The organism is Bacillus sp. 220_BSPC (assembly GCF_001054655.1).
Lineage (GTDB): Bacteria > Bacillota > Bacilli > Bacillales > DSM-1321 > Peribacillus > Peribacillus frigoritolerans.
In genome coordinates this window covers 1-57,490 of the sequence record NZ_JVPL01000223.1, presented here as the reverse complement: position 1 = coordinate 57,490, position 57,490 = coordinate 1, and the positions used below count along the sequence as shown (strand labels likewise).

The 57,490-nt window shown below is 42.5% G+C and carries 52 protein-coding genes, 1 pseudogene and 1 other annotated feature; of the genes and pseudogenes, 31 read left to right on the top strand and 22 right to left on the bottom strand.

The features are described from left to right. Window positions 1–264: 264 nt before the first annotated feature. The gene (locus tag ADA55_RS17780; RefSeq protein WP_048686332.1) at window positions 265–783 is read right to left on the bottom strand and encodes a gamma carbonic anhydrase family protein; all 519 of its coding nucleotides are present in this window, start codon (window positions 781–783) and stop codon (window positions 265–267) included. Between the two features lie 210 nt (window positions 784–993). On the opposite strand from ADA55_RS17780, the gene ADA55_RS17775 reads away from it, so the two are divergent. Further along, the gene (locus tag ADA55_RS17775) at window positions 994–1,797 is read left to right on the top strand and encodes an alpha/beta hydrolase (RefSeq protein ID WP_034310569.1); all 804 of its coding nucleotides are present in this window, start codon (window positions 994–996) and stop codon (window positions 1,795–1,797) included. A gap of 62 nt (window positions 1,798–1,859) precedes the next feature. Here the strand turns inward: ADA55_RS17775 and ADA55_RS17770 are convergent, their stop codons facing one another. The 3 genes from ADA55_RS17770 to ADA55_RS17760 form a co-directional block, all read right to left on the bottom strand. Next, window positions 1,860–2,255, bottom strand: a complete 396-nt coding sequence (locus tag ADA55_RS17770; RefSeq protein ID WP_048686314.1) for a hypothetical protein — start codon at window positions 2,253–2,255, stop codon at window positions 1,860–1,862. Window positions 2,256–2,391: 136 nt separating this feature from the next. Beyond that, a complete protein-coding gene (locus ADA55_RS17765; RefSeq protein ID WP_048686312.1) occupies window positions 2,392–2,964 on the bottom strand; it encodes a class I SAM-dependent methyltransferase in 573 nt (190 codons plus the stop codon). Next, complete coding sequence (locus ADA55_RS17760; protein ID WP_048686310.1) at window positions 2,961–3,920, bottom strand: TIGR01212 family radical SAM protein; 960 nt, start codon at window positions 3,918–3,920, stop codon at window positions 2,961–2,963. Before ADA55_RS17760 ends, ADA55_RS17765 begins: the two co-directional genes overlap by 4 nt. Before the next feature lie 167 nt (window positions 3,921–4,087). On the opposite strand from ADA55_RS17760, the gene ADA55_RS17755 reads away from it, so the two are divergent. The 10 genes from ADA55_RS17755 (at window position 4,088) to ADA55_RS17710 (ending at window position 15,743) form a co-directional block, all read left to right on the top strand. Beyond that, window positions 4,088–4,594 carry an SMI1/KNR4 family protein gene (locus tag ADA55_RS17755; RefSeq protein WP_048686308.1) on the top strand — a complete coding sequence of 169 codons (507 nt, stop codon included), beginning with the start codon at window positions 4,088–4,090 and terminating at the stop codon, window positions 4,592–4,594. 96 nt (window positions 4,595–4,690) lie between these two features. Continuing rightward, window positions 4,691–4,954, top strand: a complete 264-nt coding sequence (locus ADA55_RS17750; RefSeq protein WP_034310579.1) for a DUF2524 family protein — start codon at window positions 4,691–4,693, stop codon at window positions 4,952–4,954. A gap of 153 nt (window positions 4,955–5,107) precedes the next feature. Then, window positions 5,108–5,338 (top strand) — a binding site (T-box leader). Window positions 5,339–5,391: 53 nt separating this feature from the next. After that, the gene (gene leuS / locus ADA55_RS17745) at window positions 5,392–7,806 is read left to right on the top strand and encodes a leucine--tRNA ligase (RefSeq protein ID WP_048686306.1); all 2,415 of its coding nucleotides are present in this window, start codon (window positions 5,392–5,394) and stop codon (window positions 7,804–7,806) included. A 336-nt stretch (window positions 7,807–8,142) separates the two neighbouring features. Continuing rightward, a complete protein-coding gene (locus tag ADA55_RS17740) occupies window positions 8,143–11,310 on the top strand; it encodes an Ig-like domain-containing protein (RefSeq protein ID WP_065421181.1) in 3,168 nt (1,055 codons plus the stop codon). Between the two features lie 372 nt (window positions 11,311–11,682). Next, window positions 11,683–12,066 carry a DUF2712 domain-containing protein gene (locus tag ADA55_RS17735; RefSeq protein WP_048686303.1) on the top strand — a complete coding sequence of 128 codons (384 nt, stop codon included), beginning with the start codon at window positions 11,683–11,685 and terminating at the stop codon, window positions 12,064–12,066. 578 nt (window positions 12,067–12,644) lie between these two features. Then, window positions 12,645–13,019 carry a hypothetical protein gene (locus ADA55_RS29460; RefSeq protein WP_142398496.1) on the top strand — a complete coding sequence of 125 codons (375 nt, stop codon included), beginning with the start codon at window positions 12,645–12,647 and terminating at the stop codon, window positions 13,017–13,019. After that, entirely contained in the window at window positions 13,009–13,740 is a 732-nt protein-coding gene (locus tag ADA55_RS17725) for a WxPxxD family membrane protein (protein ID WP_048686299.1), read from the top strand. Before ADA55_RS29460 ends, ADA55_RS17725 begins: the two co-directional genes overlap by 11 nt. Continuing rightward, window positions 13,733–14,455 (top strand): DUF2705 family protein, encoded by a 723-nt coding sequence (locus tag ADA55_RS17720; protein WP_048686297.1) that lies wholly within the window; start codon window positions 13,733–13,735, stop codon window positions 14,453–14,455. Before ADA55_RS17725 ends, ADA55_RS17720 begins: the two co-directional genes overlap by 8 nt. A gap of 12 nt (window positions 14,456–14,467) precedes the next feature. Continuing rightward, window positions 14,468–15,109: an ATP-binding cassette domain-containing protein gene (locus tag ADA55_RS17715; protein ID WP_048686295.1), complete on the top strand. Its 642-nt coding sequence runs from the start codon at window positions 14,468–14,470 to the stop codon at window positions 15,107–15,109. Beyond that, window positions 15,096–15,743 (top strand): hypothetical protein, encoded by a 648-nt coding sequence (locus tag ADA55_RS17710; RefSeq protein WP_048686293.1) that lies wholly within the window; start codon window positions 15,096–15,098, stop codon window positions 15,741–15,743. Before ADA55_RS17715 ends, ADA55_RS17710 begins: the two co-directional genes overlap by 14 nt. A gap of 473 nt (window positions 15,744–16,216) precedes the next feature. Here ADA55_RS17710 and ADA55_RS17700 read toward each other — a convergent pair whose 3' ends face one another. The 3 genes from ADA55_RS17700 to ADA55_RS17690 all read right to left on the bottom strand — a co-directional run bounded on the left by ADA55_RS17700 (window position 16,217) and on the right by ADA55_RS17690 (window position 18,475). Beyond that, a complete protein-coding gene (locus tag ADA55_RS17700; protein WP_048686290.1) occupies window positions 16,217–16,816 on the bottom strand; it encodes a hypothetical protein in 600 nt (199 codons plus the stop codon). A gap of 129 nt (window positions 16,817–16,945) precedes the next feature. After that, on the bottom strand, window positions 16,946–17,440 hold the full coding sequence (locus tag ADA55_RS17695; RefSeq protein ID WP_048686288.1) for a spore coat protein: 495 nt from the start codon (window positions 17,438–17,440) through the stop codon (window positions 16,946–16,948). 132 nt (window positions 17,441–17,572) lie between these two features. Continuing rightward, window positions 17,573–18,475, bottom strand: a complete 903-nt coding sequence (locus ADA55_RS17690; RefSeq protein ID WP_048686286.1) for a LysR family transcriptional regulator — start codon at window positions 18,473–18,475, stop codon at window positions 17,573–17,575. A gap of 133 nt (window positions 18,476–18,608) precedes the next feature. Here ADA55_RS17690 and gltB point away from each other — a divergent pair, with 133 nt between their 5' ends. Continuing rightward, the gene (gene gltB, locus ADA55_RS17685) at window positions 18,609–23,159 is read left to right on the top strand and encodes a glutamate synthase large subunit (RefSeq protein ID WP_048686284.1); all 4,551 of its coding nucleotides are present in this window, start codon (window positions 18,609–18,611) and stop codon (window positions 23,157–23,159) included. 16 nt (window positions 23,160–23,175) lie between these two features. Continuing rightward, window positions 23,176–24,657 carry a glutamate synthase small subunit gene (gene gltD, locus ADA55_RS17680; protein ID WP_048686283.1) on the top strand — a complete coding sequence of 494 codons (1,482 nt, stop codon included), beginning with the start codon at window positions 23,176–23,178 and terminating at the stop codon, window positions 24,655–24,657. A 314-nt stretch (window positions 24,658–24,971) separates the two neighbouring features. Here the strand turns inward: gltD and ADA55_RS17675 are convergent, their stop codons facing one another. The 3 genes from ADA55_RS17675 to ADA55_RS17665 form a co-directional block, all read right to left on the bottom strand. Beyond that, window positions 24,972–25,541 (bottom strand): MEDS domain-containing protein, encoded by a 570-nt coding sequence (locus ADA55_RS17675; RefSeq protein WP_048686327.1) that lies wholly within the window; start codon window positions 25,539–25,541, stop codon window positions 24,972–24,974. Window positions 25,542–25,663: 122 nt separating this feature from the next. Continuing rightward, window positions 25,664–26,299 carry a FusB/FusC family EF-G-binding protein gene (locus tag ADA55_RS17670; protein ID WP_034310600.1) on the bottom strand — a complete coding sequence of 212 codons (636 nt, stop codon included), beginning with the start codon at window positions 26,297–26,299 and terminating at the stop codon, window positions 25,664–25,666. Between the two features lie 143 nt (window positions 26,300–26,442). Beyond that, complete coding sequence (locus tag ADA55_RS17665; RefSeq protein ID WP_034310602.1) at window positions 26,443–26,706, bottom strand: CD3324 family protein; 264 nt, start codon at window positions 26,704–26,706, stop codon at window positions 26,443–26,445. Window positions 26,707–27,065: 359 nt separating this feature from the next. On the opposite strand from ADA55_RS17665, the gene ADA55_RS17660 reads away from it, so the two are divergent. Continuing rightward, window positions 27,066–27,710 (top strand): SDR family oxidoreductase, encoded by a 645-nt coding sequence (locus ADA55_RS17660; RefSeq protein WP_048686325.1) that lies wholly within the window; start codon window positions 27,066–27,068, stop codon window positions 27,708–27,710. Window positions 27,711–27,752: 42 nt separating this feature from the next. Here the strand turns inward: ADA55_RS17660 and ADA55_RS17655 are convergent, their stop codons facing one another. After that, window positions 27,753–28,319 carry a sugar O-acetyltransferase gene (locus tag ADA55_RS17655; protein WP_034310605.1) on the bottom strand — a complete coding sequence of 189 codons (567 nt, stop codon included), beginning with the start codon at window positions 28,317–28,319 and terminating at the stop codon, window positions 27,753–27,755. A gap of 359 nt (window positions 28,320–28,678) precedes the next feature. Here ADA55_RS17655 and brnQ point away from each other — a divergent pair, with 359 nt between their 5' ends. From brnQ to ADA55_RS17635, 4 genes are all read left to right on the top strand, one after another. Next, window positions 28,679–30,010 carry a branched-chain amino acid transport system II carrier protein gene (brnQ, locus tag ADA55_RS17650; protein WP_048686282.1) on the top strand — a complete coding sequence of 444 codons (1,332 nt, stop codon included), beginning with the start codon at window positions 28,679–28,681 and terminating at the stop codon, window positions 30,008–30,010. 439 nt (window positions 30,011–30,449) lie between these two features. Next, on the top strand, window positions 30,450–31,316 hold the full coding sequence (locus tag ADA55_RS17645) for an ATP-binding protein (protein WP_082162866.1): 867 nt from the start codon (window positions 30,450–30,452) through the stop codon (window positions 31,314–31,316). 15 nt (window positions 31,317–31,331) lie between these two features. After that, window positions 31,332–33,248: a vWA domain-containing protein gene (locus ADA55_RS17640; protein ID WP_048686278.1), complete on the top strand. Its 1,917-nt coding sequence runs from the start codon at window positions 31,332–31,334 to the stop codon at window positions 33,246–33,248. Between the two features lie 155 nt (window positions 33,249–33,403). Next, the gene (locus ADA55_RS17635) at window positions 33,404–34,096 is read left to right on the top strand and encodes a hypothetical protein (protein WP_048686322.1); all 693 of its coding nucleotides are present in this window, start codon (window positions 33,404–33,406) and stop codon (window positions 34,094–34,096) included. Between the two features lie 49 nt (window positions 34,097–34,145). Here the strand turns inward: ADA55_RS17635 and ADA55_RS17630 are convergent, their stop codons facing one another. Further along, entirely contained in the window at window positions 34,146–34,265 is a 120-nt protein-coding gene (locus tag ADA55_RS17630; RefSeq protein ID WP_048686276.1) for a DUF4023 family protein, read from the bottom strand. Between the two features lie 172 nt (window positions 34,266–34,437). Between ADA55_RS17630 and ADA55_RS17625 the strand changes: the two genes are divergently transcribed. After that, window positions 34,438–35,181, top strand: a complete 744-nt coding sequence (locus ADA55_RS17625) for an SDR family oxidoreductase (protein ID WP_048686273.1) — start codon at window positions 34,438–34,440, stop codon at window positions 35,179–35,181. A 79-nt stretch (window positions 35,182–35,260) separates the two neighbouring features. On the opposite strand, the gene ADA55_RS17620 is transcribed toward ADA55_RS17625, so the two are convergent. After that, a complete protein-coding gene (locus ADA55_RS17620) occupies window positions 35,261–36,712 on the bottom strand; it encodes a YfcC family protein (protein ID WP_048686271.1) in 1,452 nt (483 codons plus the stop codon). Between the two features lie 385 nt (window positions 36,713–37,097). On the opposite strand from ADA55_RS17620, the gene ADA55_RS17615 reads away from it, so the two are divergent. From ADA55_RS17615 to eutC, 7 genes and pseudogenes are all read left to right on the top strand, one after another. Then, entirely contained in the window at window positions 37,098–38,474 is a 1,377-nt protein-coding gene (locus ADA55_RS17615) for a sensor histidine kinase (RefSeq protein ID WP_048686269.1), read from the top strand. A 9-nt stretch (window positions 38,475–38,483) separates the two neighbouring features. Further along, window positions 38,484–39,068 carry an ANTAR domain-containing response regulator gene (locus ADA55_RS17610; protein ID WP_048686321.1) on the top strand — a complete coding sequence of 195 codons (585 nt, stop codon included), beginning with the start codon at window positions 38,484–38,486 and terminating at the stop codon, window positions 39,066–39,068. A 144-nt stretch (window positions 39,069–39,212) separates the two neighbouring features. Next, entirely contained in the window at window positions 39,213–40,484 is a 1,272-nt protein-coding gene (gene eutH / locus ADA55_RS17605; RefSeq protein ID WP_048686268.1) for an ethanolamine utilization protein EutH, read from the top strand. A gap of 18 nt (window positions 40,485–40,502) precedes the next feature. Beyond that, window positions 40,503–41,180 (top strand): ethanolamine ammonia-lyase reactivating factor EutA, encoded by a 678-nt coding sequence (locus ADA55_RS30650; protein WP_226990498.1) that lies wholly within the window; start codon window positions 40,503–40,505, stop codon window positions 41,178–41,180. After that, a complete protein-coding gene (locus ADA55_RS30645) occupies window positions 41,152–41,880 on the top strand; it encodes an ethanolamine ammonia-lyase reactivating factor EutA (RefSeq protein WP_250697431.1) in 729 nt (242 codons plus the stop codon). The genes ADA55_RS30650 and ADA55_RS30645 overlap by 29 nt, the downstream gene beginning before the upstream one ends. Window positions 41,881–41,898: 18 nt before the next feature. After that, complete coding sequence (locus ADA55_RS17595) at window positions 41,899–43,263, top strand: ethanolamine ammonia-lyase subunit EutB (protein ID WP_048686266.1); 1,365 nt, start codon at window positions 41,899–41,901, stop codon at window positions 43,261–43,263. 23 nt (window positions 43,264–43,286) lie between these two features. Next, window positions 43,287–44,021, top strand: a pseudogene (gene eutC / locus ADA55_RS17590) (ethanolamine ammonia-lyase subunit EutC); the annotation flags it as partial. 159 nt (window positions 44,022–44,180) lie between these two features. Here eutC and ADA55_RS17585 read toward each other — a convergent pair. After that, window positions 44,181–44,906: a DUF4261 domain-containing protein gene (locus tag ADA55_RS17585; RefSeq protein WP_048686264.1), complete on the bottom strand. Its 726-nt coding sequence runs from the start codon at window positions 44,904–44,906 to the stop codon at window positions 44,181–44,183. Between the two features lie 260 nt (window positions 44,907–45,166). On the opposite strand from ADA55_RS17585, the gene ADA55_RS17580 reads away from it, so the two are divergent. Beyond that, complete coding sequence (locus ADA55_RS17580) at window positions 45,167–45,883, top strand: YebC/PmpR family DNA-binding transcriptional regulator (RefSeq protein WP_048686262.1); 717 nt, start codon at window positions 45,167–45,169, stop codon at window positions 45,881–45,883. A gap of 103 nt (window positions 45,884–45,986) precedes the next feature. Here the strand turns inward: ADA55_RS17580 and ADA55_RS17575 are convergent, their stop codons facing one another. Then, window positions 45,987–47,393, bottom strand: coding sequence for a polysaccharide deacetylase family protein (locus ADA55_RS17575; protein WP_048686260.1), 1,407 nt, complete (start codon window positions 47,391–47,393; stop codon window positions 45,987–45,989). Between the two features lie 185 nt (window positions 47,394–47,578). On the opposite strand from ADA55_RS17575, the gene ADA55_RS17570 reads away from it, so the two are divergent. Together ADA55_RS17570 and ADA55_RS17565 are read left to right on the top strand one after the other, a co-directional pair. Then, window positions 47,579–48,094, top strand: a complete 516-nt coding sequence (locus ADA55_RS17570) for a sigma-70 family RNA polymerase sigma factor (protein WP_048686258.1) — start codon at window positions 47,579–47,581, stop codon at window positions 48,092–48,094. After that, window positions 48,079–48,948, top strand: coding sequence for a DUF3298 and DUF4163 domain-containing protein (locus ADA55_RS17565; protein ID WP_048686256.1), 870 nt, complete (start codon window positions 48,079–48,081; stop codon window positions 48,946–48,948). The genes ADA55_RS17570 and ADA55_RS17565 overlap by 16 nt, the downstream gene beginning before the upstream one ends. Before the next feature lie 76 nt (window positions 48,949–49,024). Here ADA55_RS17565 and ADA55_RS17560 read toward each other — a convergent pair whose 3' ends face one another. Beyond that, on the bottom strand, window positions 49,025–49,249 hold the full coding sequence (locus ADA55_RS17560; RefSeq protein WP_034310640.1) for a hypothetical protein: 225 nt from the start codon (window positions 49,247–49,249) through the stop codon (window positions 49,025–49,027). Between the two features lie 338 nt (window positions 49,250–49,587). On the opposite strand from ADA55_RS17560, the gene ADA55_RS17555 reads away from it, so the two are divergent. Next, the gene (locus tag ADA55_RS17555) at window positions 49,588–51,081 is read left to right on the top strand and encodes a peptide MFS transporter (RefSeq protein ID WP_048686254.1); all 1,494 of its coding nucleotides are present in this window, start codon (window positions 49,588–49,590) and stop codon (window positions 51,079–51,081) included. Window positions 51,082–51,359: 278 nt separating this feature from the next. Here ADA55_RS17555 and ADA55_RS17550 read toward each other — a convergent pair whose 3' ends face one another. The 6 genes from ADA55_RS17550 to ADA55_RS17520 all read right to left on the bottom strand — a co-directional run bounded on the left by ADA55_RS17550 (window position 51,360) and on the right by ADA55_RS17520 (window position 55,839). Next, window positions 51,360–51,680: a hypothetical protein gene (locus ADA55_RS17550; RefSeq protein WP_048686252.1), complete on the bottom strand. Its 321-nt coding sequence runs from the start codon at window positions 51,678–51,680 to the stop codon at window positions 51,360–51,362. A gap of 95 nt (window positions 51,681–51,775) precedes the next feature. Then, entirely contained in the window at window positions 51,776–51,964 is a 189-nt protein-coding gene (locus ADA55_RS17545; protein ID WP_072273676.1) for a hypothetical protein, read from the bottom strand. Window positions 51,965–52,002: 38 nt separating this feature from the next. Beyond that, entirely contained in the window at window positions 52,003–52,275 is a 273-nt protein-coding gene (locus ADA55_RS17540) for a YesK family protein (RefSeq protein WP_048686247.1), read from the bottom strand. A gap of 914 nt (window positions 52,276–53,189) precedes the next feature. Continuing rightward, window positions 53,190–54,572 carry an adenosylmethionine--8-amino-7-oxononanoate transaminase gene (bioA, locus tag ADA55_RS17530; RefSeq protein WP_048686243.1) on the bottom strand — a complete coding sequence of 461 codons (1,383 nt, stop codon included), beginning with the start codon at window positions 54,570–54,572 and terminating at the stop codon, window positions 53,190–53,192. Beyond that, window positions 54,569–55,276 carry a dethiobiotin synthase gene (gene bioD / locus ADA55_RS17525; RefSeq protein ID WP_048686241.1) on the bottom strand — a complete coding sequence of 236 codons (708 nt, stop codon included), beginning with the start codon at window positions 55,274–55,276 and terminating at the stop codon, window positions 54,569–54,571. Before bioD ends, bioA begins: the two co-directional genes overlap by 4 nt. Further along, window positions 55,255–55,839, bottom strand: coding sequence for a biotin transporter BioY (locus ADA55_RS17520; RefSeq protein ID WP_048686239.1), 585 nt, complete (start codon window positions 55,837–55,839; stop codon window positions 55,255–55,257). Before ADA55_RS17520 ends, bioD begins: the two co-directional genes overlap by 22 nt. A gap of 494 nt (window positions 55,840–56,333) precedes the next feature. On the opposite strand from ADA55_RS17520, the gene bioB reads away from it, so the two are divergent. After that, window positions 56,334–57,299, top strand: coding sequence for a biotin synthase BioB (gene bioB, locus ADA55_RS17515; RefSeq protein ID WP_048686316.1), 966 nt, complete (start codon window positions 56,334–56,336; stop codon window positions 57,297–57,299). The last annotated feature ends 191 nt before the right edge of the window (window positions 57,300–57,490 follow it).

Sequence of the window (57,490 nt, the reverse complement as noted above, 5' to 3'; positions counted from 1 at the left end):
TGGAGCAAATACTCGTGAGTTTCAGCAATTTACTCGTGAATTTGGAGCAATACTGGTGAGTTTCAGCAATATACTCGTGAATTTGGAGCAAATACTCGTGAGTTTGGAGCAAATACTCGTGAGTTTCAGCAATTTACTCGTGAATTTGGAGAAATACTCGTGAGTTTCAGAATTTACTCGGAAGTTGGTGCAATGCTGGTGAGTTTCAGCATTTACTCGTAGTTTGGAGCAAATACTCGTAATTTTCAGTCAAGTGCTCGTGCATTACTTTATTCGTTCCGCCGTTTTATAGTATTGGCCTTTTTCGGCGTATTCGCGTACGATGCGTTCCATATCCTGTCGATCTTCTTCGTTGATCTCGCGGATGACTTTAGCTGGACGTCCGAATGCCAACATGTTCGGTGGAATGACTTTGCCTTGGGGAACGAGACTGCCGGCACCGATGAAAGCCCCTTCGCCGATTTCGGCTTCATCAAGTACGATCGATCCCATGCCGATTAAAGCTCCTTTGCGGATTTTACAGCTATGTAATATGACCTGATGGCCAATGGTTACTTCATCCTCGATGATCAATGGATTATTTGGGCTTTGGTGCAGGATGCTGTTATCCTGTATACTGACTTTTTTTCCGATGAGGGTTGGGGATACATCACCGCGAATGACGGAATTGAACCAGATTGATGTTTCGTCGCCAATTTTGACATCACCTGTGACGACAGCATTTTCAGCAATATAAGCGCTTTCAGCAATTTCAGGTTCTTTGCCTTTATACGGATAAATAATCATTTTCAATCATTTCCTTTCCGAAGTGAATGTTTTTATGTATTATTTTAATATACCGTATGCAAATACACTTGGCTATTTATAATAGCAATGTACAACTTGTTAGATTTCTTTTTTGTCGAAAATCACGAATATGGTTATAATTTATATATATTATTTCAACTATCATGGATCGTACACAACAAGTGAAAAGTGAAAGGGGGATTTCGAATGTGGAAATGGGAGACAGAAGGAGACGCAAAGGGCGTCATTGTCATCATTCATGGGGCAATGGAACATCATGGACGTTATAAGTGGGTAACACAAATGTGGCTTTCAGCTGGATACCATGTCGTCATGGGCGACCTTCCTGGGCAGGGTATGACTACTCGCGCCTACCGGGGACATATCGATTCCTTTGATGAGTATTTGGACGAAGTGAAAAGCTGGATAGAAGAGGCTTATGAATATTCGTTGCCGGTCTTTTTACTTGGACACAGCATGGGCGGTTTGATTTCGATACGCCTTCTTCAGGAAGAGGAATGGGACATTGCAGGAGTGATTCTTTCTTCTCCTTGCTTGGGCCTCGTGACGAAGCCGCGGAAGTTCCTTACAATGCTCTCGCATGGTTTGAACATCGTTATGCCTCAGTTCAGGGTGGATTCCGGATTGACACCTGAAATGGCGACGAGAAGTGCGGAAATTCGTGAATCCGATAGAAACGATACATTATATATCACAAAGGTTTCGGTTCGCTGGTATCGCGAGCTTGCACAGGCTATGAAGGATGCTTTTGAAGAGATTCCTGAATTTCAGGATGTGCCGCTTTTGGTGATGCAGGGCGGAGATGACCGAATCGTGAACAAGAAGGCGGTTCGTGAGTGGTTCAATTATAATTTGGCCAGTGAAAAGCAATATAAGGAATGGCCGAAGCTTTATCATGAAATCTTCAATGAACCAGAGCGTGATGATGTATTTCAATATGCGCTGAGTTTTGTTGAAAACCGTTTAAAGATATTAGGGTATGTCGTTTGATCCGTACATACTTCAGGATAAATGAAAAACTGCCGAAGTTTGACTTCGGCAGCTTTTTTGGATCAGCCTGCGTTTTTAAGCAATTCGTTCGACTTGATGACCGGTGCCCAGAAAGTAACCGGATACATAAATTGGTTCAAATGAGTAAGTTCCTTTTTGTTGGATAATGCAGTGGATAGGAGATAAATGGATTTGAAGGTCAAGTCATTGGCGAATAGGTCCAAAAGCGTCGCTTTCATATTCATGATCGCTTCATGGTTTTGGGTGGAAATCATTAAATCGAGCTGTGGCAGGAACTTATCAAAATGATGGTCAAATTGTTTGAGGTCCTCCATGGTTTTTTGTTCTTCTGTCAACGAGTTGAGCGAGTTGACAAAATCCCCGTATTGCTCACTTGAATCCCTTTTGATTTTTTCAGTCAATATATCCGTCAGTAATGAAGTAGGCAAATGTTCCATTTTCTGCACCCTCTTATCTATTTTCTATCATTATAATCATTATAGACGAAAAATTCAAAAAGTTATGATTGGTAATTCTGCTGCCTGCGAGCTGGGATGGAAAAAACACCGTTCGTATAGAACGGTGTCGGATTTATCATCTCTTTTCAATCGCGACAATGAATGGCGGATTGTTTGCTTGGTTGATGAACCCGTATCTCAGGATATGGGCTTTCTGTTGAGGGAAGTTCTCTACATAATCCATCAATGCATCCCGTTCTGCCGATCCCCCTGGATGACCATGGTATATGACGAGGATGATGATGCCTTCAGGCGCCAGCAGTTCGAACAGCTGTTCAATGGCTGATATCGTCGTCTCGGCTTGGGTGATGATTGATTTGTCTCCGCCAGGTAGGTAGCCCAGGTTGAAGATGGCACCTGTGACCTTTCCGGAATGTTCTTTCCTGATATATTTGCTTAAATGTTCATGCCCAGCGTGAATGAGGGTACAGCGCTCTTGTAAATTCTCGGCGTTCAGTTTTGCCGCTGTGGCTTCGATCGCTTCTTTCTGAATATCAAAACTATAGACATGTCCGTCTGCACCTGTAAGTCCTGCAAGAAAGACGGTATCAAAGCCATTGCCCATCGTGCCATCTATGGTTATATCCCCGGGGCGGACCGCTTTTTCCAGCAGAATCCTGGCAAAAGGCAAAATTCGATCTAGCTTCATGATTGTACCTCCATGTGATGATTTTTCCCCTGCCAGCTGTTGCGGCGTTTCAGTTCGGCGTCAATGGCATTCAGGACATCCCATTTATTTACGCTCCACATTGGACCGATCATCAAATCGATCGGACCGTCCCCCGTAATGCGATGAACGATCATTTCTGGAGGGATTATTTCCAGCTGGTCACATACAAGGCTGACATAATCGTCACGGTCAAGAAACTCGAGCAGGCCCTTTTCATATTGTTTGACCATCGGTGTCCCTTTTAATAGATGAAGTAAATGGATCTTTATCCCCTGCACATCTAGTTTGGCGACTTCACGGGCTGTTTCCATCATCATGCCGTAATCTTCCTGAGGAAGGCCATTGATGATATGGGAGCAGACGCGGATGCCATGTTTGCGCAGTTTATCGACACCTTCTTTGTAGCAATCGAAGTCATGGGCGCGGTTGATCATCGTTGCGGTCTTTTCATGGACCGTCTGGAGACCCAGCTCGACCCAAAGGTAAGTGCGTTCGTTCAATTCCGCTAAATACTCGACTACATCATCTGGAAGGCAATCCGGGCGTGTCGCGATGGAGAGTCCGACGACACCTTCCTGGGTCAATACACTTTCATATTTCTCGCGAAGCTCTGCCACGGGTGCATGTGTATTCGTGAATGCTTGGAAATAGGCCATATATTTTCCATCTTTCCATTTATGGTGCATCCGTTCGCTGATTTTCTTAAACTGGACGTCCAAGGGTTCAACCCTGCTGCCAGCGAAGTCACCAGAGCCTGAGGCACTGCAGAAGGTACAGCCGCCATGTGCGACGGTGCCATCACGGTTCGGACAGTCAAAACCGCCATCCAGGGCAACTTTAAAGACCTTGTGTCCAAAATGTTCTCTCAGGTGGTAATTCCATGTATGATATCGTTTGTTGTCCGTTGCATATATAAACGGGTTTGCTTGATTCAAATCAGCAACCTCCTAAATAAAATAAGCGCAACATATATTATACAACATTCTCGCAGCTAGGTCTTTTTTTGAAAAATAAGCGTATACTGTATACTTGAAGGCTAAATATTTTGCTGCTATTTCCAGTTTATCTTTGAATGACTATATCCAATCGGGAGCTGATGGACATGACCGGTCAAGTTGAAGAAGCGATCAAACAAATGAAAAAGAAATTAGCCGAAAATAATCAGGTGATCGAAGTAAATGAAGATGGGTTCACATACAAAGCCACTTGCACCTTCAATTCACCTGCTTCGGATGAACAAATTCATTCCTTTGAAAAGAAAACCGGACTGCTTCTGCCTGAGGATTATAAGGAGTTTTTAAAAATAACCAATGGATGCCGTCTGTTCGATAATGTGGAATCAGGCGGGGAAAACGATTTATACAGCTTGGATGATATTATTAATTACACATATGAAAATTCCTACGAGGGATGCTATAAAGTGGCCTGCATTTATCAAGATAATATTGTGATCGATGGGGAAGCCGTCGCCAATGGCGATAAGGAGTATTTAATGGTAAAAGGCCATATCGATGATTTTGAAGAAGGCGAGAAGCTCCATATGGGCTTTGCTGAATGGATCGAGCAGTTCATTTCCCATCAAGGTGAGAAGTTTTGGGATAAAGGTTGATTGCTCAAAAAAAAATGATAATCCTCCCGTTATTTGCTCAAACTAGAAAAGATGATTCCGAATCATCCAAATGAGACGCGAAGGAGAGGGTTTGAAATGGCAACCAGACAATCCGTCGATCATTTTTTAGAGCAATGTGAAGGGGCTCTCCATTTTGCAGAGTTTGAATTTAACGAGGCCTCACGGCAGGAGCATTATGATGATGAACAATTTCAAAATTCGCAAAGGTATATCGAAGAGGCTTTGACGGATATGGAACGATTGTATGCCAGTTCGAATGACCAGCAACGGGAAATGCTTTCGCGGATGAAGCAGCAGTTGAACGAATTGAGGAATGAAATGATTTTACTGCGACATTAAATGGAAGCAGGGGAGCTATGAATGAATAGCTCCCTTTTTTGCACGAATTTTCCTGAATTCGCATATATAATGAAAAACCTGTCGATAATGTTTATGTACGGCTATTGCAATTATCGGTGAAATTGACTAGAATGAAATAAAATCAATATTCTCATAAAGACTATGATGAGGAATAGTAGCGGTTTAAACCAGTAAAGAGAGTTGACGGATGGTGCAAGTCAACCTGGGACGGTCGCGAACTCGCCTTGGAGTCCCGGGTGTGAATGAATAAGTAATGCCTGGCGTTTTAATCCATGTTACGGATGTTTTAAGCTGGGCGGATTTTAGCTATCGCCAATGTGGGTGGTACCGCGGGAAGATATACATAATCCTCTCGTCCCTATTTTGGGATGAGGGGTTTTTTATTGTTTTTTATACGGAAATTAGGAGGAAATCATATGAGTTTTGACCATAGAAGCATAGAAACGAAATGGCAAAAGTATTGGGAAGGCAATAAGACATTCAAAACGGGTGAAGAAAGCGGCAAACGCAAATTCTACGCGCTGGATATGTTCCCATATCCTTCAGGGGCTGGTCTTCATGTGGGGCACCCGGAAGGTTATACGGCAAGCGACATCCTGGCACGGATGAAACGGGCACAGGGGTATAATGTATTGCATCCGATCGGCTGGGACGCTTTTGGACTTCCGGCAGAGCAATATGCGATCGATACGGGAAATGATCCAGCTGAATTCACGGAGCACAACATCAATACGTTCCGCCGCCAAATCAAAGCCCTTGGTTTTTCTTATGATTGGGATCGTGAAATAAACACGACAGATCCCGACTATTACAAATGGACGCAATGGATCTTCTTGAAATTATATGAAAAGGGCCTTGCCTATATTGATGAAGTGGCCGTTAACTGGTGTCCGGCACTTGGTACGGTATTGGCGAATGAAGAGGTAATCGATGGGAAAAGTGAGCGTGGAGGCCATCCTGTTGAGCGCCGCCCAATGAAACAGTGGATGCTTCGCATCACGGCGTATGCTGATCGTTTAATCGACGATCTGAATGATGTGGATTGGCCGGAAAACATCAAGGATATGCAGCGTAACTGGATTGGCCGTTCCGAGGGAGCGGAGGTTACATTCAATATCGATGGCTTTGATGAAACATTCACGGTGTTCACGACTCGTCCGGATACGTTATTCGGTGCAACATATGCCGTATTGGCACCTGAACATCCGTTTGTCGATAAAATTACGACAGCTGATCAAAGTGCGGCAGTTGAGGCCTATTTAGATGAAGTGAAACATAAAAGCGACTTGGAAAGAACAGACTTGGCGAAGGATAAATCAGGCGTGTTCACGGGGGCTTATGCGATTAACCCGGTAAACGGCGAAAAAATGCCGATCTGGATTGCCGATTATGTGTTGATCAGCTACGGAACAGGAGCAATCATGGCCGTTCCTGCCCATGATGAGCGAGATTATGAATTCGCAGTAAAGTTCGACTTGCCGATCAAGGAAGTCGTAGCTGGCGGAGATGTGACAAGTGAAGCATATACAGGCGATGGACTTCATGTGAATTCGGAATTCCTTGATGGGTTGAATAAGGAAGAAGCCATTTCGACCATGATCAAATGGCTGGAAGATAAAGAAATCGGCACGAAAAAAATAACATACCGCCTTCGCGACTGGTTATTCAGCCGTCAGCGTTACTGGGGTGAACCGATTCCAATCATCCATTGGGAAGACGGCACGATGTCTCCAGTGAAGGAAGAAGAACTTCCATTGATTTTACCGAAAACTACGGACATTAAGCCTTCGGGTACAGGTGAATCACCACTTGCGAACATATCGGAATGGGTGAATGTAACGGATGAAAACGGACGAAAAGGACGCCGTGAGACGAACACGATGCCACAGTGGGCAGGAAGCAGCTGGTACTTCCTTCGTTATATCGATCCGGATAACAAAGAAGCACTTGCCGATCCGGAAAAATTAAAAGAATGGATGCCGGTCGACATTTATATTGGCGGCGCTGAGCATGCGGTGCTTCACTTGCTTTACGCTCGTTTCTGGCATAAATTCCTGTACGATATCGGTGTCGTGCCAACGAAGGAACCGTTCCAGAACCTATTTAACCAAGGAATGATCCTTGGTGAGAATAATGAAAAAATGAGTAAATCCAAAGGGAACGTCGTGAATCCGGATGATATCGTGGAAAGCCATGGTGCCGATACACTTCGCATGTACGAAATGTTCATGGGGCCATTGGATGCTTCGATTGCCTGGTCCACAAACGGATTGGACGGTTCTCGCAGATTCCTTGACCGTATCTGGCGTTTATTAGTCAACGATGACGGGACGATCACAGATAAGATGACAGAGACGGATGACACGGGCAAGCTCGAAAAAGTCTATCATCAAACGGTTAAAAAAGTGACCGAGAACTATGAGGAATTGAAATTCAATACGGCGATTTCACAATTGATGGTATTCATTAATGATGCTTATAAAGCGGATTCGCTTCCTAAGGTGTATATCGAAGGCTTCGTAAAGCTGCTTGCACCAGTTGCACCGCATATCGCCGAGGAGCTTTGGTCTAAACTGGGCCATTCCGAGAGCATCACGTACGGAACATGGCCGGCTTTCGACGAAGCGAAGTTAGTGGATAACGAAGTCGAAATCGTCATCCAAATCAACGGAAAAGTCAAAGCGAAATTAATGGTGCCGACTGACACTACGAGAGAAAAACTGGAAGAAATCGCGATGGGTGATGATTCCATCAAAGAACAAATCGATGGGAAAACCGTTCGTAAAGTGATTGCCGTACCAGGTAAATTAGTCAATATCGTCGCAAACTAAATAAAAATGATTGGAAGCTGTCCCGCATATTTTTACTGCTGGGACAGCTTTTTTTCGTGGCATTGGCTGACCATGGGAAAAAGGTCATGTTAGGATACTCACCGATTTGACTCTATTAGCATCCAATCTGCCAAATGGACATCTACTATCGTCATGAGAGGAAATCGGAACGCAAATATCTTGCTTAATTGGTTCGTGCGAATCATTTTTCAGCTCTATGGCCAAATAAATCAAGCATTTGACATAAAAAAGGGAAAAAATTGGTTGATAAAATTTTACAGTGTGATAGTTTGGTATAGTACTGTTATTTTTTAACCAATTATTGGAGGGAAAACCGTGAAATTTAAGAATGTGAGTCGAATTACGGCGTGTGCACTAATTTTTGCACTGATTTTCAGCTTGATGGTTCCACTGAATTCTCAAGCAGCAGCTGCAGCACCCGTTGAAAATGTAAAAACGATTAAAAATGGGGACACTCTGGACGGAAAGTTTGAAAAACCGGATGTTCAATGGTACCAAATCAGTCCCACAACAGAAGAAGTACAAAAGTTCTCCCATATTGAGTTCGAAGTCAATTCGGACAAAATCTTGAATATCTCCGTATATCAAGATAAAGAAAAAGCAGAAAAAGATGAGAGCAATTATATTGTCTCTTCTTATCCTGATGAAAAAGCTGTAGTCGATTTCCCATATGCTTGGGAAGGCACATATTATGTTAAAGTTGAATATTTCGGCGATACGGATGATGAGGGAAATCCCATTCCGGATGCGGAAAATGTAGCTGAATACTCCATCAATGCGCATTCAGTGACATTGCCGCCATCTGCCGGGGACGAAGGGGAGGAGCTTGAATCTTGCCCGGTTGAAGTGAGTGTAAACGATAAGAAAACGGGAGAATCCATGTTGAAAACACTCCGCGTGTTTAGAGATGAAGTTCTCACGAAGTCATCTGAGGGACGTACCCTTTCCTCTTTATACTATAAAGCTTCGCCATTCCTGGCCCTCCATCTGGCTGGTAATAAAACGGCAAGGGAAGCCGTTTATAATCACTTAGTCGAGATTAAGCCCCTTATCGAGGATCTTAATGAAAATGGAGCAAGCAGTACGGCAGTCATTAGCAACAAGCAGCAAGAAGCGATCAAGGCCTTATTCAAAAAGTCGGCAGATGTTGCTCCGGCCGGATTGAAAAAGGATATGGACGCCATTGCAAAGAAAATCAATCTTGATAAGCTTGCAGGTGAGAGGATCGTCGATATCGCAAGCAAAGCGGGAATCGAACTTCCTGCTTCGAAAAATGTAAAGAACAAATATATCGTCAAACTTAAACCAGGGAAGTCATTAAGCGCTGTCCAATCCAAGATAAGCGGAAAAGGATATGGAACATTATCGGCACCTAAGCAACAAGAGGTTCTGTATGATGATATGTATGTCGTCGAGTTAAAGAACCAAGCTAAAATGAGCACAGCAGCTCTTTCCGGTATCGAAAAACTTCCAGAAGTGGAATATATCGAAGCGGTAAAAACGTACAAAGCACTTTCTGCCGACATTCAATCACCGTATCAATGGTCTTTGAATAACGCCGGCGGGGAAGAAGGCGTAAAGGGAGCGGACATCGATAACGAAAAACTGCAGAACCTTATTAAGAAACGTAATTTAAAAGATACGTTGGTAGCGGTTATCGACACAGGTGTCGATGATTCACTTGCGGATCTACAGAGTGTCGTTGAAATGGAGTCAGGTAAGAATTTCATCGATAAGAAAGAAAAAGCAATCGATGACAATGGCCATGGTACACATGTATCCGGAATCATCGCTGCCAAAGCAGATAACGGTTATTCCATGCAAGGAATCAATCCGGCAGCTAAAATCATGCCTGTGAAGGTCTTGGACTCTTCAGGATTTGGAGACAATGAGAAAATTGCACTAGGCATTAAATATGCCGTGGATCATGGTGCAAAGGTCATAAACCTTAGCTTGGGCGGAGAATATAGCAGGACGATCGAATATGCCTTGAAACATGCCGCTGCCAAGAATGTAATGGTTGTCGTGGCAAGCGGTAATGATGGGATGGAAGGTCTTTCTTATCCTGCATCATCAAAATACGCCATATCCGTCGGTGCAACCAATGCCCTTGATTTAGTATCCGATTATTCCAATTATGGATCGAAGTTGGACATGGTCGCACCAGGGACAGCCATCCCAAGCCTTGTGCCTAACGGGAATGTTACTTACATGGATGGTACATCAATGGCAGCTCCCCATGTTGCGGCAGCTACAGCCTTATTATTATCCGGAAACCCTGGGTTGAAAGTGAATGAAGTAAGGGAAATCCTTCATGAGACATCGGAATATGTCGCTTTTGAAGAAGAAGATAATGTAGACCCTTATGAGGACTATGTACCGGAAGATGGCGAAATCATCATACCGGAAGAAGAACTTCCTGTCGGAAAAGATTTAGTCTCTGGATACGGAAGATTGAATGCGTACAGTGCACTTAGTGCAGTGGACTTGAATGCTAAAGTCAATCTTGTGATGGATACGCAAACAAAACTGACTGGTTCAGCTAAAAAAGGGTCAGTGATCGAAGTGAAAAGCGGAAGCAAAACGCTCGGTAAAGGAACGGCGTCAGCCAACGGAACGTTCAGCGTTACGATTCCGGTCCAAAAAGCTGCGCAGCTGCTTACTGTGAATATCTCTGATTCTTCCAAACTAGCAGTATCTTCAATCAAAGTATTCGTGAATAAGGGTGCAACCCCTAACAAGCCAACTGTCAAAGCTTTAAGTGACAAAGATACGTATGTAACGGGTCAATCGCAAGCGGACATGAAAATCTCGATCAAAAATAGTGCAAAAAAAGTGATTGGTTCAGGTAACACGGACAGCAAAGGGAATTTCAAAGTGAAAATCAGCAAGCAAAAGGCCGGAACTAAACTTTCAGTCACGGCTACAGACTTAGCAAAACGTGAAAGCAAGGCGGCAAGCGTCACGGTTCTTGATAAAACCGCCCCAGATGCACCGAAAGTGAATGAAGTAAGCGATAAAGCTACTTCAGTAACTGGTAAAGCGGAAATCGGTTCAACCGTTACCGTGAAGCACAGCAATAAAAACATCGGAACGGCAAAAGCTGATAGTAAGGGGAACTTCTCCATTAAAATCAGCAAGAAAAAAGCTGGCTCCGCATTATACGTCTCAGCAAAAGACAAAGCGGGCAATACAGGAAAAGCAGCAAAAGTAACGGTTAAAGATAAAACCGCTCCAGGTACACCTAAAGTGAATGAAGTAAACGATAAAGCAACAAAAGTAACTGGTAAAGCGGAAATCGGTTCAACCGTTACCGTGAAGTACAGCAATAAAAACATCGGAACGGCAAAAGCTGATAGTAAGGGGAACTTCTCCGTCAAAATCAGCAAGAAAAAAGCAGGGTCCGCATTATACGTCTCAGCAAAAGACAAAGCGGGCAATACAGGGAAAGCAACAAAAGTAACCGTAAAGAAAGCTAAATAGCAACAGGGGAAGGCCGTTTAACTACATGTTAAACGGCCTTTTTTTGTTAAGATGTCCTTTAGTTGTGTAGATGCCAGTTTCCCAGTCCCAACAGCCGATTTGTTGTAGCTTAAGATAAGATGATAAGGATGAGATGTTTGATATCTTAATTAAAATGGGTGAGGATTCCGACATTTTTGTGCGACTATTTTTGACTTGCCAATGGTCATTTAAAGTCTTGATTTATAAAAAACCACTATTAGGAAACACAGAATAATTAAGGTTATAGTTATATTTTTTTACAAAATAGTTCTTTTTTATCATAAAAAATTGGCAATGTAGGTATAAAGTTGTATTATTAACCTGTAAAGTAAATTTTCAGGAGGGGATAATATGAAAAAAGTAAGAGTAATAGCATTAGGGACTATTTTAGCTTGCTCAATTGGGTTAGGAACGCTTTCAGTTGAAGCTGGAAATGACAATTTGGGATATTCATTTACGATTAAGAAAGAGCAAGCTAACTCGTACACAGGTACAGAGTATCGCCAAACGACTACGGAACGGAATACATGGAAAGTGAGAATGTATAAATCTACAGAAGGAACTAATACTTTAACTACTTATTGGTTAGAAAAAAGCAGTGGTACAAATGTATCCCCTGCAGTGAAAGTTAAAGCTGGTAGCGGCGGTGAAAATAGTGGGCGCAACCATTATATTAAAGGCAATTCAGGAGCTAATGCCGCTAATGTAAGATTAACAGCAGAAAATAATAATTAGAGTTCTAACAGCTATTCGGTAAAAGGGTACTGGGATGAGGAGACGGGGAGAATATTACCTTCACAATATAATACTTATTACACCACTGAGTATAATAAATAAAATAATGATGATCATTGTGAAGCCATCTTGGATGGCTCTTTATTCAAGATGGTTTTATAAAGGGAGAAAAAATGAATAGTTATTATTATAGATTAACAAAATATAGAAAAACAAAGTTCATAGTGTTATGTATATTGGCAATTGTAATTATTGATATCTTTATTCTGATGGGGAATTTTTCATCAACACTGTATTCATCAGAATCGTTAGCACCCCATTTAGCCACTTTTTTAGCGGGAAGTTCATTAGGCCATATGATGCAAATAATCCTAATATGGTTTTTGCCCATTTTTCTATTAATTATGTGTGCTGATAGTTATATCCAAGACTACAGAACAGGCTACCGATATATCGTAGCGACCAAAAAAGGGCGATTCTCTTATTATAAGACCATGTTATTCGGAAATATGTCATTTTCCTTTTTAGTCATTGTTTGTTGCTTGTTATTCAACATGTTTATTACATACTTGGTGTTTATGAATGGTGAATTTGACCAGGGTTTGTCACCAGACCTGTTCCCTGAAAATCCTTTATATATCCTTGTTAATTCAATGCCTACTATTAGTAATGTCATTTATATAATCATTTTTGGTTTTTTCACTAGTTTATGCGCAGGGATGGCTACCGTCCTTAGTTGGTGTTTTCCTGATATGAAGTATACGTATCCATTAAGCTTTGTTATTTGGTTCTCGCAAATTTTGGGATTACATCATTCATTAGCATTGATTATCCAACCTTTTAACGAAGTGAACTTAGAAGATTTCATTTTCATTTTCTTTAAATCTACAATCCTTTTTTTAGCGATAATCACGATTGGGTTCATTTATAAGGTGAAAAGTGATGAAGTCTAATCAAAAAAAAGTATATTTATCCATGCTGTTTTTACTTTTATTTGGATGTTTATGGATGATCTATAATATTCATTATCTAAAAATAAAGCAAGCGGACCCATCGTATCCATTAATCATTGATGTAAGTGGAAGTGTAGATGGCTATCTCTCAATTAAAAATTTGCTGGTGACTTATATTATTCCCTTATTATTATTTTATCGTTTTTTTATTGAAGATGAGCATCCACAAACAATTGTTAGATTAAAATCAAGAATGCATTTATACCGGAGAAGGACAATCCAAGTTTTTAAAAGTTCATTTATATATTCATTTTGCATTTTAACGATTAATTTTGCAGGTGTTTTCATATTCGATAGATTTCATTTTCTCTCCTCGAATTATTGGAACATATGCCTTCTTAATCTAGCTCTGTTAACATGTATTTATTTCTCGGCTGGAATGCTTTATTACTTCATTTTTGATTTTTCCAATTCAATCATAGCGATGGCAGGGACCTTTTGTATATGTTTTCTCTTATATTTGTTGAATAGTTATCTGAATGTTCCTTGGACACCAGCCAGTGCATTAAATATTATAGATCCTTTTCTAAGCAGCGGAATATCAGGGCATCAGTCATTGATCATGATTGGAAAAGAATTATTGCTATCTATTGTAATGATATTAATTGGGCAATTTGCCATCGAGAAAAAAGATTTCATTATTGAGGTATCAAATGACTAAACGAATCTTCTTAACCATGTTGTTGGTAATCAGTTTGCAAATTTTTTTATTTAATCATTTTGATGGCTCTAAAGCCGATCTTACAGGATTTCTGATCGTTAGCGGAGTTCCGATTAATAATGAATTTGTTTTATTGGGAACATGGTATATGTTCTTTTCCGGATTGAGTTTTTTATCATTAGGATATTTGCGGCAGTATATTTCCGGTTATGGGGTATACCTGATGATCAGGGAAAAAAGCAGGGTGAAACTTGGCATTAGCAGAATCATTAAGTTAATGATCCTTATATCAGGATTATCTTTGATCCAAGTTCTTGCCTCTATCATATTCGCTTATCTAACTAATGAGGATCATGCCTTTTTTTATCATGATCTTCAATCATTTATTTGTATTACAGGTCTATATATTATGACCAATTTTGTCCTTATTTTTATTCAAATGGCACTCGAGCTTTACCTAACGGAACAAGTATCTTTATTGGTGATAAATGTTTATGTGCTTTTTTCAGTTACTTTAGGGGGAGTTATTTTATCAGTACAAAAGCTGACGTGGATATTATATTTTTTAATTCCCAATTTCGGAATGTATGTAAGGGTGGATTTACCTGAATCAGCTGGATTATCGCCGGTCATTGCTTATATGATTTTAACCGTAATATCAATCATTATATGTGCTATATCATATACACGATTAAAGAAAATGGATTTAACCTAATTGAGGTGCACAATGACAAAAATACGAATTAGCTCTTTAAATAAACAGATGAAGAAAAAGTCTCTCTTACATGATATTAATTATGAGTTTAGCGGCGGAAAAATATATGGTTTATATGGAAGGAATGGCTCAGGTAAAACAATGCTGCTTAGAGCGATTGCAGGATTAATCATGCCGAGCTCCGGAGAAATTTCGATAGATGAAAAAATACTTCATAAGGATATCTCATTTCCTTCTAATATTAGTGTCATTATTGAAAACACTTCCCTGCTGCACCAGTACGATGCCTATACAAATCTAAAAATATTATCAAAAATCAGGAAAATCGCCACTGATGGGGATATTACATTGGCTATAAAAAAAGTCGGTCTTGATCCCGATTCAAAAATGAAGGTAGGAAAGTTTTCGTTAGGAATGAAACAACGTTTAAGTGTCGCCCAAGCTATATTTGAAAAACCGGATATTTTATTATTGGATGAACCAACAAATGCAATCGATGAAGAAGGTGTACTTCAAGTTTATCAAATCTTGAAAGAAGAAAAGGAGCGCGGCGCACTCATCATTTTGACAAGCCATCATAAACAGGATTTAGAAGTATTAGCAGATGAATATATAAAGATGGATAATGGAGGAATCGTACTTGACTCTAAATAAAAGAATGGCAGCGTTAAGCTTACTAGTATTAGTAGGCGGATTCCTTATATATAAATTGTACTTTGCTTCTTCATCCGATAGTGAAGATGCCAGAAATGCTGAAAATAATACTGCTTCCTATAAGGTGTTACAATCACAAAAAATCATTGTCGGTAAAGATATCGATCCAGGCTATTATGATATTAAAGCCCTCGATAATGAAGCGGAATTTTTTGGTGACAAAATGCATAAAAATGATATTTTTCATGCGGTGCCTTTTCATATGAATGGTAATATCTCGCTTAAAGGGAAAATTGAATTCAGGCCATCTACATTTAAAAATGCAGCGAAAATTGGTCAAAAAATCATCCTTAAAGATCCTGGTCATTATGTGGTAGGTACAGAAATACAAGCGGGGAATTATGTACTATCAAGGACAAATGACAAAATCCGAGTGTTTGTCGATATAAAGGATGAAACGGAAACCGAAAGTTTGCAAACGATTCAATTGGAAATCGACGAAAAAGTGAAAAAACCAATCGAAATCGAACTGAAAAAAGGCTATAACGTGTATATCGATAAAGCAGGAAAAGATGGATATATATCAAATAAGGGTGATCTGATCTTGGAGAGAAATAATGAGGATACTGAGTAATTTAAGGAAATTAATATTTATTTACTCCCGAAATGATAAGGAATCAAGCGCAAAAGCGGATTCCTTATTTCAAATGTATATACCGAGGGCGGGATTTTCGAGGGTCCATATATCCGCCGGTTATTTGATGTCCGAGAGAGCTCGCAATGACTACTGCTGCAAAGAGGAGGATGATTTTCTTCAAATTAATGATCTTCTTTCGGTTTTATTATTTTTAAAGATTACACCCAAATACCTCTTCCTTCAACCCCTTTTTTAAATCTAGAAAATTTACTTCCATCCTATAACTTGGACTTACTCATCTCAAATGAGCAAAATCGGTCATCCAATGGTTTTTTCATCATCAACCATTAGATGACAAACCTTTTTTGACTCTTCAAATGCCTCATTTACTTTCTCGAATTCATAGAGTTTAACGTTCAACTTTTGCAATAGTATCGTGTTAAAACAAACTTGCCCCTGCATTTGTCAGCTCATTTAGTAAATTCACTTCTTAGAAGGTAGACCACATCGTATTCCTTCAACTCGTCCATATGGCTATCACTATCGTCATGAAAATCAGTGGAAAGTGAATGTATGCCTTCCTGATTGCTTGAATAACAAATGCTCGCCAATACTGGCTTGTTATCTTTCTTTATAACGATTTTATCTGGACTGCCCGATACGCTGGCATCCTTCTTTTCGATTTTTTCAGGATAAGTAAACGTATCCGTACCATCATCGTTTTGAATGCTGACGTTGAACATCGATCGTTTTTGATCATCATCCGTTTTCGATGTCGTAAAGATGATTGTCCCATTCTTTTCAATCCCCGTTGTCATGCGTCCCATTTCAGGTTCGACAAGTTTGCCAAATTCATATTTTTCGACCCAGACGGACATCTCCTTGTATGTATCATCAACACTGAAATCGATAAGAAAGGAATGTTCACTTGAATTCTCGAGGATGGCTTTCTCCCTTGCTGTCAGCTCTGGAACTGAAAGGATATTCTCGGATTTTTGATCATCGGCCTTACAAGCAACTAAAGAAAAGGAGAGCAGGGATAGGATGATGGATAAATAGATCTTTTTCATGATTTTCACCCCTTGAATACTAATAACCTAATTAAATCCAATTCTTATATATTATAACATTATAATGAAAAACGGAATCGGAACGCGGCAAAAAAGGCAAGCGATCGGTATGCTTGCCTTTTTTCGCATTTAGAAAGGTTGGGAAAGAGCCTTATTGGCAACATCGACGTCATTTTGAAGCAATTGGTTCAAATCGTAAGCAGGATAGAGGTTTCTTTCATAAAGGTAGTTGAATATCTTGGCATGGGTATCGATGGCTCCATTTAAATGTTTCTTAAATACCTTTCGAAGGGAAGGGGTGGCTGTTTCCGTAATCGCCATTGCGTAATTTTTGATCGATGATTTGGCAAAGCCCAGCAATTCCCCGGCAGCGGCGGCCGAGGCGTCATCCCTTGATACATCGTCGTCCCTGCCCGTTTTAGGCGTCAACGGGTAAAATTGCAGCAACTCCATGATGTTTTGGGTAAGGGTGTCGATCGTTTGCTTATATATCGTTTTTAGAATGGGGTCTTTTATTTTTGGATAGGCTTTTTTAAATTTCATAAGGGCATTGGACTGGGCGGCGACCAACTCATGAAGCTCGAGTGTTTCATGCCAAGCAAGATGTGAATGGGTGGGTTGCATGTAAATTCCTCCTGAACGAATAATCTTGATACATTATTCGTTCAGTGGGCTATAGGTAAGTTGTCTAGTGAAATATTTATGGGAAGATCTGTCCCATCTTCAATTTCCATTAACAGTTTTGAAGGCCATGTTTTATTGATATTGTTCGAGAACAGAGAAGAACTTTTTGGCAAATTGGTAAAATAGTTTTTCTGATGGAGCCAAGTCCCTGTTTTTAGGAGTGATGATGCCGACCGTCCGTTTGACTTCGGGTGTATCGATCGGGATCTTGACAGTGAGTCTTGGAATGACTTCATAAAAGGTACTGTCAGGGAGCAGACTGACTCCGATTCCGGCAGAAACGAGCCCTTTTATGGAATCCATGTCTTCACCTTCCGAGGCGATGTTCGGTGTGAAACCGGCTGCTTTGCACGCTTCGAGAGCGATAGTGTGAAAGATATATCCTTTTGGAAACAAGACGAAGGGATCATTTCTTAAATCACTTAGGCGCACACTCTTCCTATCGGCCAATGGGTGAGTGATTGGCAGTAAAGCGGATATGTTTTCCGTGAATAGGATATGACCCTCGATATCTGGATCGTTTGTCGGGATCGGTCCAAGGAAGGCTAATCCGATTTCGCGATTTTTGACAGCTTCCTTTAAAGAGGAATAAGATCCCTGTCTTAAGTGGAAGCCGATATTCGGCTGCTCATCTTTAAAAGCGGAAATGACGGTAGGCAGTAAATGGGTGGAGAGGCTGGTCGGGAACCCGATTTTAATGCTTCCGTGTTCAGGGTCCAAAAACTCCTCAATTTGATATTTGGCATATTCAATCGCCTGTATCGCCGTTTTGGCATGAATCAAGAAAATTTTACCAATTGGGGTTAACTGGATATTCCGGCCGACTTTCTCGAATAAAAGTACGCCAAGCTCATCTTCCAGTCTGGAGATTTGCCGGCTGATTGCTGATTGTGCGATATGCAGGTGTTCTGCGGCTTCTGAGACATGTTCCCTCTCGGCGACTTCAACAAAATAACGTAATTGTCGTAGTTCCATTTATTCATCCTCCTGCCATTCATCTCAAATTGAGATGGATTCTACTAGAATTATATATTGTTTATATCGATTTGAAAACCTAGAATAAATGTAAGTGACATAACGGTGTAAGAATACGATGGGGGCGATTAATATGACATACAATCAAATACCAAAAGCACAAGGGCTCTACCATCCTGAATTTGAACATGATGCATGTGGGATCGGTTTATACGCTCATTTAAAAGGGCTTGCTACACATGACATCGTCAAACAAGGACTGAATATGCTGTGCCAATTAGATCATCGCGGCGGACAAGGCAGCGATCCCCTTACAGGAGATGGCGCAGGATTAATGGTACAGATTCCTGATGAATATTTCAGGCTGGCATGCCCGGAAATGAATTTGCCGGCAAAAGGACGCTATGGTGTAGGCATGCTCTTTTTCTCTAACGATGATGATGAACGGAATGAAATCGAAGCTCGTTTGAATGCATTTATCGAACAAGAGGGCCAAACGTTATTAGGCTGGAGAACGGTTCCTGTTGATGCAACGAAAATCGGGGAGGTCGGCAAGGAGACATGTCCGACGATCCGCCAAGTATTCATCGGGGCAAGCGTAGAGATGACCGATGATTTAGCTTTTGAGCGTAAATTGTTCGTTATCAGAAAACAAGCTGAAAACTGGGCCCGGGAACGCGGCAATCGTTTTTATTTTGCCAGCCTTTCAAGTGCTACGATCGTATACAAAGGATTGTTGACGCCAGAGCAGGTGGATGCTTTTTATCTTGATCTCCAACAGGAGTCTTTCGTTTCCGCTTTCGCTTTAGTGCATTCCCGCTTCAGTACGAATACTTTTCCTAGCTGGGAACGGGCACATCCAAACCGTTACCTGATCCATAATGGTGAAATCAATACGCTTAGAGGTAATGTGAATTGGATGAAAGCGCGTGAGCAGCAGTTTGTTTCGGAAGCATTCGGGGATGACCTGCAAAAGGTCCTGCCTATTCTGGATATAGACGGCAGTGATTCCTCGATTCTTGATAATGCACTTGAATTCTTCGTGCTTGCCGGGCGTAAACCGGCACATGCGGCGATGATGCTCATTCCTGAACCGTGGACGGAAAATCCGCATATGACGAAGGAAAAGAAAGCATTTTACGAATATCATAGCATGCTCATGGAGCCATGGGATGGACCGACGGCCATATCCTTTACGAATGGCAAGCAAATCGGTGCCATCCTTGATCGAAATGGTTTAAGGCCGGCAAGGTATTATGTAACAAAAGATGATTACATCATTTTCTCCTCTGAAGTCGGCGTGATCGATGTGGAGCCGGAGAATGTATTATATAAAGATCGTTTAAGCCCAGGCAGAATGCTTTTAATAGATTTAGAGGAAGGCCGTATTGTTTCCGATGAAGAGATCAAGTCGGAAATGGCACAGGAAAATCCATACCAGCAATGGCTGGACGAACAGCTTGTTCAATTAAGTGACGAAGAACCTGTCCTCGAAGGGGAGCCTTTGAGTGATTTATTATTCAGGCAAAAAGCGTTCGGATACACGTATGAAGATGTCCAAAAGTATTTACTGCCGGTCATTAACGAAGGCAAAGATCCACTGGGCAGCATGGGCAATGACATTCCGTTAGCGGTCTTATCAGATCGCCCGCAATCGCTTTTCAACTATTTCAAACAATCTTTTGCACAGGTAACCAACCCGCCGATCGATTCGCTGCGTGAACAGATCGTCACGTCAACGATGACATTTCTCGGTGCGGAAGGAGATTTGCTGAAGCCGGATGAAACGAACAGCCGCCGCATTCAATTGGATTCACCTGTTTTGACGCCAGGTCAAATGCAGCAGTTGAAAGAAAATGCCTATCCTGAATTCAGGAGCAAAGTCATTCACACTTTATTTTCAGAAGATTTAGAGAGTGAACTCGATCGCATCTGCCGTGAAGCGGAACAAGCGATCGCTGATGGTGTCAGCCTTTTGATATTATCTGACAAGGATATGAGCAAAGAAAAAGCTGCGATTCCTTCCCTGCTGGCTTCGAGCGCCCTTCATCAAGAGCTGATCCGCCATGGTAACCGTACGAAGGTGAGCATTATCGTTGAATCGGGGGAAGCAAGGGAAGTCCATCATTATGCATCCCTAATCGGGTATGGCGTGGATGCGATTTACCCATATCTTGCTTATGAAACATATAAGCAGGCGGTATTGGAAGGCAGTTTGGCCACCAGCTACGAAGAAACGGTAAGGAAATATGTAAGCTCTGTGACAGAAGGCATCGTAAAAGTGATGTCGAAAATGGGGATTTCAACGATTCAAAGTTATCGCGGCGCACAAATTTTCGAAGCGGTCGGAATCGGTGCTGATGTGATCGAACGCTATTTCAGCGGTACGGCATCGCAGCTTAGTGGGATCGATTTGGTAACGATCGCAGATGAAGCGTTGATTCGCCATAGGAAAGCTGCAGCCGATTCCCTTGATGAAACACTTGAAAGCGGAAGTGACTTTCAATGGAGAAAAACAGGGGAACATCATGCTTTCAATCCTAAAACGATCCATACATTGCAATGGGCGTGCCGGAAAGGCGATTATAATTTATTTAAGCAATATTCAAACTTGGCGAATGAAGAGAGACTCGGGTTTTTACGGAATTTATTCTCGTTCGATCAAAAACGCCAAAGCATTTCAATAGATGAAGTGGAATCCGTGGAATCCATCGTCAGCCGATTCAAAACGGGTGCGATGTCATTCGGTTCATTGAGTCAGGAAGCACATGAAACATTAGCGATCGCGATGAACCGTATAGGCGGAAAAAGCAATAGCGGTGAAGGCGGGGAGCACCCTAGCCGTTACCAACTGGATGAAAACGGCGATAATCGCCGCAGCGGCATTAAACAAATTGCGTCCGGCCGTTTTGGAGTGAAAAGCCATTACCTTGTTAATGCCGATGAACTTCAAATCAAAATGGCGCAAGGTGCTAAGCCGGGTGAAGGCGGCCAGCTGCCCGGAAACAAAGTATATCCTTGGGTTGCAGAGGTCCGCGGTTCCACACCGGGTGTCGGCCTGATTTCACCGCCTCCGCATCACGATATTTATTCGATTGAAGATTTGGCACAGCTGATCCATGATTTGAAAAATGCGAACCGTGATGCCAGGATCAGCGTCAAGCTTGTGTCAAAAGCAGGTGTAGGCACGATCGCAGCCGGCGTGGCCAAAGGAGCCGCAGATGTCATCGTTATCAGCGGGTATGATGGCGGTACGGGTGCATCACCAAAAACGAGTATCAAACATACTGGTCTTCCTTGGGAGCTGGGTCTTGCCGAAGCACACCAAACACTGATGCTGAATGGCTTGCGCAGCCGTGTTGTCCTTGAAACGGATGGGAAGTTAATGACGGGACGCGATGTGGTCATGGCAGCTATCCTTGGAGCGGAAGAATTCGGCTTTGCTACAGCACCGCTTGTGGTCCTAGGCTGTGTCATGATGCGTGCTTGCCATTTGGATACATGTCCTGTCGGGGTAGCTACCCAAAACCCTGAACTTCGCAGCAAATTCACTGGAGATGCGGATCATGTCGTGAATTTCATGCGCTTCATCGCTGAGGAAGTCCGGGAAACGATGGCTGAGCTTGGCTTTAGAACACTTGAAGAGATGGTAGGCCGCACTGATGTTTTACAAGTGAGCGAGCGGGCGCAAAACCATTGGAAAGCGAAGCATCTGGACTTGACGACACTTCTTTTCCAACCGGAGGGGATTCGTACGTATCAACTTCCTCAAAACCATAAAATAGAAGAATCTTTGGATATCCGTGAGATTTTACCTGTTGTGGAGCCTGCTTTAAATGACCAAACCCAGGTGGATGTCAGCTTCCCGATTACCAACGTGAACCGTGTGGTCGGAACGATTGTCGGCAGTGAAGTATCCAAACGCTACGGTGAGGAAGGGTTGCCTGAAGATACGATCACACTTCGTTTTACAGGATCGGCGGGCCAGAGCTTTGGTGCGTTCATTCCAAAAGGGATGTCGATGTATTTGACTGGTGATGTGAATGACTATGTTGGGAAAGGCTTATCTGGCGGGAAGATCATTGTCACGGCACCTTCTGGCAATCAGATCGAGGCCGGGGACAATGTAATTGCCGGAAATATCGCCTTATATGGTGCAACAAGCGGCGAGGCCTACATTAATGGCCGTGCGGGAGAACGATTTGCCGTACGGAACAGTGGAGTCAATGTCGTCGTTGAAGGGATAGGAGACCATGGCTGTGAGTATATGACAGGCGGACGCGTGGTCATTCTGGGTGACGTCGGCAAAAACTTTGCGGCAGGCATGTCAGGCGGCATCGCTTATGTACTTGCTGATGATGCAGAAGAATTCAAGGCATTATGCAATGGTGAAATGATAGAATTCGAAACGCTTGATGATATGGGTGATGCCAACGAGGTAAAAGAAATGCTTTACAGCCACCTTCATTATACAGAAAGTGCCAAAGCATCGTATGTACTGGAGAACTGGGAGGATTTCGCCAAGAAATTCGTAAAAGTCATTCCGAAAGATTACAAACGGATGATCAAAAGCATCAATGAGCAGAAGCGTGCAGGGCTAACGGATGAAGAAGCGATCATGAGTGCATTCCAAGCAAATGCCGTTCAAGATAAAAAAATCACTAAACAAGCTGTGATGCAGTAAGAAAGGGGAGAGAAAGATGGGAAAAGCAACAGGATTTATGGATTATCCGCGAGAAAAACCAAAAGACCGGAATCCTCTCACTCGTTTAAACGACTGGAGAGAGTATACAGCTCCTTTCTCTGATGAAAAGTTAAGTACACAGGGAGCGCGGTGTATGGACTGCGCCACCCCTTTCTGCCATATGGGCATGGAATTGAACCGAGTCACTACGGGCTGTCCGATTCATAATCTTATTCCGGAGTGGAATGATTTGGTGTACCGCGGCAGATGGAAAGAAGCATTGGACCGTTTATCGAAAACGAATAATTTCCCTGAATTCACCGGGCGCGTCTGCCCGGCCCCATGTGAAGGGTCTTGTACGGTAGCGATAAGCGATCCTGCCGTTACCATCAAGAACATAGAACGGACCATCATCGATAAAGGATTTGAAAATGGCTGGATAACGCCTCGCATCCCTGAAAGCAGGACCGGCAAGAAAATTGCCATCATCGGTTCAGGCCCGGCAGGATTGGCGAGTGCCGACCAGTTGAATCAAGCAGGTCATTCGGTCACGGTTTATGAGCGCTCAGACCGTGCAGGCGGGCTGTTGACATACGGAATCCCGAACATGAAACTTGAAAAGGATATCGTTGCACGCCGAATCAAATTATTGACCCAGGAAGGCATCGATTTCATTACCAATACAGAAGTAGGCAAAGATATAACAGCCGAAGAACTGAAAGATCAGTATGATGCAGTCATCCTTTGCACAGGTGCCCAAAAGCAGCGTGACCTGGTAATTGAAGGACGCGGGGCATCAGGCATTCACCTTGCAATGGATTACTTGACTACATCGACTAAAAGCCTGCTGGATTCCAATTTTGAAGACGGCAAGTTTATAGACACGAAGGGGAAGGACGTCATCGTAATCGGCGGCGGGGATACAGGAGCTGACTGTGTCGCAACTGCCCTTCGCCAGGGATGTAAGAGCGTCGTACAATTCGGGAAGCATCCGATCCTTCCGACAGCCCGTACATCTGATAATATGTGGCCAGCCTACCCGAATGTCTTTTCCCTTGATTATGCGTATGAAGAAGCGGAAGCGAAATTTGGTGCAGATCCGCGTCAATATTCAATCCAAACAAAAAAAATCGTCGCCGATGAAAATGGCAACGTTAAAGAACTGCACACAATCTCCATGGAAAAAATCAAAGGCGATGACGGAATGTACATTTTCAGGGAAGTTCCTGGAACTGAAAAAGTATGGCCTGCACAATTCGTTTTCATCGCAATCGGATTTGAAGGAACGGAAATGCCGCTCTTAACTCAATTTGGCGTAGAAACAGTCAATCAAAAAATTGATGCCGTCTATGGCGAATACAGAACGAATGTCGAAGGGGTTTTCGCTGCCGGAGATGCAAGAAGAGGGCAAAGCCTCATCGTTTGGGCAATCAATGAAGGCCGAGAAGTGGCAAGAGAAGTGGACCGCTACTTGATGGGCGCAACCGTATTGCCTTAATTTCAAAAAAGAAGTGCCATTATGGCGCTTCTTTTTTTTTCTGTGGTGGGAAATATGTGCCCGAGAGTAAATGCCCCGAATTCTCGAGTAAAACGCCGAACTCACGAGTAAAAGAGCCGAATTCACGAGTAAATGCCCCGAATTCACGAGTAAAATGCAGAAACTCACGAGTAAATGTACAAAACTCACGAGTAAAGCTCATAACTAACAATATTCCGGCTTAAATATACAAGGAATTCACAACAAGTGGTCGGTAATCATTAAAATGCAACGGAAAAAACACGCTTAGGGGAATTCCTATGCGTGTAAGTGTATTATTTCAAACTAGATGGCAAGTATTGTTCACAGATGATGATATCATCGTCTTTTAGAACATAAGGATGTGTTTCCAGCAGGATGGTTTTCAGGTAGTCTGGCATCCTCTCACCTTTGTACGCACAAATTAATGGAAATGACAGCACATTTACAGCTTTGTCTACTGTTCTCTCAAACTCCTCTATGATATGCAGGGGCTCTTCCAAGGTTGCCCATTCCACATGTGCCCATGATCGGAAAGAGATTTTATTTTCGACATAGGGATGTACCGTTTTATTAAAGTATTCTTCGATTGCAGGAGGATGATAACTGCCGCTTGAGCAATAGAAATCGAAGTTGTTCACAAAGTGAAGGAGCTCCATTTGATCTTTCGTTAACCGAGTGCTTAGTTCTTTATGAATAAGGGGGTAAATACGGTCATTTTCAACAAGAATGACGTAATCTCCCGCCATGATGCCATCTTGGATATAACTTAAAACTTGTTTAATGTAATTTTCCATTTCATTATAGGAATACAGCACATGAATATTTTTTTGGTCTTCGAACAACTGATTCATTTTGCTTTTCAATATATCAATCCTTCTTTCATGTATCGCTTCCATTATACTAGAATTCGATAGGCAGGAAAAAATGAGAATTTTTAACAAGGACAAAAAGCAATCCTTCTCCATTGAAGGATTGCTTTTCCGTTTTATTTCAGCCGTTCGATCAGGTCGGTCATTTTATCCAAAGTGGTTATGTTCTGGTTGCATTTCATGCTGTCCAGACAAATATAATTCCCTTTTTTAATGAATGTCCCTTGGACGGTTCCTTTTGTTTCAGACATGAACATCCCTACTTCTTCAAAGCGGCTGCATATGGCACAGATCCCTTTTTTGTTGGCAGGTTTAATGGTTCCATGCAATCCGGTGAGTTTATGATGATGGGGGGCAATGATGAATTTCTTTCCGGATCCGACATCATCCCATCCCAGGTATGAAATCTCTCTCAAATCGATGTTTTCCAACAAAGGGGTCTTTAATTTCTTTGCTTTAGGAAATAGTTTTTTTATCGTTTTTTCGGTTACTTCTTTAAATGGGATCACAAATGGCTTCACCTGTAAGAGAAAGGCTTCGGCTTGTGCGGGATCTTTGATGGTATCCACTGGGTCCAGCAGTTGTTTTTGCTCTTCGCTCAAGTCACTGAATAAGCTTAGTACCCTTTCTTTGGCGACTGTTTTCAGGGTGTTGATCACATCCTTATCGTTGGCAGTCGCGTGTCCATTTATGAGAATTTGTGTTTGGGATTTTATGAAGTTATACTGCTCGCTCCTGATAAAAGGTTCCATTTTCTTCACTCCTGTTTCTGCAAGTGTACCGTTTCTCTTTACTTTACATAAATTGCATCTGCTTTAAAAGGGGGAAAACGATTAAGAAACATACTCGGCATACAAATAGCACTGATATCATTATCAGTGCTACCCGTGTAAACCTATTTAGAATAAACGATTTTCTTGATGGTTTCCGCGGAGAGAAAATGTTCCTCGGCTAATTGATGGATGGAATGCCCGTCTTTGAATGCGTATTTTATAGAGGCATTTCGGTCATCGATCAATTCCCGTGATCCCGAACGGGTTCCCCATTTGTGATGGGCTTTTTCGGGTTTAGGGATATATATGGTTTCACCTTGCACATACTTTTGAATTTCAACGATCAGCTTTTCAGGTAAAACGGCCGTCGCTTTTACATACTTCATTTCTGCCAGCCCCTTATTCTTTATTAAGAATGAAATAAGGTGCAAAGCCGAATATTAGAAATGATAAGGCGGGCGATTAAATTTAGCTTAATTCAACCCCATGCAAAGTATCGCCTCCAATACTAGGCTTTGCATGAGACGCTGCAGAAGGTGGCATTAACATTCGTATTGCCATCTTTACACCTCCCCTTTGTGTTTCTGAAGAACACGTGTTGTTTTTATTATAAAATAGATTAGGGTGTGTTGCCAAACTTTTTCCAATGTAAAAGCTGAATCGGCGGGCTGATTGTTTGATAATGTTCTGAGTCCATGAAATAATTTGGGGGGAAACCAAACTAACCATTATGGGAGCTGACTTTATGAAAGTATTCGTAGTTGGGGCAAATGGGCAGATCGGTAAACATCTTGTAGATTTATTAAAAGACAGCCCGGATCATAGTGTACGGGCGATGGTTCGCAAAGAAGAACAAAGTGAGCATTTAAAGAAAAATGGAATTGAATCCGCAGTCGTCAGTTTAACTGGATCAGTGGATGAGATTGCGAATGCGGCAAAAGGCTGCGATGCCATCGTGTTCACAGCAGGGTCCGGAGGTAGCACCGGTGCTGATCAAACGCTGTTGATTGATCTGGATGGTGCAGTCAAAACGATTGAAGCGGCAGAAAACCTGGGAATCGACCGATTCATCATGGTAAGTGCTTTTCAGGCCAATAATCGTGAAAACTGGAATGAAGCCATCAAACCGTATTATGTGGCCAAGCACTATGCGGATAGGGCATTGTTACAAAGCGATTTAAATTATACGATCATTCGGCCCGGCGGTCTGGTTAATGAACCGGGAACGGGCAAAGTGACCGCCGCCGAGGAATTGGAAAGAGGCTCGATTGCCCGTGAAGATGTGGCTCGAACGATTCTTGCTTCATTGACCGATGAAAATACCTATAAGCGTTCATTTGATTTAATCTCCGGCGATACTGCAATCGCGGAAGCCTTGAGGGAAATTTAACGTAAAACAGGGGCAGAGCCACTCAGGGGGAGTGGACTCTGCTTATTTAATTCCTTCGATATGCTTGATGACCTTCGCTGGGTTTCCACCGACAACAACGCCTTCAGGAACATCCTTTGTTACGACGGCCCCTGAGGCGACGACGGAATGACTCCCTATTGTAACGCCAGGATTGATGATGGCCCTTCCGCCAATCCATACATGATCACCTATCGTAACCGGTTTTCCGTATTCCACTCCAGAACTGCGTTCAAAGGGATCCAGCGGATGTGTAGCTGTATAGATATGCACTCCGGGAGCCAACATGCAGTCCCTGCCAATTTTCACTTCACAAACATCCAAAATGACACAATCAAAATTAGCATAAAAGTTTTCCCCGACAGAAATATTGTATCCATAGTCACAACGGAAGGTGGGTTCAATATATACATTTAGTCCAGTGGAACCTAAAAGCCGTTTCAGCAATGCAGTCCGTTCATCTCCTTCGCTTTCCGTTGTCTGATTGTATAACCGGGTCAACCTTCTGGCATTTTCCCTATCTCTGATTAATTCCGGATCAGCGGCGATGTAAGGTTTCCCGCTCACCATCTTTTCTTTTTCAGTATTCATGTGTGCGCCTCCTGTTTCTTTTTTTATATAGTTTGGAAAAAAATATCTGAATATTAAAACATTTTTCCCGCAAAATAAATTGCAGTACTTTTTACTCAAATTTTCTGTTGAATCTAAATACCTCTCTAGTTTTCTTAAAAAGAAGTAAGAAAAGAAAGATTTTTCCGAATAATGAATGAAATAGCTTTGACAAACGTTCCGCCGGATTTTATAGTAAGAAGAGTTATGGATGATTCATAGTTTCTGAAGGTCCATTTTAACAGATAAGTAGAATGGTTCGAAGTTATGTCATTTTTTTCGGAAATTGTGGACAACTTTTTCCTTCGTTAAGATAATCACAAAACAATGGAGGGCTCTATATGTCACAGAAAGCACCGCTGTCTTTTGTCATTGTAACAGGATTAATGCTTTTTGCTTTATTTTTTGGTGCAGGAAACTTAATTTTCCCTGCCATGCTCGGTCAATCCGCGGGGACCAATTTATGGTCGGCCAGTTTAGGGTTCATCATTACTGGTGTTGGACTGCCATTCATTACAATATTGGCCTTTGGTTTTTCAGGCAAAAATGATGTTCAATCGCTTGCAAGCAGGGCACACCCGTTATTCGGGATCATTTTCACAGTCGTTCTTTATTTATCTTTGGGACCGCTGTTCGCGCTTCCCAGAACGGGGAGTGTATCCTACGAAATAGGGATTAAACCTTTCCTATCTAATGATGTCGGTTTTTTACCATTGCTGATATTCACGATCATATACTTTGGGATTGCCTGTTTATTATCCATCAATCCATCAAAAATGCTCGATATCGTCGGAAAAATATTAACACCTTTATTATTGATTTTCATCGGGATCCTCATTGTGGTCGCAATTATTAATCCAATGGGTGAAATCCAACCACCAGTGGCAGATTATTCAGATAATTCTTTCTTCAAGGGATTTAAAGAAGGATATTTGACCATGGATACGCTGGCCGGATTTGCATTTGGGATCATCGTCATCAATGCGATCAAAGATAGAGGGATAACATCAAGAAAAGAAGTGTTGGGCTTCTGTCTGAAAGCCGGCTTAATAGCTGCCACCTTGTTGGTGATCGTTTATGCGTCTATAACTTATGTAGGTGCAACAAGTGTGGAAAAACTCGGTCAACTGGGTAATGGCGGGGACGTTTTGGCTCAAGCCTCGAACCACTTTTTCGGATCGGCTGGTGCCGTGTTGTTAGGGTTGATTGTGATCGCTGCTTGCCTGACTACAAGCATAGGTTTGATAACGGCTTGTGCTACGTATTTCAATAAAATACTGCCTGCCGTATCGTATAAATCATATGTCGTCATCTTCTCCGTTTTCAGTGCGGCAGTTGCCAATGTAGGTTTGACCAAGCTGATTTCCATTACAGTGCCTGTGTTAACGGCGCTTTATCCCGTGGCGATCGTTTTGATTGTTCTTACTTTCTTCCATTCCTTATTCAAAGGGAAATCGGAGGTATATTTAGGAAGCTTATTGTTAACGGCCATCATCAGCATAATGGATGGATTAGTGGCATCAGGCATTAAATTGGATGCCGTTTCGGACCTTTTCACTCAATACCTTCCACTATATAGTGTTGGGGTGGGCTGGGTGATTCCCGCCATCATCGGCGGTGTATTGGGCTATATGGTATACCTATTGAAAGGTGATCCCAAGGAAGCCTATTAAGGGATATCAGAATGAATCCCTAATAACGTTGATTTCCACTCCAGGCACTCGCTTTCCGCGGGCGGKCCGGGAGCCTCCTCGGCGCTCTTTGCGCCTGTGGGGTCTCCCGGACCGCGCTTTTCCGCAGGAGTCTCGTACCTTCCGTTCCAATCAACTGGATTGTCTTTAAAGAAAAAACTGTAGTCGGTTTCATCTTTAAGCTTGATTAAGACAGGGTTACACTTTCGGTTTTTTATTGTTTTTATGAACTCTTATTGGATTGAAGAAATTGGCATCGGAGTAAGGGAGCGGATTTCAGAATGAAAAACTGCAGGGGAAACTCGCTTTATTCCGAGTTTGTCTACAGTCGGGGAGCTGTCTTGATGACAGCTCCTTTTCTTAGTGTTTGTTTTTAATGGGAAAGAGCCTTAAAATGTTCAGAAAGGGGTGTAGGAACATAATGATCAATCGATTACCAACAGAAATAGCAAATATATTACAAACAAGCAAAAAGAATCCTGCTCAATTTGAGGAATTGATCAGGAGCGGCGGATATCTGCCTCCCGAGATGGAGTTGATGGTGGATGCCATCACGGCCTTGAGCATGGGGAAGAATATCCTTTTGAAGGGTCCGACAGGGGCTGGAAAGACAAAGTTTGCCGAGACTTTATCGAACTTATTCAATCAGCCGATGTTCAGCGTCAACTGCTCAGTCGACTTGGATGCAGAAAGCTTATTGGGCTTCAAGACGCTGGCTTACAAAGAGGAAAAACAAGTGATAGAATTCGTACCTGGACCAGTGACCAATTCGATGATTCACGGTCACTTCTTATATATAGATGAAATCAACATGGCAAAACCGGAAACTCTGCCGCTTATCAATGGTGTGCTTGATTACAGAAGGACGATAACGAATCCGTTCACGAATGAAGTGATAACGGCAAAAGAAGGCTTTAATGTGATTGCTGCAATCAACGAAGGGTATGTTGGGACAGTACCGCTGAATGAAGCGCTAAAAAATAGGTTTGTCGTCATTGAAGTTCCTTATATCGAAGGGGAGCAGTTAAAGCAATTGATAGAAACCAATACAAAGCTGAAGGATCCAAGAAGTATTGATTTGTTCGTTAAACTGTCGAGTGATTTGATAAATGCCGTGAATCAAGGGAAGGTGGCTGAAGATGCGGCGTCGATCAGGGCTTTGCTTGATGCTTGCGATCTGAGTGTGTTGATCCCGCCGAAACGGGCGATTCTTCGTTCCATTGTGGATAAGTTGGACGAGGAAAGGGAGCGTGAGTTCGTGAAGAACTTGGCTGACACATTATTCTAACTAGGAGAATGCCTCATGAAGTATATCCGGTTCAATGATTCAATAATAGATACGGCACTTTTTTTACAGCTTCAGGATCTCTCGACTGTTTTATCCGGCATTCCTGAGCTGGAATTCGAATACAATTATGGCTCCTTCATTGATCTGATCGAGAATAAGGTCACTGCCAGCCACTTTTGGGAAAATGGCAATAAGGAAGTGAAGGAAGCAGGGCTGAAAACGGACGTGCTTCTTAGAACGATAGGCACGCTGCATCATACAACAATCCAGAGCATGAAGGAGTACCAGGACAGCATCGGGGAAAGTTCGCTTCCGAAGTTTGCAGCCCAATTATTCGCTTTGCTGGAAGATTTGCGATTGGAAGAATTGGTGAAGAAAGAAAGACCAGGCACGAAGAAATGGTTTTCGGTAAGGGGGGCTTACCTTAAACAATATTTCGAAAGCCAATTGGCGACGAATGTCACCAGAAGTTTTGCACTGGATGAATTATATTGCCTCATATATTTACTGCTTCAATCTGACAGGCCGGATCCGATTTTTCCGAGAGCTAATGAAAGGCAGCTGGAAGAACTGGAGAAACTCAAACCGTTCATCCATGCGGTCTTTGATGCCACTAAAACCAGTGATATCACGAGAATTTGTGAGCAAATCGTTTTCCGTGTGAACGATGGGTACGAAGATACTATGAATGAATATTTCATTTTCCCCATTGCAAGTGTGGAAAAGTATAAAGCAAATACCTTATTTGATGAACTGACTAGAAATGATGAACTGTTGAACGATGATACAGATGATGCAGACGAAGAAAAAAGTGAGTTCATTGATGAAAAATTCTCGACTTGGCATCGGGAGAACAAGAACAGCGAAAGTAATTCGACGTTTCTCCAATTTGAGTTGGAGCAGGGAACGAAAACAAGCCTGATGGGCGGAGGTGCCCGGGAAGCGGAAGATGCCGACCAAGCACTGGCTTCGATCCAGGGTTCATCAGGGGAAAGTCAACAAAAGGAATACAATCAGCAAGAAACGCTGGAGAAGAAACAAACCAATATGGGCAAAAGCGGTGAACATCCATTTGGTGAAGAAAATAAAGACGTCGTTCAGGTAATCAAAGAAGCCAAAGTACCAACACTTACGGAAGAGAAACGCTACCGAGAGTTTGTTGCGGATATCGAACCGTTCAAGAGGAAACTCTCCAGTACCATTGAAAAGACGCTGGAAAATAAAAAGAACGCACCAAGAAAAGATTTGGTTTTTGGCCGTTTATCAAAGAAATTACTGCCGCTTGTATTTGAAGAAAATCCAAGGGTCTTTTATAAAAAGAACCAGGATTCTAATGAAATGGATGCCGTATTCACATTGCTTATCGATTGCTCGGCTTCCATGCATAACAAAATGGATGAAACGAAACGGGGGGTCGTCCTGTTTCATGAAGTGCTGAAGAAATTAAGGATCCCCCACTCGATCGTGGGTTTCTGGGAAGATGCCAATGAAGTGAGGGAAGGATATCAGCCGAACTACTTCCATGTGATCCAGTCCCATTCCGATTCTCTTTATCTAAACTCAGGAGCTAAAATCATGCAGCTTGAGCCAGAGGAAGACAACCGCGACGGATACAGTATCAGGGTTGCCACAATGGAATTGGAGAAAAGGCGCGAAAAAAACCGTTTCTTGCTCGTATTTTCCGATGGTGAGCCGGCGGCAAGCGATTATGATCAAAATGGCATTGTCGATACACACCTTGCTGTTTCGGAAGCCAGGAAAAAGGGCATCGAAGTCATCGGCCTGTTTTTAGCGGATGGAGGCATCGATGAGAGTGAAGAGATGACGATGAAAAACATCTATGGCAAAGAACGCCTGATGATTCCGAGTGTAGCTGAATTGCCAGAGCAATTTACACCGCTGTTAAAAAAATTGCTGCTGAAATCCATTTAAGAAATATATAGATAAAAACACAGTAGGATTCAAGTTTTGGATCTTACTGTTTTTTTTGGCTTTGTCAACTATTGGTGGAAACTTAAAATGAACTCCGAATGGGATTTCTTTTGTCGTGATTGGGGTAAACCATAGATGAGGAAGTGATCATTTTGATGAATGTACTTTTTATGCTGCTTTATTTTATAATCATTGTTCTTGTAATTGAAATATCGGTAACCTTGATGAAATTGACTGGATTAAAAAGCACAGTGGCAAGATTTCAGGTTATTTCCATGCTGACGGGCACTGGTTTTACAACTGACGAGTCAAAATCCATTATCGATCATCCCATTCGAAGGAAAATAAGCATGTTCTTAATTTTATTTGGTGCATTCTCGCTTGCTGTCATCATTTCATCGATCAGTACATTGCTTACAGATGATCTGCGTTTGATGGAGTTAAGCATCATTATTGGAATCCTGCTGGTTTTAACCGTTTTGGTGAAGGTTCCATTCCTGAATAATAGATTATCGAATAAGATGAAAAGTGAAATGTACAATCATTATGAATTATGGGAACACCCGATAGAAGAGGTCTTATTTTTAGAAGATGAAGACGTGGTCATGGAAATCGATATTTATGAGGACTCGGAGTTCATCGATGTCAAAGCCTTTGATGTCATTTCACATGGAGCCGACATCAATATTTTATTTATTGAAAGCGGAGAGGTGAAAATCAGAAAAGAGCTATACGAGTATAAAATCAAATTAGGGGATAATCTCTTTTTATATGGAAATAAAAAAGAGATAGAAGAAACATTCTCAAAAGAAATCGAAGAGATGAAGAAGAAAAGTGCATCAGACTGAAAAGATCCCAGCCTATATTATGGCTGGGATCTTTTGAAGATTGTCTTCATTAGTGTTTTTTATTCGGTAATTTCTGAGCGGGATTCCCATTACCTTGACGGCGCATATTGCCTTCTTCCTTTTTTTGCTGCTCTTGAATGCTTTCAACAAACTCCTTAGAACTTTTCATGGAATGTACCTCCTCCGTTATTTTCTTTTTTACTATAACCAGAAGAGGTGGAATTCATGAGTATGGGAGATAAAGGGCGACTCTAGGCAGATGGTAAAGGGAGAAAGGTGGTAAAATATGGACTGGAAGGATGTTTATTAAATCCTATCATGAAAAGAAAGAAGGGAAATGAGTGGAAAATCGGTTGGATGGAAAAGTTGCCTTGGTTACAGGTTCATCAAGAGGTATTGGTCGTGCTATAGCGGAACAGCTTGCTGATTTGGGTGCAAAAGTGGTGATCAACTATTCAGGCAGTTCTCAAAAGGCATATGAAGCGGTTGAAGGTATAAAGAAGAACGGCGGGGATGCGGTAGCTATCCAAGCAGATATTAGCCAAGTTTCCCAAATTATAAATCTCTTCGAAGAAACGCTCCAAGCGTTCGGGAAAATCAATATTTTAGTGAACAATGCGGGACTGATGATAAATAAACCACTTTCCGAAGCAACGGAAGAAGACTTTGATAAACAGTTTGCAGTGAACGCCAAGGGGACATTCTTTGCTTGCCAACAAGCTTTGAAAAATATGGAGACGGAAGGCAGGATCGTCAATATTTCAACCTCCGTAATAGGCCAGATGTTTCCTTCGTATAGTATGTATGCCGGTACAAAAGGGGCAGTTGAACAGTTCACAAGACATTTGGCAAAAGAGTTCGGCCCAAAAGGGATTACGATCAATGCAATTGCTCCAGGACCGGTTAACACAGAGCTGTTTAATGTAGGGAAATCGGAGCAGCAAATCGAAGGGATGAAAAAAATGAATGCCTTCGGACGTTTAGGTGAAACGGATGATATTGCCAATGTAGTTTCGTTTTTAGTAAGTGAACAAGCGCAGTGGGTTACGGGTCAGACGATTAGGGTCAATGGCGGATTCATTTAATTTAATTGCTTGTAATTCAACTAAAGCAACGTAATAATCCAACGTTGCTTTAGTATTTTGTAATATCTTTAATTTGAATTTAACCATTCCAGTGAATTGTTTGAGCGATGATCAAGAAAGCGCCCGATAAGATGAACCAGATAAAAAACAAGGGCAGGTAAAAGCGAACCCATTTTTGCCAGGCGACTCCTGCTAAGGCAAGGGTGGCCATGAAATAGCCAGATGTTGGATATAATATATTACCGATCCCGTCTGCCAGCTGAAAAGCTAACACGGCTGTTTGTCTTGTAACACCGATGATGTCGGCCAATGTAGCCATGATGGGCATGGTAACTAAGGCCTGACCGCTGCCGGAGGGAATTAAAAGACTACATAACATTTGTACAATGAACATGCCAAGAGCGCTAAATACAGCGGGGAAGTCGCCGACAAGATTACCTAGACTATGAACGATCGTGTCCATCACTTGACCATCCTCCATAACAACAGCGACAGCTCTTGCAACACCCACAATCATGGCACCGACCAAAACTTCTCGAAATCCGTCATTAAATCCTTCGCAAATTTCCGATAAGTTTAACCCGGCAACTAAACCGACAACGATTCCCATGATAATGAAGAGACCTGCCATTTCCAACATAAACCAACCTTTTGCTAAAACGCCATATACGAGTAGGAACAAGAAACCGACCGTTAATATTAATGCAATTTTCTGTTTTTTATTCACCTTATATATTTCAGATCCAGGCTTATTTAAGTATAGCGTCCGTTTGGCTTGATCCTCATCAAATACAAAACTACACTTTGGATTATTTTTAACCTTTTTAGCATACCGCATAATGTAAGCCATCCCTGCAGTAACAAAAATGATAAAAGCGATAATCCTTAGCTCGATACCGGAATATAGGGGAAGACCTGCGATTTTTTGACCTAGCCCAGTGTTAATGGGGTTAAGAAAGCCTGTCATGAACCCAGCGGTAGTTGCGACTAAAGCTACAGATACGGCAACCATGGAATCAAATCCTAAGGCAATCATTAGGGGGAGGATGACAGGTACATACACTAAACTTAATTCCTGTGTTCCAATCAAACTGCAAATAATAGCAAATACTACTGTGAGGATAGGAATTAACATCATGCTTTTTGTAGAAAATCGCCTTGCTAATCTATCCACTCCTATTTCAATAAGTCCTGTTTTCCGTAGTACTGAAAATATTCCTCCGATGATGAATGTGAAAAAAACGATCTCCCCTGCAGCTACCAAGCCTTTTGGTATAGCTGTCATGAAGTCTACTGGAGTAATAGGTGTTTGTTCAACGAGTCGATAGGAATTTGGATCAATCGTCAATCGATCCTCAGGACCTGGAATTCGCTCATAAACACCAGCAGGAACGAAATAAGTTGCGAGTGCTGCAAGGAAGATAAATACGAATAATATGACATAAATATGAGGCATATTAACCTTCTTTTTTTTGAATTTAGTCACTTCATCGATACTGAGAATTTTTTTCGAATCATTTTCTAATGCCATTATTTTTCCCCCTTCATCTTTAGTTTATTAGCATGCTTGTGCAGATGTTATGTTAAGTGACATCTTATGTATCTATTTATTACATATTAATTTAATGATTATGGATTGTCATTGTTCATATTCACTAAAAATAATTTGATAAATTAGATAATATGAATAATTCGAAAATATTAGGAGATGGAAAATAATTTGTTGAACAGAAATACAAATTAGATAAAAGGGCTAATTTAGGGATGTTTTTTTATAGGGGAATACTATTTAAATATCGCTATCTAATGTTAGAATACATTACATTAGAATATTTTGAATATTGACAAAAATAGGGGCGATATCTATAATAATCAATAATAATATCCATGAATAAACGTTTATTGGGGTTTTGCCTATGGAACGGACAATGACCGTCCGGGATTTATGTGCGTTGCATACTCAGTTATTGGACAGTGATATTCAAATTCTTGAAAACCTATCAACGAATTTACCGTTGATAGCCGATTTGAATAAAGCGAATGTGTTTATTGATTGTCCGGTGCGTGAAGGGAAGCATGCCATTGTCGTTGCAGAGGCATGCGGACATTCCGTGAAATCGGTTTACGATCATCCGGTTGTCGGGAAATTTGCTTATGAGGCATTCGAACCGGCCGTATTTTATGTATTGCGCACAGGAAAGGACATGTTCGTGAATCGGGCATTGACTCAAGAGGGAGCGATGGTCCAGCAAAGTGTCGTTCCAATCAAGGGGGAATGCAATCGGGTCATCTCCGTTTTGATCATGGAAAAGGTGATTCATGAAGAACCTGTATCTTTCAATCAGTTTGATAGGCAAGATCAACAAAATTCCTTAGTTCCTGAATTTATCGAAGAGTCCATTTTCCTGATTAATAACCAAAACCGACTTGTTTATACGAATCCTGCTGCCATTAATTTAGTATCGGAAATATGTTTGACGGAATGTGTTTTAGGTGAATCGATTTTCGATTACTTTCCTGGCTTTGCGGATGTTCTTGCTTCAAAAGAGGACATTTTGATGAAGGAAATGAACATTGGTAAAAAGATTATCCAACTAAAGAAGTTCCATTTGGGCAACAAGAATTCCAATGAAACGTTCATCATCATCCGGGACCTGACTGAACTGCGGGATAAAGAGAGGGAGCTGATCAGCAAGTCAGTAGCGATTCGTGAAATTCATCATAGGGTGAAGAATAATTTGCAGACAGTGGCCAGTTTGCTTCGGCTGCAAATGAGGTTAGGAGCCCCTGAAGAAAGCAAGCCCCATTTATTGGTCAGTTTGAACCGGGTTTTAAGCATATCGTCGGTTTATGAAATCATTTTGGCAAGCAGTCAGGTCGATCATGTGGATCTGCTGGAGCTTATTAGAAAAATAGGCGATATGATCGTTCATACGGAGGGGCAAGCCCGACAATGCCTAAGAATTGAATATAGTGGTGAGCTTCATCATTCGATTGATTCCGACATTGGCATTTCGGTCGCGCTGGTGGTGAATGAGCTCATTCATAATTGTGTGAAACATGCTTTCAAGGAAGGGACGGAAGGGAACATAACCGTATGCTTGCAAAAGGATGGCCCTGAATTGGAACTTCAAGTAAGAGATGATGGCATCGGATATTCACCTGCAGTGAAACCTTCTTTGGGGCTGGATATCATCCGCATGACGGTGGAAAATGATTTGGATGGGGAGTTTTCGGTTCAGCGGATTAAAGAAGGTACCCTGGCTTCTGTAAGATTTCCATACAAGAGGTAGGTGGGAGAAGTGGTCAAGAGGATTTTGGTCGTGGAGGATGAATCGATTGTTCTGCTTGATATAACGATCATGCTCAAGGATGCAGGCTTCGATGTGGTTGGACATGCCCGTAATGGGGAGAAGGCGATTGAATTGGCACATGCACTGCAGCCGGATCTCGTTTTGATGGATATCAAAATGCCGAAAATGAATGGGCTTAAGGCTAGCGATGTGATATCCAATACCTTTCAGATTCCTGTCCTGCTTTTAACTGCATTCAGCCAGCGTGAATATATCGACGAGGCGAAGCGAGCGAACATCGTCGGATATCTTGTAAAGCCAATTACGGAGGCCAATCTGATTCCGGCAGTGGAGATAGCTTTGCTGCAAGCAGCCAATACAAAGAAGTATCAGGAACGAAATGCTCAATTGGATGAAACGCTCACAAATCGCAAAGTCATTGAAAAGGCAAAAGGAATCATCATGAAAAGGAAGAATGTTACCGAAGAAATCGCTTACAATAAGCTGAGAAGGCTTAGTATGGATAAGCAGCTTTCCATGGAGACGGTGGCACGTCGAATCATTGCAAATGATCAAAAACAAGTAAATAGATGAAGCAATGGCGCTTTGATGGACCAAATTGGTTGTAGGCAGGCATTTCTGCCGAAAAACCTAAGTTTGGGCTATAAGAGGCGTCTTTTTTTATACCTTTTTTTAAGTCGATAGGCCAAATCAAATCGGAATTCAGGGGGAATATGTATGGAGATGGTAGGTAAATTCGTTATTTATATCATTATGGTGTGTGCCGTTGTCGGTGCTATTGCATCGATTAAAGACAGTGAGCAGGGCTTGGGGAAACAGTTCATGGAAGGTTTGCATACCGTTGGCCATATATTTATCCCGGCAGCTGGAATCATGGCCTCGATCCCTTATTTATCTTGGTCCATCAATACAGTATGCGGCCCGGTTTTCGCTGCGATCGGTGCAGATCCAGCCCTCGCCGCAACAACGATTTTGGCGACGGATATGGGGGGTTACCAATTAGCGGCCGAGCTGAAGGAATCCTATGAAGGCTGGATCATGGCGATGATTGTCGGCTTTATGTCCGGGGCAACGATTGTATTCTCGATTCCAATGGGGCTTGCGATGCTGGAGAAGCGTGATCATAAATACATGGCACTTGGTGTCATGTCAGGAATCCTGACGATTCCGATTGGCGCTTTTATCTCAAGCGCGCTGGTGGTGGCGACGAATTCGAAAATCCGCGAAGTGATTTCCACGAATGCGGATTCTACATACGAATTCGCGTTGAGCTATTTGAAAATTGCCCTGAACCTTTCCCCGCTTCTTATTTTTGTGGTCTTGCTCGCGTTAGGTCTTTATTTCCTGCCGGATTTGATGATCAAAGGTTTCATGTGGTTTGGAAAAATATTGGATGCTGCGATTAAACTTGTACTCGTGTTTTCGATCGTGGAAATTTTCACAGGATTGTTTTCCAAAGTATTTGGTGCTTGGGGTTTCCATCCGATCATGGCCGATAAGGCAGACCAATTCCGTGCCCTGGAAACGGCGGGGTATATCGGGATAATGCTGGCAGGTGCATTTCCAATGATTTACCTGATTCAAAAATATGCAGGCAAGCCATTGGAAGCGATGGGCGGGAAAATCGGGTTGAGCAAAGCCGGGAGTGCAGGAATATTAACCACGGTAGCCAATATATTAGCAATGTTCAAGCTTGTTAAAGAAATGCCGCCGAAGGATAAGGTCATAAACATTTCCTTCGCTGTGTGTGCGGCCTTCCTATTGGGTGATCATTTATCATTCGCAGCCAACTTTCAGCCTTCCTTAATATTACCGATCATTGTCGGTAAGCTATCTGCCGGAGCGATTGGAATCGGTCTTGCTTACTGGCTGTCCGTTCCGAAAGCTTTGGAATTAGAAGAAAAGGATCGTGCAGCAGGAGTTATCGGCATAAATGAATATAAAACGAAAAACGAGGAAGAAAACAGCAATGAAATCCAAGTGGTGTAAAACTGGGGTGTGATTTTAATGAATGAACAGGTGGAACGAATCATCAGTGCAGGAATTGATATTGGCACCAGTACGACGAAGCTTGTTATCAGCGAGCTTTCGCTTAGGAATGTGGCGGGTGGCGGACAGGTGCCAAAAATCGAAATTACCGATAAGGAAATTCTGTATCGAAGTCCCATTTTCAGGACCCCGCTTGTATCCGAGACGGTAATTGACATACCTGCTGTTCAAAGAATGGTGGAAAGTGAATACCAAAAAGCAGGAATCACGATCGAAAGCATACAAACAGGGGCTGTCATCATCACTGGGGAAACGGCAACCAAACAAAATGCAGAAGAAATGGTGTACCGGTTATCTAAAGCGGCGGGGGAATTCCTTGTAGCGGCAGCCGGTCCGGATTTGGAGGGGATCATTGCCGCCAAGGGGTCCGGCGCCTATCAGCATTCCATCAAGACAAGAAAGACTGTAGCGAACATAGACATTGGCGGGGGGACCGCGAATATTGCCGTATACCGTTCAGGCATGCTTTGCGGAACCTGCACACTGCATATAGGAGGCCGTTTGGTGGAGTGGGAAGGAGCGAGGGTGAGGGTTGCTCCTTCAATAGGAAAATGGCTGAAATCAAAAGGGCACTCTCCTTTGAATGGTGAAGGTGCTTTCGAGGTTTTTGGCTGGCTCCTTCACAAAAGAAGATGAACTCCTATTAGTTGCGAAGGAGCCATCTTGGACAGGACGAATAGACGTGTTGATGTTCTCGGGCGGTGTCAGTGATTGCATCTATCATGAAGAACGGAAGGACGAAAGCTTCCGGGATATCGGCATGATGCTTGCCGCCTCTATCAAAGAAAGTGAAGAATTGGCTGCATGGGAGTGGGAACATCCCGTTGAAACGGTTCGGGCGACTGTACTTGGAGCAGGCGCACATACAACTGAAATCAGCGGAGCAACCATCGAAGTGAATGATTCTCATCTGCCAGTCCGTAATATTCCAGTCTATCGGGTCGATTTTCATGGCGTGCTTGATGATGTAACCGCGAAAATGGCACAAGCTGTTCAGCATGCGATCACAATATATGACGCTTTGCAGGAGGGGCTGAATTTTGCCTTTTATTTAACGAATTTACCTTATCAATCATTTCGGGACATTCACCGGCTCGCAGTCGCTTTTACCGAGGCACTGAAGCAAAAACCGAATCGGCAGCAGCCTCTGATCATTGTCATGGATAGTGATTACGGAAAGGCACTTGGTCAAACCATTCTAGCGAATCAACCAGATTTGCCGGTCATCTGCATTGATCAGACAGAAGTGGAACATGGTGATTATTTAGATATAGGAAGGCTGCTGCGGACAGGGGTCGTTCCGGTTGTAGTAAAAACGATAACCTTCCACAGTTAGGAAAAGGAGGATCATACGATGAAATTATCCACTCAATATTTTGGGGAAATCCATCAATTCAAATCGTTGAAAGAAGTCCTGGCCAAAGCGAATGAAGAGAAATCAGGAGATAGGCTTGCGGGAATTGCAGCACATTCCGTTCAAGAACGGATTGCTGCGAAAGCGGTGCTTAGCGAATTGACTTTGGCGGACATCAGGAACTATCCCCTGCTCTCCCCGGAAGAGGATGAGGTGTCGCGGATCATAGACGGTCTAATCAATGGAACCATCTATCAATCTGTGAAGAATTGGAGCGTTGCCGAACTGCGTGAATATATTTTGAGTGACGAAACGACAGGCGAGGACTTAAAGCGATTAAGCAGGGGCTTGAATAGTGAAATGATTGCAGCGGCAGCCAAGTTGATGTCGAACCTCGACCTTATCCATGCAGCCAATAAAATCGAAGTGCTCACCAAGAATAATAGCACGATCGGATACAAAGGAACGATTGCTTCGCGCCTTCAGCCTAACCACCCGACAGACAATGTCGATGGCATGCTGGCTTCTTTAAAAGAAGGCCTCTCCTATGGAATCGGGGATGCACTCATTGGAATCAACCCTGTCGATGATTCGGTCGAAAGCGTAAAGCGGCTGCTTCATGCAACACAGGATGTCATCCAGAAATGGAACATCCCGACCCAAAATTGTGTGCTTGCGCATGTGACCACGCAAATGAAGGCCGTTCAGCAGGGGGCGCCTGCTGATATGATCTTTCAAAGCATAGCCGGAACGGAAACGGCCAATCGCTCTTTTGGAATTAACGTACAATTGCTCGAAGAAGCCAATGAGATCGCAAAGGCCTATGGCACCGGCACAGGCCCGCAGCATCTTTATTTTGAAACGGGGCAAGGCTCCGAGTTATCGGCCGAAGCGCATTTCGGTATCGATCAGGTGACGCTTGAAGCCAGGAACTATGGATTTGCCCGTTATTTTGACCCGTACATTGTCAATACGGTCGTCGGATTCATCGGACCTGAATATCTATATAACAGCAAGCAGGTCATCCGGGCCGGGTTAGAAGATCATTTCATGGGGAAAATGCATGGACTGCCGATGGGGGTGGATATTTGCTATACGAATCATATGAAGGCGGATCAAAATGATATCGAGGACTTGGGTGTACTTTTAACGGCGGCTGGTGTGAATTTCATCATCGCAACTCCGATGGGGGATGACTGCATGTTAAACTATCAGTCTTTGAGTTATCACGATATAGCGACTTTGAGACAAACGATGGATAAGCGGCCTGCCCCATTATATGAAGCATGGCTGGAGAAGATGGGGATTATGGAGAACGGAAAATTAACGAAGCGTGCCGGTGATCCAACTATATTTAACCATTAGGAGTGGATGATATGGGAATGAATAATAAGGAAGATTTGGATGCCATGATAGCGAAAACCCCTGCGAGGATAGGGGTAGGCAGGTCAGGGACCCGGCCGAAAACGGATTCTTGGCTGAAATTCCGTTTTGACCATGCCGCGGCCGTCGATGCTGTATATGGTGAAGTCAGTGATTTTCTTTTGAAGCGCTTGGATTTATTCAAGGTGAAAACGAAGGCCGATGATAAGGAAGTCTATTTACGGCGTCCGGATTATGGCAGGAAGCTTTCGGATGAAGCAAAGAGGGTCATAGAAGCCAAATGCATAAAGGCCCCAACGGTCCAAATCATCATTTCCGATGGCTTAAGTGCCAAGGCGATCGAAGAAAATGTCGAGGACGTCTATTTATCTTTCAAACAATCTTTGGCAGTGGCAGGTCTGGATACGGGTACACCTTTTTATATTGAAAAGGGCCGGGTTGCCGTGATGGATGATATCGGTGAAATCCTTGGACCTGAGGTCATTGTCCTGTTGATCGGTGAACGCCCCGGTCTTGTCAGTGCTGAATCATTGAGCGCTTACATTTGCTATAAACCACGTTTGGGCACCATTGAAGCGGAGAGGATGGTCATTTCCAACATCCATAAAGGAGGGATCCCCCCTGTTGAAGCTGGAGCGCATCTAGGCACGGTCATTCAAAAGATCCTCAAATACCAAGCGAGCGGCATGTCCCTCGTGAAGAAGGAACATGCAGAAGAAAAACGTGAAAAACTCGGTTGAACCCCTAGTGTCTAAAAAAGGAAGTTCGGAGGGTCTCATTCCTGACGATCATTAAGACTAGGTCGTTGATTTCCGAAATCGACTGGAATACTTTTAAAATAAAAAAACTGCAGGCACTCGCTTTATTTGCCTGCAGTCAGGGGGGAGCGGATCGCTCCCCTATTTACTTGTCCCTAAATTCCATAACCCAAACGGGTTGTAGAAGGGATGGTCTTCTTCATATCTAAAGTCCTGAAGGCCCGTCAATATAAAGTCGGGTGCATCTTGCTGAATGCTAAAGGTTTCGCCATTCTTAAAGAGAGGCCGTTCACCTACATGGTAATAATTGAATGTGTTAAGCAGGGCAGCCGCCTCTTTCGGACTCATTGTGTTAAGTGTCACGGCATCCGGGAGACCAAAGGCTTTCATTCCGAAAGAACAATAATAGTCTTCCTCTCCGATGATCGTGACAAAATGGGCATATACCGAGAGAATATCCGGGCTATGATGTAGATGCTGCCAATCTTCCTTTGAATGGGCAATTCCAGCCGTTTCTATTTTCACTGCCATTCCGCCTGCCTTGAGGATCGCTGCCCCGGCATCGATCAAATCGATAACAGTTCCGGTATCGGATACATCGGCTATTATATAAACGGTAAAGGTATGGCCATTGATTTCCTCTAATGCATTCTCTGAAAAGGCGTCTTTACTGGCGTAAGAAAAGCTCTCTTTTAAAGTGGGTTCATAATCATGGATCTCCGCCTGAAACGTAATGTTCTTATCACTGTTATGAAAAACATTCCCGGCTAACAGATACCCTTCGCTTTGGGAAGCGACCGTTTGAATCAATTCTGTCCGGTCCTTCCATTTACCGGGTATCCCGATGATGATTTGGTTGTCCTTCATGGATCATCTCTCCTTTCCGATCACTTCATACTATACCACTACTGATGTTTTCCATAGCATTTCATGAAAAATGGCGCAAAGTACCGATAGATGCCAGTGAGGGATGTGCAGGACTTTTTCAAAATTATACAATTGATGTATAATATAATCTAGTAAACGTATAGCCTATCTTCAAAGGAATTCCCCTTGTGGGTTTTCTCATAGGGCCGTATCTTAATTATCTATTCGTATATATCAATGATGAAAGAGAGTGGAATATAATGGGTCGTAAGTGGAATAACATTAAAGAAAAAAAAGCGTCAAAAGATGCTAATACTAGTCGGATTTATGCTAAGTTCGGACGGGAAATATATGTAGTGGCAAAACAAGGCGAACCAGATCCAGAATCCAATCAGGCATTAAGGGTCGTACTTGAGCGTGCGAAAACGTACAATGTTCCAAGAGCGATCATTGACCGTGCGATTGAAAAAGCCAAAGGCGGTTCGGAAGAAAACTATGACGAACTTCGTTATGAAGGATTCGGTCCCAATGGTTCAATGGTCATCGTGGATGCATTGACAAACAACGTGAACCGGACGGCTTCCGATGTACGTGCCGCATTCGGGAAAAATGGCGGGAATATGGGTGTCAGCGGATCTGTTGCTTATATGTTCGATGCAACGGCTGTCATCGGGATTGAAGGTAAAACGGCTGATGATGTTCTTGAACTGTTAATGGAAGCGGATGTTGATGTACGTGACATCATTGAAGAAGAAGAAAGTGTCATCGTTTATGCCGAGCCTGAACAATTCCATGCTGTACAACAAGCATTCAAGGATGCAGGAATCAGCGATTTTACAGTGGCAGAGCTGACGATGCTTGCACAAAATGACTTAACCCTTCCGGAAGATGCACAAGCACAATTCGAAAAAATGATTGATGCATTGGAAGATCTGGAAGATGTTCAACAAGTTTATCATAATGTAGATCTTGGGTGAATGATGAAATGAGCAGGCCTTTGCTATATGATCAAAGGTCTGCTTATTTCATTTAAAAGGAAAGAGCCTGTTCCGAATCACGAAACAGGCTCTTTCCTTTTGATTATTCACTTATGGTGATTCCGGAAAGTTCACGGTCTTTCTTTACCTTTTCCAATTCGGAAATAGTGACAAGTTGATAACCTTGGTCATGCAGTTGTTTAATGATTTTTCCTGCAGCCTGGGCGCTAGTTTGATAGATATCATGCATTAATATGACTCTGCCATCTTTGGCTTTGCTCATCACTTTGTTTACGATTTTCTTTTCATTGCGTTCTTTCCAATCCTCTGGATCGACATCCCAAAGGGAGACTTTCATATCCTCCATGAATTCCCGAACATTATGGTTAATCGCTCCATATGGGGGACGGACGAGATTCGGCTCAGTACCTGTAGCTTTTTTTACAGCGTCTTGGGTCTTTTCGATTTGATCTTCGATTTTGTTCTTGCTTAAGCGCGTCAGCTGCGGATGATCCCATGAATGGTTGCCGATCTCATTTCCTTCCTGCAGCATTTTTTGCAGAACTTCCGGATAATGCTGTACGCGGCTTCCAAGTACGAAAAACGTCGCGTGACCATCAAATTTTTTCAGGTCTTCCAGAATGGACATGGTATGACTTGGATGCGGCCCGTCATCGAACGTCAAGGCAATGACCTTTTTAGAAGGGTCGATCCATTCATTTTGCACGGGCAGTTTGGCGACGATATGTTTCGGCTGCCATTCCTTTACACGATCCTCATTCAAATCTTGACTTTGATATGAATCTAGCAAACTATCTTTAAAAAGATCCTTCTTGATGGCTATTGTATGGGTCTTGGTTGAATCATCAGCCTTAACGTAGAAAATGAGCGTATTTTTAAAGACTGAAAAAGAATTGAAGTTGGCTGCCTTCAGTTTGTTTTCCTTTTTAATGAGACTGTTTGAAATGCCTTCTTCTTCCTTCTGCGTTAACTCTTCAAAAACAATATCGGATAAAACGGATAAATAATCAGTATCCGTGGCAAAGATGTCTTCTATAGAGAGCTTTTGCTGAGATGGAATATCATAAGTGAAGATCTGGGTTCCAGACTGCTTCTTTCCTTCCACTTGCTCATATTTATCGAAGGAAATCGTAATGGTCTGTTGGCTGAAATGGAGGATCGTATAGGTGAGGTTAAGCTCGGAAGCTTTTCCGTCGGATGCTTTCCATTTCTTTTCATAATCCTTAATTTCTTTCTTTATGTAGGCTTCTAGCTGCTTGTCGATATTTTCTAAATGCAGAACAGGCCTGCTTGCTGAATACCCGCCTTTCGTATTATCTTTCACATACGTTTGAATATCGGCTTCTGGGTAATTTTTATCAGTTGTATAGGCCGAAACGGTTCTCTTCTTATCAAAAGCAAGGCTTTTAATGGCTAACCCCAGCGTTCCTACAGCAGCTGTTAGACATAATAGAAAAATAAAGACTTTTTTATAATTTAATTTCCTCATGATGCACTCCACCTCGATAATCATTCTACTATATAGACGCGCCAAAAGCCTTAAAAGTTTGTAAAAAATTTCATTTTTTTATATTTATATTTTTCCTTGCTCATTTTCAAACTTTTATGGCTGCACCAACGTCTATTCTTTGTACCTAGGATACGTAATTTAAATGTAAGGAGCTCTAACATGTAATGAAAAACCCAGATATGAATCAATTAATCGCGGCCCGGATAACCGAAAGGCAAGAGAATTTGTACAGACTTGCTTTTTACTATGTCAAAAACCAAGAGGATGCCCTGGATATCGTGCAGGAATCAATCAGGAAAGCGCTAGCCTCCAGCAGCAAAATCAAAGACGCCGCTTCTATAGATAGTTGGTTATATAAGATCATCGTCCGAACGGCACTGGATGTTTTGCGGAAGAATAAGAAACTGACCGTCGCCGATGATGAAACAATAGAATACTTGCGCCGCGGTGAGGAGGATCACTATCCTGACCTGGATTTGCAAAAGGCCCTGGAAGGACTTTCAGTCAAGTACAAAACGGTAGTCGTCCTCCGTTTCTTTGAGGACCTGAAGCTGGACGAGATAGCGGAAGTGCTGGAAGAAAACGTAAGCACGATTAAAACGAGATTATATAAGGCGCTGCAACTATTGCGGATCAACATGACTGAACGGGAGGAAACGAAAAGATGGAAAAAAAATTAAAAGATCTGCGGGAAGAATATCTTAAAATACCGATACCAAAGGAATTGAATGATGTCGTTCAAGCAGCCTTGAATGAAAAGCCAAGGAAGAAGCCGAGGGTTGGCAGGAATATCCTCGTGTCAGCGGCTGCAGCGCTCCTGATTCTGACAGCTTCCGTAAACATCAGTCCGGCAGCGGCGAAAGCCATGAGTGATATACCGATAGTCGAGAAGGTCATCAAAGTGATTACCTTCGTCGAATGGAAAGAAGAAGCGAATAATTCTTCGGCAGTAATCAAAACGCCTGTAATATCCGGTCTCGAGAATAAACAGCTCGAAGATAGCTTGAATGATAAATACTTATCGGAAAGCAAGCAGCTTTATAAGGAATTCACGGATTCCATGTCAAAACTGAAGGAAGGGGAAAAGGGCAATATCTCGGTGGAAAGCGGATATGTGATATTGACGGATAATGAAACGATATTATCCGTACAGCGTTATACGGATACGATTCAGGCGTCCAGTTCTACAGAAAGTCAATTCGATACAGTCGACAAGAAAAACGAAGTGCTGTTAACGCTAAATAGCTTATTTAAAAATGATCGCTATCTTCAGGTGATCAGCGAGAACATCAAGGAACAGATGAAGCGGCAGATGGCTGAAGACCCGGAAAAGATATATTGGGTGGAAGATGATGATTTTACTGCTTTTAAAGGCATCGATGAAAACCAAAACTTTTATATAAATGAAGATGGCAAGCTAGTCATCGCCTTTAACAGCTATGAAGCTGCGCCGGGGTACATGGGGGCCGTCGAGTTCATCATCCCGACAAAGGTGCTGTCAGACCTTCTTGTTGGCGATCAATATATCCATTAAAACGGCCCTATTGTAATTCTTATGACGGGCGGAAGGTTTTTAAAACGGCACAAAAAAGACGAACCACGTTACTTACTTACAGTAACCTTGGTTCGTCTCTTTTTTGTTCGAATTTCATCTGGTCCAGTTCCAGCCTCATTTTTTCCGTCTCCATAAGGAAGTTTTCATGTTTAAGTTTTTCAAGCTCCAGTTCAACTTGCAGCATCTTGTGTTTGGTTTTTGACTGTTTTTCGAAATGGCTTGTCAGTATGGCGATTATAGGGATGGAAAAAATCATCACCACGGTTATGATCCCGAACATTATGGTGCCTCCTCTTTTTTTATATCTATTATACGGTGAATAGAACGGTTGTGGTGGGGTTATTTCAAAATTTTCCATTTACTATACTCATTAATAAGTGCATGGCAACCAAAGTGATATTAAACGTAATACCATGGGGAAAGTTAGGGCAATATATCATTGATGACCGCTTTCTATTAGATTATATGGACTGTTTTTTAGTGCGAAATCCGGACTTTTGCTTGCATGGTGGAAAGTCACTTCTATTTATATTGAAATTAATTATTTAAATATACTAAATATTTGTTTACAATAGTGAAAATTAAAGTTATTATACAATAATAAAAGGAGGGCTAGGTATGGCAACGATAAATAAACAGAAAATTGTGGATAGTGTACCTCAAAAAGGTTTTTTTGGAAACCCTAAAGGATTATTCACCCTTTTCTTTACTGAGTTCTGGGAGCGTTTCTCCTATTATGGCATGAAGGCCATTCTTGTTTACTATATGTATTACGAAGTTTCTAAAGGGGGACTAGGCCTTGATGAAACGACGGCCCTTGCCCTTGTATCCATCTATGGATCTTTAGTATATATGTCAGGTATTATTGGCGGATGGCTCGCCGATAGGATTTTCGGGACTTCAAAAGCCGTATTTTACGGTGGTATCTTGATCATGCTCGGGCATATTGTCCTTGCTGTACCAGGCAGTCTTTCCATGTTCTTTGTTTCCATGGTACTCATTGTTCTGGGTACTGGTTTATTAAAACCGAATGTTTCCAGCATTGTTGGGGAAATTTACGCAGAAAATGATGAACGCCGGGATTCCGGTTTCAGTATATTCTATATGGGTATCAACATGGGTGCATTCCTTTCGCCGTTTGTTGTCGGTACAGTCGGAATGGACTACAGCTTCCATCTTGGATTTGGACTTGCAGCAATTGGTATGTTGATTGGACTCATCGTCTTTGTTACAACAAAGAAAAAGAACCTGGGCTTGGCTGGAACTCTTCCTGCTAATCCATTATCACAGAATGAAAAGAAAAAAGTATTCACTAAATTGGGGATAGCCGCACTTATCATAGCTGCCATCATCGGCATCACTGCTTCTGCAGGCATCTTAACAATTGAAACTTTTATTAATCTTGTAGGTATTCTAGGAATCGTAATTCCGACCCTTTATTTCATTTTCATGTATCGCAGCCCGAAAACGACTTCTGTTGAACGTTCACGCTTGATTGCCTATATTCCTTTGTTTATAGCAGCTGTCATGTTCTGGGCGATTCAAGAGCAAGGTGCTACAATATTGGCAAGCTATGCAGACAAACGGACACAGTTGAACTTTGCAGGATTGGAAATAAACCCGGCATGGTTCCAATCTTTGAACCCTTTGTTCATCATTACCCTTGCACCAGTATTCGCATGGTTATGGATTAAATTAGGAAAGCGTCAGCCGACCATTCCTCAAAAATTCTCAATAGGTCTACTGTTCGCCGGTTTATCATTCCTGGTGATCCTGCTTCCTGTTTATTTCGGTGGATCAGACGCATTAGTCAATCCGCTATGGCTAGTACTTAGCTATTTCCTTGTAGTGCTTGGAGAACTTTGTTTATCTCCTGTCGGACTTTCAGCAACTACAAAATTGGCTCCAGCCGCATTCTCGGCACAAACGATGAGTCTATGGTTCCTGGCAAGTGCAGCAGCACAAGCACTGAACGCACAAATCGTCAGATTCTACACACCTCAAACCGAAATGGCCTATTTTGGAGTGATCGGTGTTGCTTCTATAGTCCTTGGACTGGCTCTGATGGCCTTATCACCAAAGATTCAAGGTTACATGAAAGGCATTCGCTAACCCATTAAAAAAGATGACCTCCGAAATAACGGGGTCATCTTTTTTTCGTTTTTCGTGCCCTCGAAAATTCTCGAATGGGTGCTATATCGATTTTTATTTGAGGTCGTGATTCAAACCTTTAACTTTTTTTTAATAGGATCCACAGTGAACACTAAGACAAAAAATAAAATAATCTTGGGAATGGGCTCGATATCGAAGATAAAAAAATACAATATCCTAAAATGAAATATATCGAAAATAGAATACCTAAGTACAATTTATTTTTCATTTGAACCCTCCTAATATCTTGCTATGGAACGAGCTGAGTATCCATTCCAATTCCGCTTAACGCAATGGTCTTGCTTAGCTTTTTTTCCAGCTGCAGCGGCATTATTCCATTTAGAAGTTGAAATACCTAGTCCTATTGCGAAAACACCCATACCTGTACCTATATACTTATTAAACCAACCAACAGCAAGAGTTAATCCATTAACTTTGTTAGAAAATGAAGACATTTGAGCAGCTGCTTGAACATTTGGTACAATCATACTGAAAAATAAAGAAATACCCAAAAGAATAATTAATGCAGGGTTTACGAACATCTTATACCTTTTTATCATTACCTCCTCACTATATATCTAGTGATTCCGTAATAAACTAATTTTCAACTTGATAGATTCCAAAAGAGAGAAGTGGAATTTCAGAAATGATACGGTTACCATAAAGAACTAAGCGAATATGAAAAAAAAGAGCATCCTTTATAGGATTGCTCTTTTTTCCGGTTGTAAGAACCTTTTCCTCTTTTGTTTTTAACAATACGGGTGGAGGGGTCAAACGCCCAGCGCATTCGGCTATTTGCCATTTCACCAATGGTTTTCTTATTGGTTTTATTTGTTTTAGTCATTGAATATATTCCTGCTTTCATAGTATTTGAACTGAATTTTAGCTTTGTACACCTTTGTTTTTGCTCGCAATAATTGAAGCCGCAATTGCAAAGGGAAGTAAAAAGAAAGCCAATATTCCATATCCAGCTCCTTCAAACCCTCTGATGTTCACAAAACCGATGTAAAACAAAATAATTGAAGTTATAAAGGTTAATATGCCTGGTAAAAGCCTAACAAATAAAGATAAATGTAATTTCCTAAACCACCACGCTAAAAGTATTACTAGCATTCCAGGGACGCAAGCAACCAGGAGGGGGACTCCCAACATCATTTTGTAACCTCCTCAAATTCATTAAGTGAATAATACCATAATAAGTAAATTTCCTCTTGTATATTAGAATGAAAAGACTGCCGACAGTGGCCATTTTCTTGGATGCGTGCGTGAAGAAAACAAAAGTCGAACGTAAAGGTGAGGTAAATTAAAATTTTAATATTGTTGGATAGGGGTTCTATCTAAATTCTAAAACCAAGTTGATTGGAACAGGTGTACGAGACCCCTGCGGGAAAAGCGCGCCTAAGGGAAACCACGCAGGCGCAAGGCGCCGAGGAGGCTTCCCGACCGCCCGCGGAAAGCGAGTGCATGGAGTGGAAATCAACGCTCATTGTACAAGCCCTAATGACTGTAGAACAAAAGGGGTTTACCTAAAATTACAAAACAAAGTTGATTGGAGTGAAAGGTACGAGACCCCTGTGGGAAAAGCGCGCCTAAGGGAGACCCCGCAGGCGCATACCGCCGAGGAGGCTTTCCGACCGCCCGCGGAAAGTGAGTACATGGAGTGGAAATCAACGTTCTTTGTACAAGTTCCAATATACTGTAGACAAAAAGGGTTTACCTAAAATTTCAAAACAAAGTTGATTGGAACGAAAGGGACGAGACTCCTGCGGGAAAAGCGCGTCAAGGGGAGACCCCGCAGGCGCAAGGCGCCGAGGAGGCTCCCCGACCGCCCGCGGAAAGCGAGTGCCTGAAGCGGAAATCAACATCCAAATCGTACAAGCGATTAGAAAAGCTGGGGCAAAATGGGGGTCCACCTCTGTCCTTTATTTCACTTAATTTCTTTCTAGGATTCAACATCTGCCTCTTCATGAATAGCCAAAGATGTGTGATATCTTCGGTATAATTCATATGTTAATGAAGCTAAGAAAGGAAAGGACCGGATGAGCGCTACTCTTCCGGTTCTTTGTGTATCAGTTTGCTGCTGGGATCAATCCTTTATGAATGGAGACTTCCTGAATGGCATGGTAGACGGTTTCGACCATGAAATCGAGTTCCTTTTCTGACATGGAAAGGATCGGCATCATCGTGATGACTGGACCAAGTTCCCGGATGATCAGGCCATTTTCCCGTGTTGTATGGATGATTCCGGAAACGACATTCTCTTGGAGGGTGAACGTTTCTTTTGTTTGGCGGTCTTTAACGATTTCCACTCCAATCATGAAGCCGCGCTGGCGGATATCGCCGACTATCGGAAGTTCGTATAGCGCTTGCAGTCTTTGTGATAGGTATTTTGATTTTTTCTGGATGTCTTTAATGAGATTGCGGCTTTCCATTAGCTCAATATTCTTCAGGGCCAGGGCACAGGCAAGCTGATTTCCTGTATAGGTGTGACCATGATAGAAGGTTTTATGTTCTTCCCGTTCTCCCAAGAAGGATTGAAAGATCTGCTCGTTCATGATGGTGGCGGCGAGTGGCATATATCCCCCAGTGATCCCTTTACCCATACACATGATATCGGGTACGACGTCTTCCTGTTCGCAGGCAAACATCGTACCGGTGCGACCGAACCCTACAGCCACCTCATCACAAATTAAGAGGATATTGTACTTTTTGCATAATTGCCCGACCTCTTTCAAAAAGCCAAGGGGATGGGTAATGATACCTGCTGCTCCCTGCACGAGCGGCTCAATGATCAATCCTGCAATTTCCTCGGATTGTTTCTGCAGTAACTTCTCCAGTTCCTTCAAGCAATGGTTTTTCACTGCTTCTGGATCTCCATATTCAGTCATGTGATAGGCATATGGTGAAGGGGCTGAAATCCGTTGAAATAAGAGGGGCTTAAAGATTCTATGGAATAGATCCATTCCGCCCACACTCACGGCACCGACAGTATCACCGTGGTATGCTTCGTCAAGGGAGACGAATTTGTTTTTATTCCGATGCTTGACGGGATCGATATTCTGCCAATATTGATAAGCGACTTTAAGGGCGATTTCCACAGCGGCTGATCCCGTGTCGGAGTAAAAGACTTTCGATAAAGGACCAGGAGTGATCTCTGCCAGTTTTTTCGCCAGTAAGATCGATGGTACATTCGCAGATCCGAGCAGCGTCGAGTGCGCGACTTTATTCACTTGCTCAATTAGGGCGCCGTTTAATTCCGGCTCGTTATGCCCGTGAACATTCACCCATAATGAAGCATAGCCATCGAGGTAGCGTTTGCCATCCACATCAATCAGGTAGCTGCCTTCGCCGCGTTCGATGATAAGCGGTTTACTTTCCCGATACGTTTTCATTTGTGTGAACGGATGCCATACATATTCCTTATCCCATTGTTCTAAATCCTGACTGTTCATGCTTCGAACACCTCTTTCAGTTGTTGGGTATATACTTGATCACCAAGCAAATCAAGGATGCAGATCCTCAAGTCTTTTCTAACATCGGCCAGTGTCGGGATGCAGGCGAGGCCATTCAGCCCAGTCAGCTTTTCAATGGTTTCGATATTGTCTTGGTGAATCCGATCTTCTGCCCGGTAATGATTATACAAAATGGTTTTCACGTTTATATCATGGACTTGGGCATAAGAATGGGTCGTCACGACATCATGAATCGCCCCTAAACCGCTTGTGGATACGAAGAGGACAGGCATCCCGCAATCCCTTATGAAATCGGCCGTCATATAGAAACCTTCCGTTCGTTCAATAAGCGGCACAGCCAATCCTCCAGCGCCCTCGACTAATACGATGTCATACATTTCCTCAAGTTCATGAACCCTTTCCACGACTTTCTTCTCATCGATGAGACTGCCGGTTAATTTAATCGCCAAATGTGGGGAGGTTTCGGGTTCCAGTGTGTAAAACCCAGCTTCCTTTACACCGAGTTCCTTCTCAAACCAAGATATATCCGGGTATGTATGATTTTCCTCATTGATTCCAGTTTGAAATGGTTTGAATATCGTGACGCTTTTTCCCAATGTTTGAAGTGACAGATAGAGTGCACTCGTGACGACGGTCTTTCCAATATCCGTGCCAGTTCCGGTTATAAAGTAGGCTTGGCCCATGGATGATTCAGCTCCTTTACGTTTATATATCTTGCAATGCGCGGGCGTACTTGCTGAATGATGACAGCACATAGAATGCATAGCATTAAATCACCGGGTACAGGTAACAAGAAGCCGTAAAGAATCGTTTGGTTGATGGAAAGCGGCGTTTCCACAATCCACTTCATCGCACCATACAGCCAGATGCAGCCGAAAAGGTAAACGGTCAGCAAAGTGGCGGCATTAGCAAAGAATATGGAACGAATCGTGGCGAGGGAAAACCGGTTGATCAGCCATCCATTTACATAGGCTCCCAGTATATATCCGAGCAAATAGCCGAAAGTGGGTTTGAATATATAGCCGAATCCCCCGCCTTCAGCAAACACGGGCACCCCGATAAGTCCGATCAAGACGTAGCATAACTGACTGAGCATTCCAAGCCGGGGCCCCAACAATGCGCCTGCCAAATAGACTGCCAGAATTTGCAGCGTGAATGGTATGTAAGGGATAGGTATCTTAATAAAGGCGCCAATGGCAGTTAACGCGGTAAAAAGGGCCACATAAGAAATCGTCCTTGCTTTCAAGTTTTTAACCCCCTTTTTTGAAAGTGCTGGCAGAATGCCCACTATTAGTTTGCCTGATTCCTATTTTATATGTCAACTAATTTGTTATTTGGTTAACATATAAAATGCCAGTTTTCTTAGGATTTATAGGACAACTAGGAAAATATTGAAAAAAGGCCATTGAATAATATTTTGTTTGTATGTTATTATTCTAACGATATGTTAACTTAATATATTTTAGGTTAACAAATATTATCACTCCATTGATACTGCTAAATGTTAATTGCCCATTGAGGCTGATGGTGCACATGCAACCGATTGGTTGGAGGGAAAAGTGGTTTAGGTAAACTCGCGGCTGGAGCAGCAGGTTGCAGGAAGCGGGTCTATTACTGGATATCTTCCGTTTTATGTGCGGAGAACCGGAACAGGATATGTTCCTTTTCAAGGAATGGCGATTCGGCACACAATAAAAGAAAAGAGGGATAGGTTTGGAAACATTGGTAAGGGATTGGAAGATGTTAGCGGAGAACGTTATCAAAGGATATAAAGTGACGGAGGAAGAGGCATTATCCATCGTCCAAGCCCCAGACGAAGAGGTTTTGGAAATTCTGAATGCAGCCTATCTCATACGTAAACATCATTATGGGAAAAAGGTAAAATTGAATATGATCATCAATACGAAATCAGGATTATGTCCCGAGGATTGCGGCTACTGCTCGCAGTCGATCGTGTCGGAAGCCCCAATCGATAAATATGCTTGGCTGACTAAAGAAAAGATTGTCGAGGGAGCGCAAGAATCCATTCGCCGGAAAGCGGGTACTTATTGCATCGTTGCTTCTGGCCGTCGTCCGACCAACAGGGAAATCGATCATGTCATTGATGCAGTAAAAGAAATCCGCGAAACAACGGATCTTAAAATCTGCTGCTGTTTAGGTTTCCTGAATGAGGAACATGCCGGTAAACTAGCGGAAGCAGGCGTTCATCGCTATAACCACAACTTGAATACATCACAGGAAAACTACAGTAAAATTACATCGACACATACATATGAAGACCGGGTAGATACAGTGGAAGCTGTGAAAGAAGCCGGAATGTCCCCATGCTCTGGAGCCATTTTCGGAATGGGCGAATCTGAGGCGGAAGCGGTGGAAATCGCTCTATCCTTACGCAGCCTTGATGCAGATTCCATTCCTTGTAATTTTCTCAATGCAATTGACGGAACGCCGCTTGAGGGAACTTCCGAGCTGACCCCCACTAAATGCCTGAAATTGATTTCGATGATGAGATTCGTTAATCCAAGTAAGGAAATCCGCCTGGCCGGCGGCCGGGAGGTCAATCTCCGTTCCATGCAGCCCATGGCACTTTATGCAGCCAATTCCATCTTCGTTGGCGACTATTTAACGACAGCTGGTCAAGAACCCACAGCGGACTGGGGAATCATCGAAGACCTGGGATTTGAAATTGAAGAATGTGCCCTTTAATTGATAAAGAAGATTATTGAGAGAAACTAAAAAAACACCCTTAGGGTGTTTTTTTTCAGTTTGTCGACTAAAGGGGTGGTTTGGTCCCACCCCGAACCATAATCTTAAACATAACTAGTTTATCCTTCAGAGTTTTTTACAGTAATCCTTAAAGGATGGAAGAAATTTGCGGGACTCCTGCCGAATAACTG

What these genes read in the sequence shown, in the direction of transcription:
- ADA55_RS17640 (WP_048686278.1), top strand. Translation starts at nt 31,332, where the DNA reads ATGAAGTATATCCGGTTCAATGATTCAATAATAGATACGGCACTTTTT.
- ADA55_RS17620 (WP_048686271.1), bottom strand. Translation starts at nt 36,712, where the DNA reads ATGGCATTAGAAAATGATTCGAAAAAAATTCTCAGTATCGATGAAGTG.
- ADA55_RS17715 (WP_048686295.1), top strand. Translation starts at nt 14,468, where the DNA reads ATGACAAAAATACGAATTAGCTCTTTAAATAAACAGATGAAGAAAAAG.
- ADA55_RS17550 (WP_048686252.1), bottom strand. Translation starts at nt 51,680, where the DNA reads ATGATAAAAAGGTATAAGATGTTCGTAAACCCTGCATTAATTATTCTT.
- ADA55_RS17575 (WP_048686260.1), bottom strand. Translation starts at nt 47,393, where the DNA reads ATGAGGAAATTAAATTATAAAAAAGTCTTTATTTTTCTATTATGTCTA.
- ADA55_RS17615 (WP_048686269.1), top strand. Translation starts at nt 37,098, where the DNA reads ATGGAACGGACAATGACCGTCCGGGATTTATGTGCGTTGCATACTCAG.
- ADA55_RS17565 (WP_048686256.1), top strand. Translation starts at nt 48,079, where the DNA reads ATGGAAAAAAAATTAAAAGATCTGCGGGAAGAATATCTTAAAATACCG.
- ADA55_RS17735 (WP_048686303.1), top strand. Translation starts at nt 11,683, where the DNA reads ATGAAAAAAGTAAGAGTAATAGCATTAGGGACTATTTTAGCTTGCTCA.
- ADA55_RS17655 (WP_034310605.1), bottom strand. Translation starts at nt 28,319, where the DNA reads ATGAATACTGAAAAAGAAAAGATGGTGAGCGGGAAACCTTACATCGCC.
- ADA55_RS17725 (WP_048686299.1), top strand. Translation starts at nt 13,009, where the DNA reads ATGAAGTCTAATCAAAAAAAAGTATATTTATCCATGCTGTTTTTACTT.
- gltB (WP_048686284.1), top strand. Translation starts at nt 18,609, where the DNA reads ATGACATACAATCAAATACCAAAAGCACAAGGGCTCTACCATCCTGAA.
- ADA55_RS17720 (WP_048686297.1), top strand. Translation starts at nt 13,733, where the DNA reads ATGACTAAACGAATCTTCTTAACCATGTTGTTGGTAATCAGTTTGCAA.
- ADA55_RS17670 (WP_034310600.1), bottom strand. Translation starts at nt 26,299, where the DNA reads ATGGAACCTTTTATCAGGAGCGAGCAGTATAACTTCATAAAATCCCAA.
- ADA55_RS17545 (WP_072273676.1), bottom strand. Translation starts at nt 51,964, where the DNA reads ATGACTAAAACAAATAAAACCAATAAGAAAACCATTGGTGAAATGGCA.
- ADA55_RS17770 (WP_048686314.1), bottom strand. Translation starts at nt 2,255, where the DNA reads ATGGAACATTTGCCTACTTCATTACTGACGGATATATTGACTGAAAAA.
- ADA55_RS30650 (WP_226990498.1), top strand. Translation starts at nt 40,503, where the DNA reads ATGAATGAACAGGTGGAACGAATCATCAGTGCAGGAATTGATATTGGC.
- ADA55_RS17765 (WP_048686312.1), bottom strand. Translation starts at nt 2,964, where the DNA reads ATGAAGCTAGATCGAATTTTGCCTTTTGCCAGGATTCTGCTGGAAAAA.
- ADA55_RS17645 (WP_082162866.1), top strand. Translation starts at nt 30,450, where the DNA reads ATGATCAATCGATTACCAACAGAAATAGCAAATATATTACAAACAAGC.
- ADA55_RS17595 (WP_048686266.1), top strand. Translation starts at nt 41,899, where the DNA reads ATGAAATTATCCACTCAATATTTTGGGGAAATCCATCAATTCAAATCG.
- leuS (WP_048686306.1), top strand. Translation starts at nt 5,392, where the DNA reads ATGAGTTTTGACCATAGAAGCATAGAAACGAAATGGCAAAAGTATTGG.
- ADA55_RS17635 (WP_048686322.1), top strand. Translation starts at nt 33,404, where the DNA reads ATGAATGTACTTTTTATGCTGCTTTATTTTATAATCATTGTTCTTGTA.
- ADA55_RS17555 (WP_048686254.1), top strand. Translation starts at nt 49,588, where the DNA reads ATGGCAACGATAAATAAACAGAAAATTGTGGATAGTGTACCTCAAAAA.
- ADA55_RS17570 (WP_048686258.1), top strand. Translation starts at nt 47,579, where the DNA reads ATGAAAAACCCAGATATGAATCAATTAATCGCGGCCCGGATAACCGAA.
- gltD (WP_048686283.1), top strand. Translation starts at nt 23,176, where the DNA reads ATGGGAAAAGCAACAGGATTTATGGATTATCCGCGAGAAAAACCAAAA.
- ADA55_RS17540 (WP_048686247.1), bottom strand. Translation starts at nt 52,275, where the DNA reads ATGATGTTGGGAGTCCCCCTCCTGGTTGCTTGCGTCCCTGGAATGCTA.
- ADA55_RS17695 (WP_048686288.1), bottom strand. Translation starts at nt 17,440, where the DNA reads ATGCAACCCACCCATTCACATCTTGCTTGGCATGAAACACTCGAGCTT.
- ADA55_RS17755 (WP_048686308.1), top strand. Translation starts at nt 4,088, where the DNA reads ATGACCGGTCAAGTTGAAGAAGCGATCAAACAAATGAAAAAGAAATTA.
- ADA55_RS29460 (WP_142398496.1), top strand. Translation starts at nt 12,645, where the DNA reads ATGAATGGTGAATTTGACCAGGGTTTGTCACCAGACCTGTTCCCTGAA.
- ADA55_RS17585 (WP_048686264.1), bottom strand. Translation starts at nt 44,906, where the DNA reads ATGAAGGACAACCAAATCATCATCGGGATACCCGGTAAATGGAAGGAC.
- eutH (WP_048686268.1), top strand. Translation starts at nt 39,213, where the DNA reads ATGGAGATGGTAGGTAAATTCGTTATTTATATCATTATGGTGTGTGCC.
- ADA55_RS17630 (WP_048686276.1), bottom strand. Translation starts at nt 34,265, where the DNA reads ATGAAAAGTTCTAAGGAGTTTGTTGAAAGCATTCAAGAGCAGCAAAAA.
- ADA55_RS17660 (WP_048686325.1), top strand. Translation starts at nt 27,066, where the DNA reads ATGAAAGTATTCGTAGTTGGGGCAAATGGGCAGATCGGTAAACATCTT.
- ADA55_RS17665 (WP_034310602.1), bottom strand. Translation starts at nt 26,706, where the DNA reads ATGAAGTATGTAAAAGCGACGGCCGTTTTACCTGAAAAGCTGATCGTT.
- bioB (WP_048686316.1), top strand. Translation starts at nt 56,334, where the DNA reads ATGTTAGCGGAGAACGTTATCAAAGGATATAAAGTGACGGAGGAAGAG.
- ADA55_RS17775 (WP_034310569.1), top strand. Translation starts at nt 994, where the DNA reads ATGTGGAAATGGGAGACAGAAGGAGACGCAAAGGGCGTCATTGTCATC.
- bioA (WP_048686243.1), bottom strand. Translation starts at nt 54,572, where the DNA reads ATGAACAGTCAGGATTTAGAACAATGGGATAAGGAATATGTATGGCAT.
- bioD (WP_048686241.1), bottom strand. Translation starts at nt 55,276, where the DNA reads ATGGGCCAAGCCTACTTTATAACCGGAACTGGCACGGATATTGGAAAG.
- brnQ (WP_048686282.1), top strand. Translation starts at nt 28,679, where the DNA reads ATGTCACAGAAAGCACCGCTGTCTTTTGTCATTGTAACAGGATTAATG.
- ADA55_RS17750 (WP_034310579.1), top strand. Translation starts at nt 4,691, where the DNA reads ATGGCAACCAGACAATCCGTCGATCATTTTTTAGAGCAATGTGAAGGG.
- ADA55_RS17700 (WP_048686290.1), bottom strand. Translation starts at nt 16,816, where the DNA reads ATGAAAAAGATCTATTTATCCATCATCCTATCCCTGCTCTCCTTTTCT.
- ADA55_RS17580 (WP_048686262.1), top strand. Translation starts at nt 45,167, where the DNA reads ATGGGTCGTAAGTGGAATAACATTAAAGAAAAAAAAGCGTCAAAAGAT.
- ADA55_RS17560 (WP_034310640.1), bottom strand. Translation starts at nt 49,249, where the DNA reads ATGTTCGGGATCATAACCGTGGTGATGATTTTTTCCATCCCTATAATC.
- ADA55_RS17690 (WP_048686286.1), bottom strand. Translation starts at nt 18,475, where the DNA reads ATGGAACTACGACAATTACGTTATTTTGTTGAAGTCGCCGAGAGGGAA.